The sequence below is a fragment of the Streptomyces canarius genome (assembly GCF_014650735.1).
GTDB classification, from domain to species: Bacteria; Actinomycetota; Actinomycetes; order Streptomycetales; family Streptomycetaceae; genus Streptomyces; species Streptomyces olivaceoviridis.
In genome coordinates, this window is the sequence record NZ_BMVN01000022.1 from 55,830 (window position 1) to 113,500 (window position 57,671).

48 protein-coding genes (2 of these 48 cut by a window edge) are annotated in these 57,671 nt (G+C 72.8%); 33 read left to right on the forward strand and 15 right to left on the reverse strand.

The window, feature by feature from the left end:
• Both IE294_RS27575 and IE294_RS27580 read right to left on the reverse strand, forming a co-directional pair.
• On the reverse strand, positions 1-116 hold the start of the coding sequence (locus tag IE294_RS27575; protein ID WP_189890522.1) for an alpha/beta fold hydrolase. It extends 769 nt beyond the left edge of the window; 116 of the gene's 885 nt are visible here — the first part of the coding sequence; its start codon is at positions 114-116; its stop codon lies beyond the left edge, outside the window.
• Positions 117-372: 256 nt separating this feature from the next.
• Positions 373-3,102, reverse strand: a complete 2,730-nt coding sequence (locus tag IE294_RS27580; RefSeq protein ID WP_189890629.1) for a DEAD/DEAH box helicase — start codon at positions 3,100-3,102, stop codon at positions 373-375.
• A 504-nt stretch (positions 3,103-3,606) separates the two neighbouring features.
• On the opposite strand from IE294_RS27580, the gene IE294_RS27585 reads away from it, so the two are divergent.
• On the forward strand, positions 3,607-4,353 hold the full coding sequence (locus tag IE294_RS27585) for a ferritin-like fold-containing protein (protein WP_373315855.1): 747 nt from the start codon (positions 3,607-3,609) through the stop codon (positions 4,351-4,353).
• Positions 4,354-4,446: 93 nt separating this feature from the next.
• On the opposite strand, the gene IE294_RS27590 is transcribed toward IE294_RS27585, so the two are convergent.
• The 4 genes from IE294_RS27590 to IE294_RS27605 all read right to left on the reverse strand — a co-directional run bounded on the left by IE294_RS27590 (position 4,447) and on the right by IE294_RS27605 (position 6,362).
• On the reverse strand, positions 4,447-4,716 hold the full coding sequence (locus IE294_RS27590; protein WP_014674831.1) for a hypothetical protein: 270 nt from the start codon (positions 4,714-4,716) through the stop codon (positions 4,447-4,449).
• A 168-nt stretch (positions 4,717-4,884) separates the two neighbouring features.
• Positions 4,885-5,112, reverse strand: coding sequence for a DUF3107 domain-containing protein (locus IE294_RS27595; protein WP_014674832.1), 228 nt, complete (start codon positions 5,110-5,112; stop codon positions 4,885-4,887).
• A 134-nt stretch (positions 5,113-5,246) separates the two neighbouring features.
• On the reverse strand, positions 5,247-5,888 hold the full coding sequence (locus IE294_RS27600; RefSeq protein WP_189890524.1) for a TetR/AcrR family transcriptional regulator: 642 nt from the start codon (positions 5,886-5,888) through the stop codon (positions 5,247-5,249).
• 240 nt (positions 5,889-6,128) lie between these two features.
• Positions 6,129-6,362, reverse strand: coding sequence for an Rv3202a family protein (locus IE294_RS27605; protein WP_014674834.1), 234 nt, complete (start codon positions 6,360-6,362; stop codon positions 6,129-6,131).
• 197 nt (positions 6,363-6,559) lie between these two features.
• Between IE294_RS27605 and IE294_RS27610 the strand changes: the two genes are divergently transcribed.
• The 13 genes from IE294_RS27610 (at position 6,560) to moeZ (ending at position 21,406) form a co-directional block, all read left to right on the forward strand.
• Complete coding sequence (locus IE294_RS27610; protein WP_189890526.1) at positions 6,560-7,558, forward strand: alpha/beta fold hydrolase; 999 nt, start codon at positions 6,560-6,562, stop codon at positions 7,556-7,558.
• Positions 7,559-7,566: 8 nt separating this feature from the next.
• Positions 7,567-8,991 (forward strand): DUF3152 domain-containing protein, encoded by a 1,425-nt coding sequence (locus IE294_RS27615; RefSeq protein ID WP_189890527.1) that lies wholly within the window; start codon positions 7,567-7,569, stop codon positions 8,989-8,991.
• A gap of 56 nt (positions 8,992-9,047) precedes the next feature.
• Positions 9,048-9,143, forward strand: a complete 96-nt coding sequence (locus tag IE294_RS49780) for an Ms4533A family Cys-rich leader peptide (RefSeq protein WP_359834347.1) — start codon at positions 9,048-9,050, stop codon at positions 9,141-9,143.
• Positions 9,144-9,334: 191 nt separating this feature from the next.
• Complete coding sequence (locus tag IE294_RS27620) at positions 9,335-11,053, forward strand: ABC transporter substrate-binding protein (RefSeq protein ID WP_189890529.1); 1,719 nt, start codon at positions 9,335-9,337, stop codon at positions 11,051-11,053.
• 4 nt (positions 11,054-11,057) lie between these two features.
• Positions 11,058-12,152, forward strand: a complete 1,095-nt coding sequence (locus IE294_RS27625) for an ABC transporter permease (RefSeq protein WP_189890531.1) — start codon at positions 11,058-11,060, stop codon at positions 12,150-12,152.
• A complete protein-coding gene (locus IE294_RS27630; protein ID WP_189890533.1) occupies positions 12,149-13,147 on the forward strand; it encodes an ABC transporter permease in 999 nt (332 codons plus the stop codon). Before IE294_RS27625 ends, IE294_RS27630 begins: the two co-directional genes overlap by 4 nt.
• Positions 13,144-14,781, forward strand: coding sequence for a dipeptide ABC transporter ATP-binding protein (locus IE294_RS27635; RefSeq protein WP_189890535.1), 1,638 nt, complete (start codon positions 13,144-13,146; stop codon positions 14,779-14,781). Before IE294_RS27630 ends, IE294_RS27635 begins: the two co-directional genes overlap by 4 nt.
• A gap of 213 nt (positions 14,782-14,994) precedes the next feature.
• On the forward strand, positions 14,995-16,749 hold the full coding sequence (locus IE294_RS27640) for a DUF3492 domain-containing protein (RefSeq protein WP_189890537.1): 1,755 nt from the start codon (positions 14,995-14,997) through the stop codon (positions 16,747-16,749).
• 452 nt (positions 16,750-17,201) lie between these two features.
• The gene (locus tag IE294_RS27645; RefSeq protein ID WP_189890539.1) at positions 17,202-18,281 is read left to right on the forward strand and encodes a hypothetical protein; all 1,080 of its coding nucleotides are present in this window, start codon (positions 17,202-17,204) and stop codon (positions 18,279-18,281) included.
• 67 nt (positions 18,282-18,348) lie between these two features.
• Positions 18,349-18,471: a hypothetical protein gene (locus IE294_RS49090; RefSeq protein WP_268252815.1), complete on the forward strand. Its 123-nt coding sequence runs from the start codon at positions 18,349-18,351 to the stop codon at positions 18,469-18,471.
• Complete coding sequence (locus tag IE294_RS27650; RefSeq protein WP_189890541.1) at positions 18,468-19,427, forward strand: NAD-dependent epimerase/dehydratase family protein; 960 nt, start codon at positions 18,468-18,470, stop codon at positions 19,425-19,427. Before IE294_RS49090 ends, IE294_RS27650 begins: the two co-directional genes overlap by 4 nt.
• Positions 19,415-20,164 carry a spherulation-specific family 4 protein gene (locus IE294_RS27655; RefSeq protein WP_189890543.1) on the forward strand — a complete coding sequence of 250 codons (750 nt, stop codon included), beginning with the start codon at positions 19,415-19,417 and terminating at the stop codon, positions 20,162-20,164. Before IE294_RS27650 ends, IE294_RS27655 begins: the two co-directional genes overlap by 13 nt.
• 63 nt (positions 20,165-20,227) lie before the next feature.
• Positions 20,228-21,406, forward strand: coding sequence for an adenylyltransferase/sulfurtransferase MoeZ (moeZ, locus tag IE294_RS27660; RefSeq protein WP_014674845.1), 1,179 nt, complete (start codon positions 20,228-20,230; stop codon positions 21,404-21,406).
• A gap of 65 nt (positions 21,407-21,471) precedes the next feature.
• Here moeZ and IE294_RS27665 read toward each other — a convergent pair whose 3' ends face one another.
• From IE294_RS27665 to IE294_RS27675, 3 genes are all read right to left on the reverse strand, one after another.
• On the reverse strand, positions 21,472-23,031 hold the full coding sequence (locus IE294_RS27665) for an alpha/beta hydrolase (protein ID WP_189890545.1): 1,560 nt from the start codon (positions 23,029-23,031) through the stop codon (positions 21,472-21,474).
• Between the two features lie 148 nt (positions 23,032-23,179).
• Positions 23,180-24,724, reverse strand: coding sequence for an alpha/beta hydrolase (locus tag IE294_RS27670; RefSeq protein ID WP_189890547.1), 1,545 nt, complete (start codon positions 24,722-24,724; stop codon positions 23,180-23,182).
• Positions 24,725-24,819: 95 nt separating this feature from the next.
• The gene (locus tag IE294_RS27675) at positions 24,820-27,672 is read right to left on the reverse strand and encodes a lysylphosphatidylglycerol synthase domain-containing protein (RefSeq protein WP_373315856.1); all 2,853 of its coding nucleotides are present in this window, start codon (positions 27,670-27,672) and stop codon (positions 24,820-24,822) included.
• A gap of 201 nt (positions 27,673-27,873) precedes the next feature.
• Here IE294_RS27675 and IE294_RS27680 point away from each other — a divergent pair, with 201 nt between their 5' ends.
• The 5 genes from IE294_RS27680 (at position 27,874) to nudC (ending at position 38,380) form a co-directional block, all read left to right on the forward strand.
• The gene (locus IE294_RS27680) at positions 27,874-28,260 is read left to right on the forward strand and encodes an MGMT family protein (protein ID WP_189890560.1); all 387 of its coding nucleotides are present in this window, start codon (positions 27,874-27,876) and stop codon (positions 28,258-28,260) included.
• A gap of 257 nt (positions 28,261-28,517) precedes the next feature.
• On the forward strand, positions 28,518-32,165 hold the full coding sequence (locus tag IE294_RS27685; protein ID WP_189890562.1) for an ATP-dependent helicase: 3,648 nt from the start codon (positions 28,518-28,520) through the stop codon (positions 32,163-32,165).
• Between the two features lie 113 nt (positions 32,166-32,278).
• Positions 32,279-35,815: an ATP-dependent helicase gene (locus IE294_RS27690; protein WP_189890564.1), complete on the forward strand. Its 3,537-nt coding sequence runs from the start codon at positions 32,279-32,281 to the stop codon at positions 35,813-35,815.
• A gap of 53 nt (positions 35,816-35,868) precedes the next feature.
• Positions 35,869-37,272 carry a dipeptidase gene (locus IE294_RS27695; RefSeq protein ID WP_189890566.1) on the forward strand — a complete coding sequence of 468 codons (1,404 nt, stop codon included), beginning with the start codon at positions 35,869-35,871 and terminating at the stop codon, positions 37,270-37,272.
• Positions 37,273-37,435: 163 nt separating this feature from the next.
• Positions 37,436-38,380 carry an NAD(+) diphosphatase gene (nudC, locus tag IE294_RS27700; protein WP_189890568.1) on the forward strand — a complete coding sequence of 315 codons (945 nt, stop codon included), beginning with the start codon at positions 37,436-37,438 and terminating at the stop codon, positions 38,378-38,380.
• Between the two features lie 65 nt (positions 38,381-38,445).
• On the opposite strand, the gene IE294_RS27705 is transcribed toward nudC, so the two are convergent.
• A complete protein-coding gene (locus IE294_RS27705; RefSeq protein WP_189890570.1) occupies positions 38,446-38,688 on the reverse strand; it encodes a mycoredoxin in 243 nt (80 codons plus the stop codon).
• 267 nt (positions 38,689-38,955) lie between these two features.
• On the opposite strand from IE294_RS27705, the gene IE294_RS27710 reads away from it, so the two are divergent.
• The 5 genes from IE294_RS27710 (at position 38,956) to IE294_RS27730 (ending at position 42,965) form a co-directional block, all read left to right on the forward strand.
• Complete coding sequence (locus IE294_RS27710) at positions 38,956-41,265, forward strand: ATP-dependent DNA helicase UvrD2 (RefSeq protein ID WP_306433473.1); 2,310 nt, start codon at positions 38,956-38,958, stop codon at positions 41,263-41,265.
• Positions 41,266-41,431: 166 nt separating this feature from the next.
• Positions 41,432-41,755, forward strand: a complete 324-nt coding sequence (locus IE294_RS27715) for a hypothetical protein (RefSeq protein ID WP_189818176.1) — start codon at positions 41,432-41,434, stop codon at positions 41,753-41,755.
• Positions 41,756-41,929: 174 nt separating this feature from the next.
• Positions 41,930-42,298: a WhiB family transcriptional regulator gene (locus IE294_RS27720; protein ID WP_103817702.1), complete on the forward strand. Its 369-nt coding sequence runs from the start codon at positions 41,930-41,932 to the stop codon at positions 42,296-42,298.
• Complete coding sequence (locus tag IE294_RS27725) at positions 42,295-42,618, forward strand: putative WhiB-interacting protein (RefSeq protein ID WP_014674859.1); 324 nt, start codon at positions 42,295-42,297, stop codon at positions 42,616-42,618. The genes IE294_RS27720 and IE294_RS27725 overlap by 4 nt, the downstream gene beginning before the upstream one ends.
• A 137-nt stretch (positions 42,619-42,755) precedes the next feature.
• The gene (locus tag IE294_RS27730) at positions 42,756-42,965 is read left to right on the forward strand and encodes a hypothetical protein (protein ID WP_189890572.1); all 210 of its coding nucleotides are present in this window, start codon (positions 42,756-42,758) and stop codon (positions 42,963-42,965) included.
• Between the two features lie 67 nt (positions 42,966-43,032).
• Here IE294_RS27730 and IE294_RS27735 read toward each other — a convergent pair whose 3' ends face one another.
• A complete protein-coding gene (locus tag IE294_RS27735; protein ID WP_189890574.1) occupies positions 43,033-44,415 on the reverse strand; it encodes an ABC1 kinase family protein in 1,383 nt (460 codons plus the stop codon).
• Positions 44,408-45,622, reverse strand: a complete 1,215-nt coding sequence (locus tag IE294_RS27740; protein WP_189890576.1) for a TOMM precursor leader peptide-binding protein — start codon at positions 45,620-45,622, stop codon at positions 44,408-44,410. Before IE294_RS27740 ends, IE294_RS27735 begins: the two co-directional genes overlap by 8 nt.
• 232 nt (positions 45,623-45,854) lie before the next feature.
• Here IE294_RS27740 and IE294_RS27745 point away from each other — a divergent pair, with 232 nt between their 5' ends.
• From IE294_RS27745 to IE294_RS27760, 4 genes are all read left to right on the forward strand, one after another.
• The gene (locus IE294_RS27745; RefSeq protein ID WP_189890578.1) at positions 45,855-46,460 is read left to right on the forward strand and encodes a M48 metallopeptidase family protein; all 606 of its coding nucleotides are present in this window, start codon (positions 45,855-45,857) and stop codon (positions 46,458-46,460) included.
• A gap of 194 nt (positions 46,461-46,654) precedes the next feature.
• Positions 46,655-48,325, forward strand: a complete 1,671-nt coding sequence (locus tag IE294_RS27750; RefSeq protein WP_189890580.1) for a TerD family protein — start codon at positions 46,655-46,657, stop codon at positions 48,323-48,325.
• A gap of 12 nt (positions 48,326-48,337) precedes the next feature.
• Positions 48,338-49,018, forward strand: coding sequence for an AIM24 family protein (locus tag IE294_RS27755; RefSeq protein ID WP_014674865.1), 681 nt, complete (start codon positions 48,338-48,340; stop codon positions 49,016-49,018).
• Positions 49,019-49,035: 17 nt separating this feature from the next.
• Entirely contained in the window at positions 49,036-49,791 is a 756-nt protein-coding gene (locus IE294_RS27760) for an AIM24 family protein (RefSeq protein ID WP_189890582.1), read from the forward strand.
• A gap of 48 nt (positions 49,792-49,839) precedes the next feature.
• On the opposite strand, the gene IE294_RS27765 is transcribed toward IE294_RS27760, so the two are convergent.
• Both IE294_RS27765 and IE294_RS27770 read right to left on the reverse strand, forming a co-directional pair.
• Positions 49,840-50,361: an NUDIX hydrolase gene (locus IE294_RS27765; protein ID WP_189890584.1), complete on the reverse strand. Its 522-nt coding sequence runs from the start codon at positions 50,359-50,361 to the stop codon at positions 49,840-49,842.
• Positions 50,358-51,818 (reverse strand): zinc-dependent metalloprotease, encoded by a 1,461-nt coding sequence (locus tag IE294_RS27770; protein WP_189890586.1) that lies wholly within the window; start codon positions 51,816-51,818, stop codon positions 50,358-50,360. Before IE294_RS27770 ends, IE294_RS27765 begins: the two co-directional genes overlap by 4 nt.
• Before the next feature lie 192 nt (positions 51,819-52,010).
• Here IE294_RS27770 and IE294_RS27775 point away from each other — a divergent pair, with 192 nt between their 5' ends.
• The 4 genes from IE294_RS27775 to IE294_RS27790 all read left to right on the forward strand — a co-directional run bounded on the left by IE294_RS27775 (position 52,011) and on the right by IE294_RS27790 (position 55,658).
• The gene (locus IE294_RS27775) at positions 52,011-53,123 is read left to right on the forward strand and encodes an SDR family oxidoreductase (RefSeq protein ID WP_189890589.1); all 1,113 of its coding nucleotides are present in this window, start codon (positions 52,011-52,013) and stop codon (positions 53,121-53,123) included.
• Between the two features lie 114 nt (positions 53,124-53,237).
• Complete coding sequence (locus IE294_RS27780; RefSeq protein ID WP_189890591.1) at positions 53,238-53,699, forward strand: molybdenum cofactor biosynthesis protein MoaE; 462 nt, start codon at positions 53,238-53,240, stop codon at positions 53,697-53,699.
• 637 nt (positions 53,700-54,336) lie between these two features.
• The gene (locus tag IE294_RS27785) at positions 54,337-54,510 is read left to right on the forward strand and encodes a hypothetical protein (RefSeq protein ID WP_014674871.1); all 174 of its coding nucleotides are present in this window, start codon (positions 54,337-54,339) and stop codon (positions 54,508-54,510) included.
• Between the two features lie 50 nt (positions 54,511-54,560).
• Positions 54,561-55,658, forward strand: a complete 1,098-nt coding sequence (locus tag IE294_RS27790; protein WP_189890592.1) for a YlbL family protein — start codon at positions 54,561-54,563, stop codon at positions 55,656-55,658.
• A gap of 75 nt (positions 55,659-55,733) precedes the next feature.
• Here the strand turns inward: IE294_RS27790 and IE294_RS27795 are convergent, their stop codons facing one another.
• Positions 55,734-56,276, reverse strand: a complete 543-nt coding sequence (locus IE294_RS27795; RefSeq protein WP_058081844.1) for a PPA1309 family protein — start codon at positions 56,274-56,276, stop codon at positions 55,734-55,736.
• Positions 56,277-56,440: 164 nt separating this feature from the next.
• Here IE294_RS27795 and IE294_RS27800 point away from each other — a divergent pair, with 164 nt between their 5' ends.
• Positions 56,441-57,671, forward strand: the beginning of a protein-coding gene (locus tag IE294_RS27800; protein WP_189890633.1) for a UPF0182 family membrane protein. 1,721 nt of this gene lie beyond the right edge of the window; the window shows 1,231 of its 2,952 coding nt (coding positions 1-1,231); its start codon is at positions 56,441-56,443; the stop codon falls past the right edge of the window.

Below are 57,671 nucleotides of genomic sequence, written 5' to 3' on the forward strand. Positions count from 1 at the left end.
TTCGGCTCGACACCGGCGGCCACGGACGCGTCGACCACGGCGAATTCACCGCGCGCCGTCCGAAGGCGGTACGCGCGGGCGCCGGGGGGCGCGACGAAGGTGGGGGGCCTGCTCATGGGGAGAGGTTATCGGGAGGTGGCGGGGCCGGCTGATCGGGAGTGGACGGGTGAGGGGGTGGATGGTGGGGCGGGGTGGCGGGGTGGGGTGGGAGCGTGTGACGGGGTGGTGGTGTGGGGGTGGGATCGGGGGCGCGGGGTGGGATGGTGGCGCGGGGTCGGCGCCAAGTGCCTCGGAAAACGCCGATGGCCGGGTCCACTGTCGTGAACCCGGCCATCGGACCGGCACTTACGCTGCCGCACACGCGGGGTGCGGTCAGGCCTCCGGAGCCTCCACGGCCGCCGTGGCCTTACGGGTCCGTCGCGGCTTGGGCGTCGTCTCGACGCTCTCACCGGCCGCCTCGGCAACGGACGCCGCCGTCTTCCGGGTCCGGCGCCGCGGCTTGGCCTCCGGCTCCTCGGTGGCCTGTGCCGGAATCTCCGGAACAGCCGCCTCGGCAACGGCCTTACGGGTCCGTCGCGCCTTCGGAGCGGTGACCGCCTCCCCGTCGACCGCGTCCACGGCCGCGGTGGCCGTCTTCCGGGTGCGGCGCGGCTTGGCCTCGGCCTCGGGGGCTTCCGGCGCGGCTGCGGCGGTCTTGCGGGTCCGGCGCGGCTTGGCCTCGGTGGCCTCCGTGGTGTCCACGGCGGCTGCGGTGGCCTTCCGCGTACGGCGCGGCTTGGCTTCCGTGCCCTCGGCGGTGTCCACGGCGGCCTCGGCGGCAGCGGCGGTCTTGCGGGTGCGGCGGGGCTTGGCCTCGGTCGCTTCCGCGGTGTCCACAGTGGCCTCGGCGGCAGCCGCGGTCGTGCGGGTGCGTCGGGGCTTGGCCTCGGCGTCGGCCGCCTCGGGCTCGGCGACCGTGGCCTTGCGGGTACGGCGGGGCTTGGCCTCGGCCTCCGTTTCGGTGGCCTCGGGTGCCGTGGCAGCGGTCTTGCGGGTGCGGCGCGGCTTGGCTTCCGTGCCCTCGGCGGTGTCCACGGCGGCCTCGGCGGCAGCCGCGGTCTTGCGGGTGCGGCGGGGCTTGACCTCGGCCTCGGCCTCGGGGGCGTCGGGCGTAACCGGCTCCGCTGCCTTGCGGGTGCGGCGGGGCTTGGCCTCGGTCGCTTCCGCGGTGTCCACGGCGGCCTCGGCGGCAGCCGCGGTCTTCCGGGTGCGGCGGGGCTTCACCTCGGCCTCGGCCGTCTCCGGCTCGGCAGCCGCGGTCTTCCGGGTCCGGCGCGGCTTCGCCTCGGTGGCCTCGGCCGTGTCCGGTGCCGTCTCCGACGGGGTGGCGGCCTCGGCCGTCTTGCGGGTGCGGCGGCGCGGCTTGGTCTCCGTGGCCGGAGCGGCCTCGGCGGCGGGCTCCGCCACCGGGCTGTCCGCGATCACGGGTGCGGCGACGGGCTCGGCCACCGAGGGCTCGGCCTGAGCCGGGGCCACGGCGGACTCGGTCACCGGGGCCTCGGTCGTGGCCGACCGGCGGGTGCGGCGGCGGCGCGGCTTCTCCGGGGTGTCGAGGGCAGCCGGGCCCTCGGCCGCGGTCACCGTCTCGACGGCGGCCTCGGGGGCCGTCGTCGGCGTGGCGGCGGCCGTCACCGGCTCCGCCGGCGCTCCGCCGCGCGTACGGCGACGGCGACGCGGGGTGCGGGTCGCGGCCGGCGTCTCCTCGGTACCGGAGGTCTCCGTGGCCGGCGCGGCAGGGGAGGCGTCCAGCGGGGTGCCACCGCGCGTGCGGCGACGGCGGCGCGGCGTACGGGCCGGATGCTCACGCTCGGCCGGGGCCGACGACTCGGCACGGCCACCGCGGCCACCACGGCCGCGACCGCCCCGTCCGCCGGTCTCGCCCAGGTCCTCCAGCTCCTCCGCGTCCAGCCCGGCACGGGTCCGTTCGGAGCGGGGCAGGGTGCCCTTGGTGCCCTCGGGGATGCCGAGGTCGGAGAACAGATGCGGGGAGCTCGAATACGTCTCCGCCGGGTCGTTGAAGTCCAGCTCCAGCGCCTTGTTGATGAGCTGCCAGCGCGGGATGTCGTCCCAGTCGACGAACGTGATCGCCGTACCCTTGGCGCCCGCGCGGCCGGTGCGGCCGATGCGGTGCAGGTACGTCTTCTCGTCCTCGGGGGACTGGTAGTTGATGACGTGGGTCACGCCCTCGACGTCGATGCCGCGCGCGGCGACGTCGGTGCAGACGAGGACGTCGACCTTGCCGTTGCGGAAGGCCCGCAGGGCCTGCTCGCGGGCGCCCTGGCCGAGGTCGCCGTGGACCGCGCCGGAGGCGAACCCGCGGCGCTGGAGCTGCTCGGCGATGTCGGCGGCCGTGCGCTTGGTACGGCAGAAGATCATCGCCAGCCCGCGGCCCTCGGCCTGGAGGATGCGGGCGGCCATCTCCGGCTTGTCCATGTTGTGCGCGCGGTAGACGAACTGCTTGATGTTCGCGACCGTGGCGCCCTCGTCGTCCGGCGCGGTGGCGCGGATGTGCGTGGGCCGGGACATGTAGCGGCGGGCGAGGCCGATGACCGCGCCCGGCATCGTGGCCGAGAACAGCATCGTCTGGCGCTTGGCCGGCAGCATGCTGACGATCTTCTCGACGTCGGGCAGGAAGCCCAGGTCGAGCATCTCGTCGGCCTCGTCGAGGACCAGGCACTTGACGTGCTTCAGGTCGAGCTTCTTCTGGCCCGCGAGGTCGAGCAGGCGGCCCGGGGTGCCGACGACCACGTCGACGCCCTTCTTCAGGGCCTCCACCTGGGGCTCGTAGGCCCGGCCGCCGTAGATCGCGACCACGCGCACGTTACGGACCTTGCCGGCCGTCAGCAGGTCGTTGGTGACCTGGGTGCACAGCTCGCGCGTGGGGACGACGACGAGCGCCTGCGGGGCGTCCGTGAGGTCCTCGGGGGCGGCGCGTCCGGCCTCCACGTCGGCGGGGACGGTGACGCGCTCCAGGAGCGGAAGACCGAAGCCCAGCGTCTTGCCGGTGCCGGTCTTGGCCTGGCCGATGACATCCGTGCCGGAGAGGGCGACGGGGAGTGTCATCTCCTGGATGGGGAAGGGGGTGGTGATGCCGACGGCCTCCAGGGCCTCGGCGGTCTCGGGGAGGATTCCGAGTTCTCGAAACGTCGTAGTCAGGGTGCTGCCTCTTCTGTGTGCGCGGTGCGAGGCGAGCGAGCGGGGGTCATGTCTGACCGTGCCGGGGACGTCGGCTGCCGTACGGACGAACCACTCGGGCAAGCCGTATGACACGGGACCTCTGCCGACGCTCTAGCGCTCGTACCGCTGAGGGTTCCCTCCTGTCGTCGTACGATCACTGCCGTACGGCCTTGGAGGGCTGTCGGGTCGGAGCCGATCGGGCCACCGACCGGGCATCCTCATGCGTGCGGCCTGTCGTGACACGTCGAGCATCGTCGACGCACTCTGGCAGGCGCATTACCACCATACCCTGGAATCGCGCACATGCGACGGCCGATTTGGTCACGTAGTCGTGGTCACACTCGTTGACCAGGGCTTGAGCGGGGCGTGGAGCGGACTATTGTGCGCCTCATGACTAGCTCTGACAAGCCTGAGAACGCGTCCGCCGAACCCGCCGAACCCACCGGTGTCGCCGCCCAGGACTGGGCGCAGGCGTCCGCCGACCCGCAGTACCGCGCGGCGGTCGTGGATCTGCTCGGCGCTCTCGCGTACGGGGAGCTGGCGGCGTTCGAGCGGCTCGCGGAGGACGCCAAGCTGGCGCCGACCCTCGCGGACAAGGCGGAGCTGGCGAAGATGGCCTCGGCCGAGTTCCACCACTTCGAACGGCTGCGGGACCGGCTGACCGAGATCGGCGAGGAGCCCACGGCCGCGATGGACCCGTTCGTCGCCGCGCTCGACGGCTTCCACCGGCAGACCGCGCCCTCGGACTGGCTGGAGGGCCTGGTCAAGGCGTACGTCGGCGACTCGATCGCGAGCGACTTCTACCGGGAGGTCGCGGCCCGGCTCGACTCCGACACGCGTGAGCTGGTGCTCGCCGTCCTCGACGACACCGGGCACGCCGAGTTCGCCGTGGAGAAGGTGCGGGCCGCCATCGACGCCGACCCGCGCGTGGGAGGCCGGCTGGCGCTGTGGGCGCGGCGGCTGATGGGGGAGGCGCTGTCGCAGTCCCAGCGGGTGGTCGCCGACCGGGACGCGCTGTCCACGATGCTCGTGGGCGGGGTGGCCGACGGGTTCGACCTCGCCGAGGTCGGCAGGATGTTCTCGCGGATCACCGAGGCGCACACGAAGCGGATGGCCGCGCTGGGCCTGGCGGCGTAGCGCTTCGTCGGGGGCGGTCGCGGGGTGTTGCGCGGCTGCGGGTGCGTCGTGGTTGACCGCGCGGTTCCCCGCGCCCCTTCGGGGGCGCAGCCCCTACGCCGTCGCTGATCGGCGGCGGAGGCGGCCCGCGGGGCGGAGGAGCAGGGACAGGGACGCGACCGAGATGACCGCGGCGCCCAGGAGGCTGAGCAGGGCCGTGCCGGGGCCCAGGGCGGTGTGGGTGACGAAGTCGCCGAAGAGGGCTCCGGCGATGCCCGTGCAGTACACCAGCGGGCGGGCCGGCAGCCGGTGGGCGAGGCGCTGGGCCGCCGCCCACGCGAGGATCAGACCGAGCACGGCGGAGCCGAGTGCTTCGAGGATCATTTCGGGGGTCCCTCCCACGGCCGGTCTGGCTCGACGGTCGTAGCCCGTCTTACCCGTGACCTGCGGATTGCAATCCTGCCCTGTGAAGGACCTGTGCTCCATCCGTGCACACGTCACGCGGAAGGGCCCGGCGGCACACGGCCGCCGGGCCCTTCTCACGACTGCGGCCTACAGCGTGCCGAAACCGACCTTGCGCACGGTCGGCTCGCCGATGTCCACGTACGCCAGACGGTCCGTCGGCACGAGGACCTTGCGGCCCTTCTCGTCCTGGAGGCTGAGCAGCCCCGTCTTGCCGGCCAGCGCCTCGGCCACCACGCGCTCGACCTCCTCGACGCTCTGACCGCTCTCCAGAACGATCTCGCGGGGCGCGTGCTGCACGCCGATCTTGACCTCCACGGCTATGTCCCTCCGACGGTCAGTGATGTGCGCGATCTTCCGCGCCCTACGCTGCACACATTAGCCCGGTCAGGGGGCGTACACGCTGCGGGCCCGAACGCCAGGAGCGAACACCGCGCGGGAACAAACGGCCGTCAGTGGTGCTCGCTGCCGTGCAGCGGGAAACCGGCGATGCCGCGCCAGGCCAGCGAGGTCAGCAGCTGCACCGCCTGGTCGCGCGGCACGCTGCGGTCGCTGTGCAGCCAGGAGCGGGCGACCACCTGGGCGAGCCCGCCGAGACCGGAGGCGAGCAGCATCGACTCCGCGCGCGAGAGGCCGGTGTCCTCGGCGATGACGTCGCAGATCGCCTCGGCGCACTCGTTGGTGACCTTGTCCACGCGCTCGCGCACCGCGGGCTCGTTCGTCAGGTCCGACTCGAAGACCAGGCGGAAGGCACCGCCGTCGTCCTCCACGTAGGCGAAGTAGGCGTCCATCGTCGCCCGGACGCGCTGCTTGTTGTCGCTCGTCGACGCCAGCGCGCCGCGCACCGCCTGGATCAGCGACTCGCAGTGCTGGTCCAGCAGGGCGAGGTAGAGGTCGAGCTTGCCGGGGAAGTGCTGGTAGAGCACCGGCTTGCTCACGCCGGCCCGCTCGGCGATGTCGTCCATCGCCGCCGCGTGGTAGCCCTGCGCGACGAAAACCTCCTGAGCGGCGCCCAGCAACTGGTTCCGCCGGGCTCGGCGCGGCAGCCGGGTGCCCCGTGGGCGCGCCGCCTCAGTCTGCTCGATGGCTGTCACGCCGCCTCCCAAAGTCGTCCACATGCGGTGTCGGCCGCGCGGCCATCGTACTTTTCGGTAACCGTGGTGTGCGCGGTGCGAGCGCAGAATTTCACGTACCGGACGGGTGGCGAAAGCCGTACGGCCCGCCGACCAGGGCCGGGCGGGGTCCGTGCGGTCCTGCGAGGTCAGGCGTGAGCGCCCCTCGCCGACGCAAAGAATCGCCCTCCGTCGGCGCGGTGGCGGCCGTCCGCGGCGCGGCTAGCGGTAGTCGTCCTCGTCGAGCGAGACCACGCGCGCCTGCTCCAGCAGATCGGCCTCGTTGCCCCGGTACGGGTCCACGCCCGTCAGGGGGTCGTCGCGGTCCGGCGCGATGTCCGCGTGCTGCTCGGCGGCGTCCACCTCGGGCGCCTCGACGTCCCTCTCCGCTGCCGCGTCGGCCTCCAGGTCCTCGATGTCCTCGATCGCGTCGGGCTCGGTGGGGTCATAGGCCATGGTGGGCTCCCTTCCTACGAACGTCCCTGGAAGCGGCAGGGGCCACACGCGGGTGCCCTCTGTACGAGCCTAGGAGACGGCAGATCCGAACGCCATGCCGTCAGGCCCGTTCGGTGCCCGGTTCTCCGGATCCGCGCGGTTCAGTCTGTGACGGCGAACACACCAACCCTGGCGTGATCACCTCGTAACATTGCCGCATGTCTTCGACCGAGTCGCCCTCCGTGCCGGCCGCCAGTGTGCTCCCCAGGGTGGCGCCCGTCCAGGTCGGCGAGGGCGAGCGGCTGCGGTCCGTGGGCCTGCCCGGCGTCACACTGACGGTCCGTTCCCGGCCCCCCGCGCGCGAGGACCTGCCGCCCGCGCTGTACGTCCACGGGCTCGGCGGCTCCTCGCAGAACTGGTCGGCGCTCATGGCCGAGCTGGACGGCGTCGTCGACGGCGAGGCGCTCGACCTCCCGGGCTTCGGTGACTCCCCGCCCCCGGACGACGGCGACTACTCCGTCACCGGGCACGCGCGCGCGGTGATCCGCCACCTCGACGCAGCCGGCCGCGGACCGGTCCACCTCTTCGGCAACTCGCTCGGCGGCGCGGTCGCCACGCGCGTCGCCGCCGTCCGCCCCGACCTGGTCCGCACGCTCACGCTCGTCTCACCCGCCCTGCCCGAGCTGCGGGTGCAGCGCAGCGCGGTGCCGACCGCCCTGCTCGGCGTACCGGGCATCGCCACGCTCTTCACCCGGTTCACCAGGGAGTGGACGGCCGAGCAGCGCGTACGCGGCGTCATGGCGCTCTGCTACGGCGACCCGGGGCGGGTCTCACCGGAGGCGTTCCGGTACGCCGTGGAGGAACTGGAGCGGCGGCAGCGGCTGCCGTACTTCTGGGACGCGATGACCCGCTCCGCGCGCGGGATCGTCAACGCCTACACGCTCGGCGGGCAGCACGGGCTGTGGCGCCAGGCCGAGCGGGTGCTGGCCCCCACGCTGCTGATCTACGGCGGCCGGGACCAACTCGTCGGCTTCCGCATGGCCCGCAAGGCCGCCCGCGCCTTCCGCGACTCCCGGCTGCTGTCCCTGCCGGACGCCGGGCACGTGGCGATGATGGAGTACCCCGACGTGGTGGCGGGCGCGTTCCGGGAACTGCTGGCGCAGACGGCCGGCTCCGGCGAGGGCGCCCGCGTGGCCGCCCCGGGCGCGAGGAGCTGAGGTCCGGGGTGGGACGCCACAGCCGCCGCGGACCGGCCCCGAAGGGCGATGCCGCGGACATAGCCGCACGGCGGGGGGAGCGGCGCGGCGCGCGCGCCGAGGACGGGCGCGGTGCGCTCCCGGAGGGTGACAGGGGTGACAGGGGCGGCGCGGCCCGGCTGCCGGGAGGCGGCCCCGCGGGTGCGCCTCGTCCGTCCGACGGCACTCCCGCGCGCGGTGTGCCGAGATTTCCCGACGGCACTCCGGCACAGGGTGCGCAGAGGTTTCCGGACGGCACTCCGGCACAGGGTGCGCAGAGGTTCGCGGACGGCACCCCGGCCCACGGCGTGCCGGGGTTTCCCGGTGGCGCGTCGGCGCAGGGTGCGCGGGGTGGGCATCCCGAGCAGCGGGAAGCCGGCGGAGGCTGGGGGGAGTTCGCCGGGCGGCGGGCCGGCACCGGCTGGCCCGGTGTCGTGTTGCCCCGGCAGCGGCAGGCCGGGCCGGGTGCCCCGGGTCCGGGTGGGACGCGGCGCCGCCAAGGGCCCCGGCAGGAGTACCTGGAAGCCTTCGACGGCTCCGGCGAGGGCCCACGGGACACCGGGAACGCCGAGGTCTCCGCGCCCGGCGCAGGTGTCCCCGGGCAGCGCGGCGGGACCAAGAGGTGGGCGTTCACCGGCATCGCGGCAGCCGCCGTCACCACCGTGCTCGCGGTGGTCGTCGCCGGGCAGGTGGCCAAGGGGCGCGACGGCGCCGGCGCGCGGTCGCGGTCGGCCGCCGGCCAGGCCGGCCAGGCTCGTCTCCCGGGGGACGTCTCGGGTGTGCCGACGCCCTCCGTCGCACCGAGCGCGGTGACGCTCACGTACGACCAGAAGATGGGCAAGAAGTATCCGCTCGCCGCCACGTTGAAAGGCTCGGGGAAGTTCGACGCCGTGCCCGGGGTCGACAAGGCCCCCGGCGCCGGGCAGAAGTACCGGTACCGCGTCGACGTCGAGCAGGGACTCGGACTGGACGGCGCGCTGTTCGCCGAGGCCGTGCAGCAGACCCTGAACGACAAGCGCAGCTGGGCCCACGGCGGCGCCCGTACCTTCGAGCGGGTGTCCTCCGGCAAGCCTGACTTCGTGATCACGCTGGCCAGCCCCGGCACCACGGCGAAGTGGTGCGCCAAGTCGGGCCTGGACACCACGGAGGACAACGTTTCCTGCGACTCGGCCGCGACCGAACGCGTCATGATCAATGCGTACCGGTGGGCTCAAGGAAGCAAGACGTACGGTGACCGGATCCATGCGTACCGGCAAATGTTGATCAATCATGAGGTCGGCCACCGGCTCGGCCACGGACACGTCAGCTGCCAGAAGGACGGCGAGCTCGCGCCCGTCATGCAGCAGCAGACCAAGTTCCTGGACCACGACGGGATCCACTGCCGGCCCAACCCCTGGCCCTACCCCGCTAGTTGACAGGCGCCGCTTGCGTCACATTGACATCAGCCGCATGGTCGTCCATATTTCTGCCCATGTGGTCTAGTCATGCCGTCCGGAGCAGCGCCGCCATCGAGCTGGCGCTCATCGGCGTGACCGCGCTCTGCGTGGCCGACATCCACTGTCGCTGACGCCGCCTCCCCGGCGTTCGCGTCGCGACCCTTTTCTCCCTTCCGTCCGTGACCGCGTCACGGATTTTTTCGACGACCCGACGCCATGGCGGACGTCTGTCCGCAGACGTCTCACTCCTCGTCCACATGTCTCATCAGTCGAGAAACCCTCGACCAACCCCGCCACGTCACCCCGAGAGGTCGTCATTCCGATGCGTCAACCGTCCGTCATAGCGCGCCGCGTGGCAGCGGCATCCGTCAGCCTGGTCGTGGCAGCGGGCGCCGCCGCCTGCGGCCCGGAGGACAACGATGCCAAGGGCTCCGGTGGCGACTCCACGCCCCACAAGGGCGGCACGCTCACGGTCCTGAACTCGCAGCCGCAGTCCGACTTCGACCCCGCGCGCCTGTACACCTCCGGGGGTGGAAACGTTCCCTCGCTGGTCTTCCGCACCCTCACCACGCGCAACCGCGAGAACGGCGCGGCCGGCGCCAAGGTCGTCCCCGACCTCGCCACCGACACCGGGCGCCCCAACAAGGACGCGACCGTGTGGACGTACACCCTGAAGAAGGGCCTGAAGTACGAGGACGGCTCGCCGATCACCTCGGCCGACATCAAGTACGGCATCGAGCGCTCCTTCGCCCCCGAACTCTCCGGCGGCGCCCCCTACCTGCGGGACTGGCTGGTCGGCGCCGCCGACTACCAGGGGCCGTACAAGGATAAGAAGGGCCTGTCCGCGATCGAGACGCCGGACTCCCGGACGATCGTCTTCCACCTGAACAAGCCCGAGGGCGAGTTCCCGTACCTCGCCACCCAGACGCAGTTCACGCCGGTCCCCCGGAGCAAGGACACGGGCACCAAGTACGAGTCGCACCCGGTCTCGTCCGGGCCGTACAAGGTCGTCAAGAACGAGAACGACGGCGAGCACATCGTCCTGGAGCGCAACACGCAGTGGTCGGCGGCGACCGACGAGGAGCGCAAGGCATACCCGGACCGGATCGACGTGCGTTCCGGCCTGGACTCCTCGGTGATCAACCAGCGGCTGTCCGCGTCCCAGGGTGCGGACGCCGCCGCCGTCACCACGGACACCAACCTCGGCCCGGCCGAACTCGCCAAGGTCACCGGCGACAAGGAGCTGGCCGCGCGGGTGGGCACCGGCCACTTCGGCTACACGGACTACCTCGCCTTCAACCCGAAGGTGAAGCCGTTCGACAACCCCAAGGTGCGCCAGGCGGTCGCCTACGCCATCGACCGGTCCTCCGTGGTCAACGCGGCCGGCGGCAGCGCCCTCGCCGAGCCCGCCACCACCTTCCTGCCGAACCAGAAGTCCTTCGGCTACACGCCGTACGACCCGTTCCCGGCGGGCAAGTCCGGCAACCCGGCGAAGGCCAAGGAACTGCTGAAGCAGGCCGGCTACTCCAGCGGCCTCACCATCACGCTGACCCACTCCAACAGCAAGGACTTCGAGACCAGCCCGGAGATCGCCACCGCCGTCCAGGACGCGCTCAAGAAGGCCGGCATCACGGTCAAGCTCCAGGGTCTGGAGGACAACGACTACCGGGACAAGATCCAGAGCGTGAAGACCGAGCCCGGTCTCTTCCTCGCCCACTGGGGTGCCGACTGGCCCTCCGGCGGCCCCTTCCTCGCCCCCATCTTCGACGGCCGGCAGATCGTCAAGGACGGAGCGAACTTCAACACGGGCCAGCTCGACGACAAGTCGGTCAATGACGAGATTGACGCGATCAACAAGTTGACCGACCTTGACGCCGCCGCCCAGCGCTGGGGCGCACTGGACAAGAAGATCGGCGACAAGGCCCTGGTCGTGCCGCTGTTCCACCCGGTCTACAAGCGCCTGTACGGCAAGGACGTCAAGAACATCGTCATCAGCGACTGGACCGGTGTCCTGGACATCTCCCAGGTCTCGGTGAAGTAGCGCCGTGAGCGAGGCACTTGCCGTCGTCGAGACCGCCGGGACGGGCACGTCCGTCCCGGCGGTCTCGGGGGCACGTCAGTTCTGGCGGCGGCTGCGGGCGCAGCGCGCCGCCCTGGTCGCCGCGGCAGTCGTCGCGCTGCTCGTCCTGGTCGCGCTCGCCGCGCCGCTGCTCACCGCGCTGGAGGGCCAGGACCCCACCACCTACCACCCGACCCTGATCGACTCCGCGCGCGGGGGCGTGCCCATCGGCTCCTTCGGCGGCGTCGGCGCCGACCACTGGCTGGGCGTCGAACCGCAGACCGGACGGGACATGTTCGCCCGGCTCGTCTACGGAGCCCGGGTGTCGCTGGGCGTGGCGCTCGCGGCGACGGTGGTCCAGATCGCCATCGGGGTCACGGTCGGCGTGGCCGCAGCGCTCGGCAACCGATGGGTTGATCAACTGTTGAGCCGGGCCACGGACATCATCGTCTCGATGCCCTTGATGATCATGTCGTTGGCACTGCTGGCCATCGTGCCCTCCAGCTTCCCCCGGCCGGTCCTGGTCACCCTGGTGATCGGCCTGATCGCCTGGGGCAGCATCGCGAAGATCGTGCGGGCCCAGACCCTCTCCCTGAAGGGCCTCGACTACGTCTCCGCCGCCCGGCTGAGCGGCTGGGGCACCTGGCGGATCGCGCGCCGCGAACTCCTGCCCGGCCTCGCCGCGCCCGTCATCACGTACGCCGCGCTGCTGGTGCCCGCGAACATCTCCGTCGAGGCGGCGCTGTCCTTCCTCGGCGTCGGCGTGAAGCCGCCCACCCCGTCCTGGGGCCAGATGCTGACCGCCGCGGACGTCTGGTACCAGGCGGCGCCCCAGTACCTGCTGCTGCCGGCCGGCGCCCTGTTCGTCACCGTTCTCGCCCTCACCGTCCTCGGCGACGGCGTGCGCACCGCCCTCGACCCGCGCGCCGCCTCCCGTCTGCGCGTCGGCACCGGCCGCAAGGACACCACCGGGACCGAGAACGCGAACGAGAACGCGACCGGGAAGGCGCCCGAGAACGCGGCCGACGGCGCGACCCGCGGGGCGGCCGGGAGCGCGAACGAGAAGGAGGCCTCCGCATGAGCGGCTTCGGTGGATTCCTGCTGCGCCGTGCCGTCGGCGCGGTGGTCACCCTGCTCGCCATCTCGGTGATCGTCTACGTCGTCTTCTACGTCACCCCCGGCAACGTCGCCCAGATCACCTGCGGCCCGCGCTGCTCTCCGGAACAGGTGCACCAGGTCGCCGAGCAGCTCAAGCTGGGCGACCCCCTCTACCTGCGCTACTGGCACTTCCTCCAGGGGCTGTTCGTCGGCCAGGACTTCTCCACGGGCACCTCCGTCGAGCACTGCGCCGCGCCCTGCCTGGGGCAGTCGTACCAGACCGACCAGCAGGTCCTGGACATCATCCTGACGAAGCTGCCGGTCAGTGTGTCGCTGGTCCTCGGCGCCATGGTGCTGTGGCTCCTCCTCGGCATCGGCACCGGTGTGCTGTCCGCCTGGCGACGCGGCCGGGTCTCCGAGCGCGTGCTGACCGCCGTCACCCTCGCGGGTACGGCCACGCCCGTCTTCGTCATCGGCCTCGTGCTGATGATCGTCGTCTGCGGCGAACTGCAACTGCTGCCCTTCCCGCAGTACGTGAACTTCTCGGACGACCCCGAGCAATGGGCGTGGAACCTCCTGCTGCCCTGGTTCTCGCTCGCCCTGATCGAGGCGGCGACCTTCGCCCGCCTCACCCGCGCGGCCATGCTGGAGACCCTCGCCGAGGACCACATCCGCACCTTCCGCGCGTACGGCGTCGCGGAGCGCTCCGTCGTCGGCCGGCACGCCCTGCGCGGCGCCCTCGCGCCCGTGATCGCGCTGAACGCCAACAACGTGGGCTCCGCGGTCGGCGGCGCCGTCCTCACCGAGACCCTCTTCGGTCTCCCCGGCATCGGCCAGGAGCTGGTGCACGCGGTGAAGGTCGTCGACCTGCCGGTGGTCGTCGGCATGGTCCTGGTGACCGGCTTCTTCGTGGTCCTCGCCAACGCCGTCGCGGACGTCCTGTACGCGGTGGCCGACCGACGGGTGGTACTCGCATGAGCCTGGTGGAAGCGGCGGACACGAGCGTGGACGCGGCGGACGGCAGCCTGGTGGACGTGACGGACCTGACCGTCGAGTTCGGCGCCCTGCGTGCCGTCGACGGGCTCTCCTTCCGACTGGCGAAGGGCGCCGCCCTGGCCCTGGTCGGCGAGTCCGGCTCCGGCAAGTCCACGGTCGCGGGCGCCCTGCTGGGCCTGCACCGGGGCACCGGAGCCCGGGTCGGCGGCTCGGTGCGGGTGGCTGGCACCGACGTACAGGCGGCCACCGACGAGGAACTACGCCGGCTGCGCGGCGCCAAGGCCGCCATGGTCTTCCAGGACCCGCTGTCCTCGCTCGACCCGTACTACGCCATCGGCGACCAGATCGCCGAGGTCTATCGCGTCCACACGCGCGTGTCGCGCCGTGCCGCACGCGCGCGTGCCGTCGAGGTGCTGGAGCGGGTGGGGATCCCGGACGCGGCACGGCGGTCCCGGTCCCGGCCGCACGAGTTCAGCGGCGGCATGCGCCAGCGCGCCCTCATCGCCATGGCCCTCGCCTGCGAGCCCGACCTGCTGATCGCTGACGAGCCGACCACCGCCCTCGACGTCACCGTCCAGGCACAGATCCTCGACCTGCTGCACGGGCTGCGCGAGGAGACCGGCATGGGCCTGCTGCTCGTCACCCACGACGTGGGTGTGGCCGCCGAGAGCGTGGACGACGTCCTCGTCATGCGGCACGGCCGGGCCGTCGAGCGCGGACGGATCGGCGCGATCCTCGCCGCACCCGCCGAGCCCTACACCCGGGAACTCCTCGACGCCGTCCCGCGCGTGGACGCCCGCCGCACCGGCTCCCCGGCCGGCGACGAGGTCGTGCTGGAGGCCACCGGCGTACGGCGCGAGTTCGGGCGCGGCAAGCGGGCGTTCGCGGCCGTGGACGACGTCTCGGTGACCGTCCGGCGCGGGGAGACCCTCGGCGTGGTCGGCGAGAGCGGCAGCGGCAAGACCACGCTCGGCCGCATGCTCGTCGGGCTGCTGGAGCCGACCGCCGGGGAGATCCGCTACGAAGGGCGCCCGCACACCGGAGCGAACCCGTCCGTCCAGATGGTCTTCCAGGACCCCGTCTCCTCCCTCAACCCGCGCCGCAGCGTGGGCGAGTCCATCGCCGACCCGCTCCGCGCGCGCGGCGAAGGGGACGAGGCGCGCATCCGGGGGCGCGTGACCGAACTGCTGGAGCGCGTGGGGCTGGAAGGGGCGCACTACGACCGGTACCCGCACGAGTTCAGCGGCGGGCAGCGCCAGCGGATCGGCATCGCGCGGGCGCTCGCCGCGGAGCCGCGCGCCATCGTCTGCGACGAGCCCGTCTCCGCGCTGGACGTCACCACGCAGGCGCAGGTGGTCGCCCTGCTCGGCGAACTCCAGCGGGAGCTCGGCCTCGCGCTGGTGTTCATCGCGCACGACCTCGCCGTCGTCCGCCAGGTCAGCGACCGGGTCGCGGTGATGCGGCGCGGCCGGCTCGTCGAGTACGGGCCCGCCGACGAGGTGTACGACAGCCCGCGCGAGCCGTACACCAAGCAGTTGCTGGCCGCCGTACCCGCGCTCGACCCGGAACTGGCGGCCCGGCGGCGCGCCGCCCGGCGCGAACCGGTAGCGGTGTAGCGGTGCGGCGTGACGTTCACGCTCGCGTGATCACTGTCTGATTCCTTAGCGCGACGGAACGCGACCCGCACGCGAAAGTTACGACCGTTCACCCCTTTTGGTGGCGCGACGGACAACCGTCCGTCGCACCACCGCCTTGTCCCCTTACGTTCGTCCCGCTGCGAGCCGCCAGGACAACGGCGGCTCCCCAGACGGGAGATCGGGGGTGCACACGTGCGCATAGGACTGGTTACCGAGGGTGGCTATCCCTATGTGGGCGGTGACGCCATGCTCTGGTGCGACTGGCTCGTGCACGGGCTCGACCAGCACGAGTTCGACGTCTACGCGCTCAGCCGCGGCCGGCACCAGGAGGCCGAGGGCTTGGTTCCGCTCCCACCGCAGGTCGGCCGGGTGCGTACAGCGCCGCTGTGGACGGCCGCGGACGACGGGGTCGTGTACGGGCGACGCGCACGCCGGCGCTTCGCCGAGTGCTACGGGGAGCTGGTGGCGGCGGTGTCCGCCGGGGCCGGGACTGAGCGCACCGGGAGCGCCCGGGCCGGGGTCGGGTCCGTGCGCGCGTCGGAGATCCGGTCGCAGGACGCTCCCGCCGATCTGGCGGACCGTTTCGGCAGCGCCCTGTACGCGCTCGCCGAACTCGCCCGCGAGGAGGGCGGACTCGTCGGGGCCCTGCGTTCCGACGCGGCCGTGCGCACACTGGAACGCGCCTGCCGTGCCCCTCGCGCGCTGCGCACGGCACGCGAGGCGCGCGTACCCGATCTGCTCACCGTCGCCGCGCACCTGGAACGCGCCCTGCGCCCCCTCTCCCTCGACTGGTACGGCGACGACGGTCTCGGCGGGGCCGACCTGTGCCACGCCACCTCGGGCGGCCCGGCCGCCCTCTGCGGCCTGCTCGCCCGGCACTTCTCCGGCGTACCGCTGCTGGTCACCGAATACGGCGTGCACCTCCGCTCGCACTACCTGACCCTCGGCCCCGACGCCGCCACCCCCGCCGTACGCGCCCTCCTCGGTGCCTTCCACGGCCGCCTCGCCGCCGAGGTCTACCGGGGAGCCGAGATCCTCACCCCGGGCAACGCCCACGCCCGCCGCTGGCAGGAACGGTGCGGCGCCGACCGGACCCGGATCCGCACGGTGTACCCGGGCATGGCGGCCGACCGGTTCACGGAGGTCGGCGAGTCCCCGGACCGTGCCGACCCGCGCACCCTGCTCTGGTTAGGGCGCGTGGATCCCGCCAAGGACCTGGTGTCGCTGCTGCACGCCTTCGCGGAGGTACGAAAGGAGGAGCCCGAGGCCCGTCTGCGGATCGTCGGCGCGCCCTCCGGTGCCGAGGGCGAGGCGTACCTGGGGCACTGCCGGGTGCTCGCCGCGCAACTGTTCCCGGACGAGGCGGAGGGCGCGCACGCCGTGGGCGACAACCCCGTCTCCTTCGAGGAGATCGGCGCCCCCGACGCCCCGACGCTGCCCGACGCGTACGCCGCCGGAGCGGTCGTCGTCCTCTCCAGCGTCGTGGAGGGCTTCCCGATCAGCCTCGTCGAGGCGATGTTCTGCGGCCGGGCCACCGTGTCCACGGACGTGGGCGCGGTGGTGGAGGTCATCGGCGGCACGGGACTGGTCGTGCCCCCGCGCAACCCCAGGGCGCTCGCCGAGGCGTGCGTGGCGCTGCTGCGCGACCCCGAACGCCGTGAGCGCCTCGGTGCCGCCGCGCGCGCCCGGGCGCTCGAACTGTTCACCGTCGAGCAGAACATCGCGGCATTTCACGGCATTTACCTGGAGATCGTTTCGCACTGCCCGGTCCGCCGGGTGGTCCTGGACGAGTCCGGTGAGCCCCTGCCGTTCGCCGCCCCCGCCGAGTCCCACGTCCCCGGCCACTGGACCGGCCCCACACCCCGCGTCCTTCCCCGCTCCATCCCCACCTGGGCCACGAACACCCCGGTCCGAGCGACCCCGCTGGCGACGGAGGGCGCCCGATGAGCGAGCTGGATGCTCGTCCGACGGAGGGGCCGGTCACCGGCCCGGCGGGTGAGCCGGGTGGTGCCGACTCCGTCAGTCACGGCGACACGCCGGTCTGTACCGAGCCGGCCGGAGCGGACCGGCCGGGGACGCCGAGCGGAGCCGATCCGTGGGACACGCGGTCGGGGGAGTGGCTGACGGGCGTGCCAGACGAGCGTTCCGCCCAAGCCGACGAGCGTTCCGCCCAAGCCGCGGGGTCGTCGTGCGCCCCTGACGGACAGCCCTCCCTGTCACCGGCCGCCCCTGCTGGGCGCCCTTCTGGACCACCGGCCGCCCTTGGTGGGCAGCCCTTTGCATTACCGGCCACCTCCGCCGGGCAGCTCTCCGCGCAAGGCCCCTCAACTCCGCTCGCCCCGGGGGAGGGCGCTCGACGGCGGTGGGCCCCCGCGCCCCGCAGGGGGTCCGTCGACCCGGTGAAATCCCTGCTGCACCGGCACCGGGAACTGTGCGAGCGGGCCGTGGACCCGTTGGAGATCGCCGCAGGGCTGGAGGCGCACGGCCTCACCGACCGCGCCGCCGCCCGCTTCCGGCACCGTGACGTCTTCTCGCTCGCCGAAGAGCTGTACGCGCGCGTGCCGCGCATCGCCGAGCCGCGCCCGGAACCCGAGCCCGTGCCGGTGCCCCGCGTCCGCGCCGGCTGGATCTTGCTCGCCCTCCTGCCCGGGGTGCTCGGAGCGGCCACGGTGACCGGACTGCGCCTTACCCAGGGACACCCCCGCCAGTCGGTGGCACTCGGCGGCCTCCTCGCCGTCGCCCTCGCCACGCGCGCGGCCCTGCGTCGCGGCCCGCTCGCCGGCCCGCCCGGCACGCGCGCGTGGGGCACCACGGTCGGCACGCGCGCGGGGACGCTCTGGCTGCTCGGGTACGCCCTCCTCGGCGACGGCCTCCTCCACTCCGTCCTGACGGGCGGCCCCGACACCCCGCCCACCATGGCCCCGGACGGCCCCTGGCCCACGGCCACCGCGCCCGTCCTGGCCCTCCTGCTGGCCTGCGCCCCGGCGGCCTGGTCCGCCCACCTCCTCGCCGCCGGCGCCCGCCGCAGGCTCGCCCGCAGCCGGGACCTGGACGACTTCACGGCAGCCGCGAGACCCCTCCTGCTCGGCGTGCTCGCCGTGTTCCTGGGCACCCTCGCCGCACTGCTCGCGCTCTGCGGCACCCTCCTGCACGCGCCCGCGGCCTACCCGCAGGCCCTCACCCTGGGCGCCCTGCTCCTGCTCGCCCGCCTGCTCACCGTGCGCCGCCACCGGCACGCCCCCGCCCTCGTGCTGGGCGCCGCCGTGGCCACGGAGGCGGCGGCCCTGGCGCTGCCCCTGGCCGGCCGGCTGCCCGGCTGCGCCTTCCTGGCGGCCCCCGTGGAGACCCTCGTCGGCGCCTGGGGCGAGACCGCCGTACCGGCCCTCGCCTGCGGCACCGCGGCCCTCGCCCTGCTCTGGCACGCCGGCCGCACCCTCACCCAGGCATCGGCCCACGCGCCGACGGGAGCACCCGACTGAACCTTCCGCCACCGGCCCGACGCACCGCCGGAGGCAACCGCATCACCCCGCTGAAGGAGAACACCAGATGACCACCTCCCGACCCGGAGCGTCCGGCACCCCCGGAACCACCGGAGCGCCCGGCACAGCCGAAGGAGCCGTCGAGACGGCCGGTACCACCGGCGCGCACACCCCGGGAGCCGCCCGATGAGGGTCCTGCTGATCGGAGCCAACGGATTCATCGGCCGCTTCGTCGCCGACCGCCTGCTCGCCGACCCGGCCGTCCAGCTCACCGCGCTCGGCCGCGGCGACGACGCCGACGTCCGCTTCGACCTCGCCACCGGCAGCCCGGGCGCGCTCACCCGCTTCCTCGACGCGGTCCACCCCGGAGTCGTCATCAACTGCGCCGGCGCCACGCGCGGGGGCGCCCGCGACCTCACCCGGCACAACACCGTCGCCGTGGCCACCGTCTGCGAGGCTCTGCGCCGCAGCGGCTGCGGCGCCCGCCTGGTGCAGATCGGCTGCGGTTCCGAGTACGGCCCCAGCCAGGCCGGCTCCTCCACGGCCGAGGACGCCGTGCCGCGCCCCGGCGGCCCGTACGGCGTCAGCAAGCTCGCCGCGACCGAACTGGTCCTCGGCTCCGGCCTGGACGCCGTCGTGCTGCGGGTCTTCTCACCGGCCGGCCCCGGCACCCCGGCCGGCTCCCCGCTCGGCCGGCTCGCCGAGGCCATGCGCCGCGCCATGCAGTCCCACGACGGCGAACTCAAGCTCGGCGGCCTCGGCGTCCAGCGCGACTTCGTCGACGTCCGCGATGTGGCCCGGGCCGTGCACGCCGCCTCGCTCTCCGCCGCGCAGGGCGTGATCAACATCGGCTCCGGCCGCGCCGTCCGGCTCAGAGACGCCGCCGCCGTCCTCGCGCGCGTCGCCGGATACGGCGGCGCCCTCCACGAACTGGACACCCCGCCCGGACCGCTGCGCAGCGCCATCGGGCACCCCCGCGCCGACTCCGAGCACGCGGTCCCGGTGGCGTACCCGTACCCGGACGGCTGCGGCAGCTGGCAGCAGGCCGATGTGCGCACCGCCCGCGACCGGCTCGGCTGGCGGCCCCGGATCAACCTCGAAGAATCCCTGGCCGACATCTGGATGGAGGCGGCATGCCGCATCTGACCAGCACCGCGGCGGGCGCCACCAGCACCGGCGTCCGCACCGCCCTCGGCATCCCCGGCTACCCCCACCCGCTCGTCGCCCCGGCCCAGTGGGCGGAGCTCGCCCGCCCCGGCACACCGCTGGACTGGGTGGTCCTCGACATCGCCGCCGGCCTCGGCACCCGCCCCGACCCGCACTGCCTGGAAGCCGCGGGCCGGCTCCGCGCCGCCGGCGTCCGCGTCCTCGGCCACCTGGACCTCACCTATGGCGCCCGCGCCTTCGGCGACCTGCTCTGCGACGCCCACCGTCACCTCGACTGGTACGGCGTCGACGGCTTCCTGCTGGACCGCTGCCCCACCGAGCGCACCGCGCTCCCCGAGGTGCGCCGCGCGATCACCGCGCTCCGTGCGATCAGTGACACCGCCCACATCGTCCTCGGCCACGGCCGTCACCCGCACCCCGGCTACGCCGAGAACGCCGACCAACTGGTGACCTTCTCCGGCCCCTGGTCCGACTACCGCTGGTCGCAGGCGGCCGAGTGGACCGCCGACTACTCGCCCGACCGCTTCTGCCACCTCGTGCACGGCGTGCCCCGCGGTCACCTGGACGAGGCACTGCGGATCGCCCGCTGGCAGGGGGCGGGCACGATCTACTTCACGGACCGTACGGACAGGGACGGTCGCGTGGACCCCTGGGAGACCATGCCCGGCTACTGGGACGACATCGTCTCGCGGGTCGGAACAGGTGTCTCGGAATGAAGAAGGCCGTGGCAGTGTTACGTAGAGAACAACTGTAGTGATCGACCGACCAACGGAGTCCCCGTGTCGCTGCCACCCCTGGTCGAGCCAGCTCCTGAGCTCACCGTAGACGAGGTCCGCAGGTACTCCCGCCACCTGATCATCCCCGACGTGGGAATGGACGGGCAGAAGCGGCTGAAGAACGCCAAGGTGCTCTGTGTGGGCGCAGGCGGCCTGGGCTCGCCGGCGCTGATGTACCTGGCCGCCGCGGGCGTGGGCACCCTTGGCATCGTGGAGTTCGACGAGGTCGACGAGTCGAACCTGCAGCGCCAGATCATCCACAGCCAGTCCGACATCGGCCGTTCCAAGGCCGAGTCCGCGCGCGACAGCGTCAAGGGCATCAACCCGTACGTGAACGTGATCCTTCACGAGGAGCGGCTCGAAGCCGACAACGTGATGGACATCTTCAGCCAGTACGACCTGATCGTCGACGGCACCGACAACTTCGCGACCCGCTACCTGGTCAACGACGCGTGCGTACTGCTCAACAAGCCGTACGTGTGGGGCTCGATCTACCGCTTCGACGGCCAGGCCTCGGTGTTCTGGTCCGAGCACGGCCCCTGCTACCGCTGCCTGTACCCGGAGCCCCCGCCCCCCGGCATGGTCCCCTCCTGCGCCGAGGGCGGCGTCCTGGGCGTGCTGTGCGCGTCCATCGGCTCCATCCAGGTCACCGAGGCGATCAAGGTCCTCACCGGCACCGGTGAGCCGCTGGTCGGCCGGCTGATGATCTACGACGCCCTGGAGATGCAGTACCGCCAGGTCAAGGTCCGCAAGGACCCCGACTGCGCGGTCTGCGGCGAGAACCCGACGGTCACCGAGCTCATCGACTACGAGGCCTTCTGCGGCGTCGTCTCCGAGGAGGCCCAGGCGGCGGCGGCCGACTCCACGATCACTCCCAAGCAGCTCAAGGAGTGGATCGACGACGGCGAGAACATCGAGATCATCGACGTCCGCGAGCAGAACGAGTACGAGATCGTCTCCATCCCGGGCGCCAAGCTGATCCCCAAGAACGAGTTCCTCATGGGCACCGCCCTGGAGAGCCTCCCGCAGGACAAGAAGATCGTCCTGCACTGCAAGACGGGTGTCCGCAGTGCGGAAGTCCTCGCGGTCCTGAAGTCCGCGGGCTTCTCCGACGCGGTCCACGTCGGCGGCGGCGTCATCGGCTGGGTCAACCAGATCGAGCCGGAGAAGCCGGTCTACTGAGCCGGTGACCCGGTGTGCGTGGCGGGGGCTTCGGGTGCGTACGGCGCCCGGAGCCCCCGTTCGCGTCAGGAGCAGACCTTGCCGTCCTTCGGCACCGTCCCGTTCAGCAGGTAGGCGTCCACCGTCGAGTCGACGCAGTCGCTCCCGTTGCCGTACGCCCCATGTCCCTCGCCCTTCCAGGTGAGTGCGACGCCCACGCCCCGGCCCAGTTCGTCGGCCATTCTGCGGGCGCCCTCGTACGGGGTGGCCGGGTCGCCGGTGTTGCCGACCAGCAGGATCGGCGCCGCGCCCGGTGCGCTGACCTCCGGGGTGTCGTACTGGCCCGGCACCGGCCAGTCGTGGCACCAGCCCGCCGTGTCCCAGCCGAGGAAGTCCCCGAACACCGGCGATATCCGCTGGAACTCCGCCAGCCGCCGCTTCGTCCCGTCGAGCGTGGGTCGCTGTTTGTCGTCCAGGCACGATATGACCCGCTGGGAGTGGGTCGTCGTGCCGTAGCGGCCCGAGGCGTCCCGGTCGTCGTACTCGTCGGCGAGCGCCAGCAGCCCCGAACCGTCGCCCCGCTGCGCCGACTTGAGGGCTTCGGTCAGCCGCGGCCACAGCGACTCGCTGTACAGCGGCAGGATGATCCCGGTGACCGCGAGCGTCTGGGTGAGCTTCCGGCCGGATGACGTCGGCAGCGGTTCGGCGTCGATCCGGGTCAGCAGGTCGGCCACCTTCCGGGAGCCCTGTTCCGGGTCCTGACCGGTGGACTTGAGGTAGTCGTCCAGGGCCCGCTGGAAGCCGCGTGCCTGGTTCTCGGCGTGGCCCACCGTGTCCGCGGTCGGGTCGACCACCGCGTCGAGGACCAGCCTGCCCACCCGCTTCGGGAACAGGTGGGCGTAGACACCGCCGAGTTCGGTGCCGTAGGAGATGCCGAAGTAGTGCAGCTTGTCGTCGCCGAGGACCTGGCGCATCAGGTCCATGTCCCGGGCGGTGTCGGTGGTGGACACATGGGCCAGCAGCGGGCCGGCGGCCTTCTGGCAGCCCTTGCCGAAGTCGGTGACGTCCTGGAGGTACGCCTTCTCCTCGGCCGGGGTGTCCGGTGTGGCGTCCACGGACTCGGCGGCCTGGATCTCCCGGTCGCCGCGGCAGCGGACACCCCCGCTCGCGCCGACCCCCCGGGGATCCCAGCTCACCAGGTCGTAGCGCTCGTGGAGGGAGGAGACGGAGGCTTCGAAGTACGGCATCGTCGACACGCCCGAGCCGCCCGGGCCGCCGAAGTTGAACAGCAGCGAGCCGATGCGGTCACCCCCGGTCGCCCGCGCGCGGACGAGGGCGAGCCCGATCGTCCTGCCGTCCGGCCGGGACCAGTCCAGCGGCACCTTCAGCGTCGCGCACCGCCAGGCGTCGCCCGGCGGGGACGAGGTCCCGGTGGCCTCGCAGCGGTGCCAGTCGAGGCGCTGGGAGGTGAGGGAGGCCGGAAGGCCGGCCGGCGTCGACGCGGTCGTGGAGCGCGACGCCGACGGGGGAGCCGAGCCCGTTCCCTTGCCCTCGTCCCTGCTCCCGCCCCCGTCGGACGAGCCCCCGCATCCGGCCAGCAGCAGCCCCGCCGCCAGCGCGGCCGTCCACCGCAGGAATCGCATCATGCGCACCCCCTCACAGGCCCGCCGCATCGTGCCGCGCCGGGCGTTCAGGCCATCGTAGGCGCCCCGGGCTCGGCCTGCGGAGGCCTGTGGATAACCCTCTGACCTGCGGTTACGTCTACTGCGAGGTGCTGTTGTTGTCGGGGGTCGGTCAGGCGCAGACCGTGTTGGCCTTCGGCGGCCTGCCGTCCAGCAGGTAGCCGTTCACCGCGTTCTGCACGCACGTGTTCTTGCTGTCGTACGCGCCGTGCCCCTGGCCCTTGTACGTCAGCTCGATGCCGACTCCCTTGCCGAGTGCCTCCACCATCTTCCGTGCGCCCTCGTACGGGGTGGCCGGGTCGCCGGTGTTGCCGACGACGAGGATGGGCGCCGCCCCCGGGGCGCTGACGTCGGGATGGTCGGCCGCGCCCGGCACCGCCCAGTCCGTGCAGCTGACCATGCCCCAGGCCAGGAAGTCGCCGAACAGCGGGGAGGCCGCGCGGAACTCGGGCAGCCTCCGCTGGACGTAGTCCGCGGTGTACCGGGGCTTCTCGTCGGAGCAGTTGATGGCGGTGTTCGCCGCGGTGAGGTTGCTGTACTCGCCGTTCTCGTTGCGGCCGTTCATCGAGTCGGAGAGCAGCATGAGGATCTTGCCGTCGCCGTCGTAGGCCTGCTCAAGACCCTCGGTGAGGTACTCCCAGAAGTCCTTCGAGTACAGGGACTGCGCGATGCCGTTAGTGGCGGCGGTCTGCGTCAGCCGGCGTGGGAAGATGCCCGGGATCGGCTTCTTCTCCAGGTCGGCGAGGAGATGCGCGATGCGGTCCTTCACCTCCTGCTCGGTGCTGCCGATCGGGCACTCCTCGGCCTTCGAGGTGCAGTCCCTGGCGAAGTTGTCGAGCGCGAGCTGGAAGCCTCTGGCCTGTCCGAGCGCGCCCTCCTCCGGGGTCTGCGTGGGGTCCACGACCGCGTCCAGGACGGCCCGGCCGACGTGCTTCGGGAACAGGTGGGCGTAGACACCGCCGAGTTCGGTGCCGTAGGAGATGCCGAAGTAGTGCAGCTTGTCGTCGCCGAGGACCTGGCGCATCAGGTCCATGTCGCGGGCCGCGTCCGTGGTGCGCACATGCGGCAGGATCTTCGTGGAGTTCTTCTCGCAGGCCGCGTTGAACTGCTTGGTGCGGTCCAGGAGCTGGACCTGCTCGGCGTGGTCGTCCGGGGTCGCGTCCTGCTGGAAGTACTCGTCCAACTGGGCGTCGCTCTCGCACTCCACCGGTGCGCTGCGGCCGACCCCGCGCGGGTCGAAGCTGACCAGGTCGTAGCGGGTGCGCAGGGCCGCGTAGTCCGCGCCGAACGCGGGCAGCGTGGTCACACCGCTGCCGCCCGGGCCGCCGAAGTTGAACACGAGCGAGCCGATCCGCCTGCTCGCGGGCCCGCTGGCCTGGGCGCGGATCAGGGCGATGCCGATCGTGTCGCCCTTCGGCCTGCTCCAGTCCAGCGGCGCCTTCATGGTCGCGCACTGCCACTCCCCGCCGTTGGGCAGCGGCGAGGGAGGGCTGCCGCCGCCTTCCGCCTCGGAGGGGGCCGGGCAGGACTTCCAGTCCAGCTTCTGCGCCGTGAGATCCCCGTCCTTGCCGCCGTCGCCGCATCCGGCCAGTACAGCGGAGAGCAGCACAGCGGTGGTGGTCAGCACGGCGGCGCGCAGCCGGAACGGGTTCGCCATACTCCCATCGTGGGGGCGCGCACGCCGGGGCGCGCGGGACGCGGGCCGTAAGAGGTACGCACCGGCGGGGCCGGGACCGCACCGGGCAGGCCCGCTTACAGGGCTCCCTTGCGGCTGAGGTGGTTGAAGGCCAGCCAGCCCGGCAGCACCGGCAGCCACAAGGTCAGCAGCCGGAACAGCAGGACGGCCGGCGCGGCGACCTCCTTGGGCAGGCCCACGGCGATCAGGCCGACGGTGAGGGTCGCCTCGACCGCGCCCACGCCGCCGGGGGTGGGCGCCGCGGAGCCGAGCGCGTTGCCGGCGAGGAAGACGACGGCGACGCTGGCGATGCTCAGCGACACCGATCCGTCGCCGAAGGCGCGGATGGAGGCGTCCAGGCACATCACGAAGCAGGCGGTCAGCAGCAGCATGCCGCCGATGCCGGTGATGAGCTTCTGGGGCCGTTGCAGCACGTCGAGCATCCGCGGCACGACTCCGGCGAACAGCGACCTCACGCGCGTGACGACGAATTTCCGCAGGAACGGCACCGAGGTGACCACGAGGACCAGGACGGCCACGGTCAGCAGACCCGCGATGACCGTGCGGGACGGCGACAGCGACGGTGTCTTCTCGGTTCCGGTCAGATAGCCGAAGGACAGCAGCATCAGGATGTGACAGCCGAGCCCGAACAGCTGCGAGGCGCCGACGCTCGCCACCGCGAGCCCCGGACGTACGCCGGCGCGCTGGAGGAAGCGCGTGTTGAGGGCCACACCGCCGACCGCGGCCGGCGCCACGATCTTCACGAACGACCCGGCGACCTGCGCCGCCACGGTCCGCGGGAACGGCACCCGCTCCGGTACGAAGCCCAGCAGGGCCATCGCGGCGGCGACGTAACTCAGCGCGGAGAACAGCACCGCGGCGAGCACCCAGCCCCACTGGGCCCGCGCGAACAGCGTGCCGAACTCGATGTGGGTGAGCTGCGTCAGCAGGTAGTACGCGCCGATCGCACCGGCGATGAAGCTGATCAGGGTGCGCGGCCGGACCCGTTCCAGGCGGGCCGGTTCCACGGGAGCCTGGGGCCTGATCCGCAGCACCTGGTGCCGGATCTGGGTGAGCAGATCCTCCTCGCGGGCCTCTTCGAGAGCTTCGTCGATGGCCCGCTTCTCCGCGCGCTGCTCGGCGCGGACCGCCTTCTTGTCGAGCTTTTCGAGCCCGGGAGAGGCCGTCTCGGACGCCTCCTCCGCACGGGCCAGCTTGGCCTGCCGGGAGGCTTCGAGCACCGCTTCCCGTTCGCGCTGCGCCCGCTCCCTGGCCAGTCGGCGCAGCGTCGCGCGCGTGGAGCGCGTCAGCGCGATCGGCTGGAGCATCGGCAGGCAGTCGGCGACCGCGTCCGGGCCGAGCACCTTGACTGCCGAGGCCACCGCCCGTTCGGCACCGACCCGCAGGCCGAGCGTGGTGACCAACTGGGCGATGTCCATGCGCAGCAGCAGATCGCCGGCCGCGATCTCCCCACCGCGCAGTTCGGTGAGGATCACCCTGCCGGAACGATCCACCAGGATCGCGTCTCCGGCCAGCCTGCGGTGTGCGATGCGCCGGGACTGCAAGGCCCGCACCTGGTGCCAGGTGTTGCGCAGCAGCTCGTCGGTGATGTCCTCGTCGGCCAGCGAGTCCAGGGTGCGCCCGCCGGTGTGCTCGTAGACGAGCATGACCGCGTCCGGGCCGAGTTCGGAGGTGGCGATGAGCTTGGGCGCGTTGGCGCCCGCCGCGATCGCCGCGTACGCCAGCAGCGCCTCCTGCTCCAGTGCCTGGCGCAGCGACTGGAGGCTGGAGCGGGTGGCGAAGCCGCGCAGGGTGAGATTGCGCCAGGCGCGGTAGAAGAAGCCCTGGGCCTGCTGTTCCCGGTCGACGACCGTGACGTCCAGCGGCGGGCCGTCCTCCAGGGAGACGAAGTAGCGCCGGCCCCGGTCGCCGTTCTCCGTCTCCACCGCTTCCTCGCGGGCCGCGCCGACGGGATGGAAGCCGACGTGCCTCAGGCCCGCCATCAGCGTGTGGCCGGTCGGGCGGACATTGGGGGAGCCGACCGCGTACAGGGTGCCGTAGGCGATGGTCCAGCCGATCAGCACGGTCAGGATGATCGAGAAGGGGGTCGTGTAGCCGGTGACCAGCATCGAGAACGCGTCGAGCAGCAGCACGATCCACAGCACCGCGCGCCATCTGGGTCTGCGGGACATGCCGACGGCCGTCATGTAGGCGATCACAGGGGCCAGATAGCCGTGCACTGGGTCGGTCAGGGCGTGGATGTCGCCCGGCGAGGGCTGGGTGAGCGCCTCCTGGATCGAGTCCGGGGCGGCCCGGGCGACCCACAGATCGGTGGCGAGCGTCACTCCGTGCGCCAGGACGGCCGCGAGGACGCCGTCGGCGATGCGCAGCCCGTCCCGTTTGATCAGCCGTTCGATCGCGAACGCGACCGGCACCAGCAGGATCGCGATGCTGGACGCCAGCCCCGCGATCTTGATCAGCAGGTCCGGGGCCTGTCCGGTGCCCTTGTTGATGTCCTGTTCGAGGCCCGAGGTGGTGCCGTGCGCGAACGCGGCGATCGCGAGAAGCACCACGATGCCGAGCAGACCGACCAGGAGCCGCATCAGGTCGGAGGGGCGGTGCACGCGCGCGGGGAGCAGCGGTTCGTCGCGCTCCACCTGCTCGGCGTGGGGGTCGTCGCCGGCGCACGGACGGTGGTCCGAGGGCGTGGTCCCGGGGACGTGCGCCGCCTCGGGGACGGGCGGCCCCTCGGCGGCGTCCGCTCCGCCGTCGTCACGCGCGCGCGTGCCGTCGTCGCCGTGCTGACCAGCGTCTTCCTGGTTGTGCCGGCCGGTGTCTTCCTGCCGCGCGCCGGTGCCGCCGTCGTCCGCGCGGGCGGGGCCGGGGCGCGCGGAGGCGTCAGGGGTGCCCGCCGCTCCTTCGGGGTGCACGCCCTGCTCCTTCGTGGTCTCTTCGTGGTCTCGTATCACCAGTCACCGCCCGCACGATGGTGGCATGCCCCACCGACACTCACGGGCATCAGGGTGCGGATGCGCGGGCGCACAGTCTGCCCCAAGGACCGCGCGGGGGCGAGAGGACCGTCCCCCACGGTCCCCGCCGGAACGTCGGTGGGGTGCGGCAGGATGGGGTGGATGAGCGAGCAGAGTCCTCCCGAAGACGCCCGCGCGGAGTACGCGGACGCGCTGCCGGAGTACGCCGAGCGGGTCCTGGACGTCGCCGAGCGGATTCCGCCGGGCCGGGTCATGACCTATGGCGATGTCGCGGAGTGGCTGGAGGAGGGCGGGCCGCGCCAGGTCGGCCGGGTGATGGCCCTCTACGGCGGCACGGTCCCGTGGTGGCGTGTCGTACGCGCCGACGGCGTGCTGCTGCCCGGACACGAGCTGCGCGCGCTCGCCCACTACCGCGCGGAGGGCACCCCGCTGAAGCAGGCGGGCAGCAGCACCGAGGGCCATCTGCCGCGGCTCGACATGCGCCGGGCCCGATGGGACGGCGGCGCGGGTGCGGAGGGTCACACCTGACAGCTTCCGCCATCGGATGTCGCCGCGGGGGGCTCGTGGCCCGTTCGAGGGACATGGGGGACGTCCGTGGCATGCCGTACGTTCGTGAGATGTGGGACCCGCGTGACCCGAGCGCCGCGAGGGAAGAAGCGGAAGCCCTGCTTCCATCCGGAGCGGCGGCGTAGCGTCGGCAGCACGTGTCCCCCTCATCCCGCGGCCACCGCCTCGCGCGCCTGACCGCCTGCCCGCCAGCACGACCACCAGGACCGGCACATCACGTGAGCTCCTCTTCCTCCACCAGGCGCCCGCCGCACCCACCGGTGCGGCAGGGGAGCCGTGGCGCTTACCGACTGGTCCGTACCCCTCCGGCCGTCGTGGACCCCCCTCGTCTGGACGCGGCACAGCGTGCCGTGGTTGACCACCGGACCGGACCACTCCTCGTCCTCGCCGGCCCCGGCACCGGCAAGACCACCACGCTGGTCGAGTCCGTGGCCGCCCGGATCGCCCGGGGCGGCGACCCCGAGCGCATCCTGGTGCTCACGTTCAGCCGCAAGGCCGCCGTCGACCTGCGTGACCGCATGGCCCTGCGCATGGGCGCCGCCCGCGCCCCCAGGGCGACCACATTCCATTCGTACTGCTACGCGCTGGTCCGCGCCCACCAGGACAGCGGCCGGTTCACCGAGCCGCTGCGCCTGCTCTCCGGCCCGGAGCAGGACGTCACCGTCCGGGAGCTGCTCGCCGGCCAGCCGGAGCTGGAGCGGCTCGGCCTGACCCACGTGCGCTGGCCGGACGAACTGCGCGCCTGCCTGACCACGCGTGGCTTCGCCGACGAGGTCCGTGCCGTCCTCGCCCGCAGCCGGGAGCTGGGCCTCGGCCCGGAGGCCCTGGACGCCTTCGCCCGCCGCATCGGCCGCCCCGACTGGCGGGCGGCGGCCGCGTTCCTCGCCGAGTACCTCGACACCCTGGACCTCCAGGGCGTGCTGGACTACGCGGAACTGGTCCACCGCGCGGTCCTGTTCGCCCGCCGCCCGGAGACCGCGGCAGGGCTGGCGGCCCAGTACGACGCCGTGTACGTCGACGAGTACCAGGACACCGACCCCGCCCAGGTCCGGCTGCTGCACGCCCTGGCGGGCGGGGGGCGCACCCTGGTCGCCTTCGGTGACCCCGACCAGTCGATCTACGCCTTCCGGGGTGCCGACGTGAACGGCATCCTCGACTTCCCGGCCGCCTTCCGGCGCGCGGACGGCCGCCCCGCGCCCGTCGCGGTGCTGCGCACCTCGCGCCGCTCGGGCGCCGCCCTGCTGGCCGCGACCCGCCTGATCACCCAGCGCATGCCGCTGTCCCGGCTGCCCGCCGAGAAGGTCCGCGCCCACCGGGAGCCGGCCGCCGTACGGGACGGCGGCCGGGTCGAGGTCCACACGTACCCGACGCCCGGCGCGGAAGTGGACAACATCGCGGACATCCTGCGCCGCGCGCACCTGGAGGACGGCGTCCCCTGGAGCGACATGGCCGTCCTGGTACGCGCGGGCTCTCGTCTCCCGACCCTCCGCCGGGCCCTCACCGCGGCCGGCGTCCCCCTGGACATCGACGGTGACGAGCTGCCCCTGCGGCACGAGCCCGCGGTCGCACCGCTGCTCACGGCCCTCCGCGCGGTGGCCACGGCGGAGGCACGACACCGCGACGAGGAGTCGGCCGGGAGTCCGGAGAAGCGCGAGCCGGCTGGTGAAGGAGCCGGCGGGGTAGGCACTCATGCCGTCGGAGAGCGCAGCGAAGCCGGCGGGGCAGGTACAGAAGCCGCCGGAGAACGCACTGAAGCCGGCGGGGCAGCTACGGAAGCCGTCGAAGAGCGCACCGAAGTGGGCGGGGAAGGCACGGAAGCCGCCGGGGTACGCACTCATGCCGTCGGAGAACGCACCGAAGCCGACGCGGCACGTACGGAAACCGCCGGGGTACGCACCGAATCCGGCGGGCAAGGCACCGAAGCCGCCGGTGGACCCGCCCTAGCCGCTGAAGAAGGCGCCGAAGCCCCCGCGGAACCGGCTCCGGACGCCTCCTGGCTGGACACCGAGACCGCTCTCACCCTGCTCACCTCACCGCTCGCCGGCATGGACGCCGCCGACCTGCGCCGCCTCGGGCGTGCCCTGCGCGACGAGGAACGGACCGCCGGGAACCCCCTGCCGCCGCCGTCCGACGAGCTCCTCGCGCGGGCACTCGCCGAACCGGAGCGCCTGGCCGTGCACGACCCGGCGTACGCGCGCGGGGCGCAGCGGCTCGGCGCGCTGCTCCGCAAGGCACGTGAGCGCCTCGCCGGCGGCGGTACGGCCGAGGAGGCGCTGTGGGACCTGTGGCAGGGCACACCGTGGCCCGGACGCCTGGAGCGGGCCGCTCGGCGGGGTGGCGCGGCCGGCCGGAACGCCGACCGGGACCTGGACGCCGTGTGCGCGCTGTTCGCCACCGCCGCGCGCGCGGAGGAGCGCTTCGGAGGCCGCGGCGCCCTGAACTTCCTGGAGCAGATCGAGGCCGAGGACATAGCCGCCGACACGCTCGCCCGCCGCGCGGTACGCCCGGACGCCGTCCGCGTGATGACCGCGCACCGCGCCAAGGGCCTGGAGTGGCGGCTGGTCGTCGTCGCCGGTGTCCAGGAGGGGCTCTGGCCCGACCTGCGGCGCCGCGGCTCGCTGCTGGAGGCCGACCGCATCGGCCGCGACGGACTCGCCGAGCCGCTCACCCCGGGCGCGCTGCTCGCCGAGGAGCGCCGCCTGTTCTACGTCGCCGCCACGCGCGCGCGTGACCGCCTCGTCGTCAGCGCGGTGAAGGCACCGGCCGACGACGGCGACCAGCCGTCCCGGTTCCTCACCGAACTGGGCGTCGAGCCGAGGGACGTCACCGGGCGCCCGCGCCGGCCGCTGTCCGTCGCCGCGCTCGTCGCCGAACTGCGCGCGACCACGGTCGACCCGCGCGCCTCGGCCGCGCTGCGGGAGGCCGCCGCCCGCCGGCTCGCCCGGCTCGCCGCGCTCGCCGACGAGGACGGCCGCCCGCTGGCGCCGTCCGCGCACCCCTACCGCTGGTGGGGCATGTTCGATCCGACCGAGAGCAAGGTGCCGCTGCGCCACCGGGACCAGCCCGTGGTGCTCTCCGGCAGCGCCCTCGACCAGCTCGCCAACACCTGCGCGTTGCAGTGGTTCCTGGGCCGCGAGGTGAAGGCGGACGCCCCCGCCACCACCGCGCAGGGCTTCGGGAACGTCGTCCACGTCCTCGCCGACGAGGTCGCCTCCGGCCGCACCCCCGCCGACCTCGACGTCCTCATGGAACGCCTGGACTCCGTGTGGAACGCGCTGGCCTTCGACGCGCCGTGGAAGTCGCGGCAGGAGAAGGACAACGCGCGCGTGGCGCTCGAACGCTTCCTGAACTGGCACGTGCTGGCCCGGGCGGGCCGGACCCCGGTGGCGAGCGAGCACGACTTCGACGTCACCCTCGAAGCAGGCGACTACCAGGTCCGCGTCCGCGGCCAGATGGACCGCGTGGAGACGGACGCCGAGGGCCGCGCCTACGTGGTCGACTTCAAGACCGGCAAACAGGCGCCCACCGCGGGCGAGGTGGAGCGCCACCCCCAGCTCGCCGTCTACCAGCTCGCCGTCCGCGAAGGCGCCGTCGACACGGCCTTCGACGGCGTACGCCCCGAGCCGGGCGGCGCGGAGCTGGTCCACCTCAGACAGGGCGCCGCCAAGCGGGACGGGGGCGACAGCCTGCCCAAGGTGCAGACCCAGGAGCCGTTGACGGGGGAGTGGGTCGGCGAGCTGCTGGCCACCGCCGCCGGAAAGGTCCTCGACGAGCGGTTCACGCCGAGCGCCGGCCAGCACTGCGCGCACTGCGCGTTCCGGGCGTCGTGCAGCGCGCGCCCAGAGGGACGGCACGTGGTCGAGTGACGTGACCGCGACATGGGTGACGTACGGCACCACAAGGGCTGACCTGCGCTTCTTCCGCCCCGGCCGACCGATCCGGTCTCGATTGTCAGTCCCCGCCGCTAGCCTCTTTCGACATGCCCGCCCGTATCACCGACCCCGAGCAGCTCAAGGAGCTCCTCGGTATCCCGTTCACCCCGGAGCAGACGGCCTGCATCATCGCGCCGCCCGCCCCGCAGGTGATCGTGGCCGGTGCCGGGTCGGGCAAGACCACCGTGATGGCGGCCCGCGTGGTCTGGCTGGTCGGCACCGGGCAAGTGGCCCCCGAACAGGTCCTCGGCCTGACCTTCACCAACAAGGCCGCCGGTGAGCTGGCCGAACGCGTCCGCAAGGCCCTGATCAAGGCCGGCGTCACCGACCCCGATGCCATCGACCCCGACAACCCCCCGGGCGAGCCGGTCATCTCGACGTACCACTCCTTCGCCGGCCGCCTGCTCACCGACCACGGCCTGCGGCTCGGCCTGGAGCCCAGCTCGCGCCTCCTGGCCGACGCCACCCGCTACCAGCTCGCCGCGCGCGTGCTGCGCGAGGCCCCGGGCCCGTACCCGGCACTGACCCGCTCCTTCGCCGACCTCGTCAGCGACCTGCTCGCGCTCGACTCCGAACTCGCCGAACACCTCGTCGACCCCGAGGAACTGCGCGCCTGGGACACGGGCCTGCTGCGCACCCTGGAAGGGGCCAAGCTCACCAACGCCGACCTGCGCAAGGTCCCCGAGACCGCCGCGGCCCGCCGGGAACTCGCCGAGCTCGTCCAGCGCTACCGGGCCGCCAAGCGCGCGCGGGACCTGCTCGACTTCGGCGACCAGATCGCCCTGTCGGCCCGCCTCGCCCGCATCCCCGAGGTGGGCCGCCTGCTGCGCGAGGAGTTCCGCGTGGTGCTCCTGGACGAGTACCAGGACACCTCCGTGGCCCAGCGTGTCCTGCTCGCCGGCCTCTTCGGCGCGGGCACCGGCCACCCGGTGACCGCCGTCGGCGACCCCTGCCAGGCCATCTACGGCTGGCGCGGCGCCTCCGTCGCCAACCTGGACGACTTCCCCGACCACTTCGCGCACGCCGACGGCCGGCCCGCCACCCGGCAGGCGCTCAGCGAGAACCGCCGCAGCGGCGGGCGCCTGCTCGACCTCGCCAACGGCCTCGCCGCCCCCCTGCGCGCCCTGCACGCGGGCGTGGAGGCCCTCCGCCCGGCCCCGGGCGCCGAGTACGACGGTACGGTCCGTTGCGCCCTGCTGCCCACCCACGCCGAGGAGATCGACTGGATCGCCGACTCCCTCGCCCACCTCGTGCGCACCGGCACCCCGCCCGGCGAGATCGCCGTGCTGTGCCGGACCGCGACCGACTTCGCCGAGATCCAGGGCGCCCTCGTCGCCCGCGACATCCCCGTCGAGGTCGTCGGCCTCTCCGGCCTGCTCCACCTGCCCGAGATCGCCGACCTCGTCGCCGTCTGCGAGGTCCTCCAGGACCCCGGCGCCAACGCCGCCCTGGTGCGCCTGCTGACCGGTCCGCGCTGGCGCATCGGCCCCCGCGACCTCGCCCTGCTGGGCCGCCGCGCCCGGCTGCTGGTCGCCCACGCGCGCGTGGACGGCACCGACGACCCGGACCGCCGGCTCGCCGAGGCCGTGGAAGGCGTCGACCCGTCCGAGGTGATCTCGCTCGCGGACGCCCTGGCCACCTTCCTGGAAGCGCCCATGGCGGAGGGCGACGACGACGGGCTGCCGTTCTCCCCGGACGCGCGCGTGCGCTTCGCCCGGCTCGCCGCCGAGCTGCGCGACCTGCGCCGCTCGCTGTCCGATCCGCTGATGGACGTCCTGCACCGCGTCCTCGCCGTCACCGGCCTGGAGGTGGAGCTGTCGGCGTCCCCGCACGCGCTCGCCGCCCGCCGCCGCGAGACCCTGTCCAACTTCCTGGACGTCGCCGCCTCCTTCGCCGCGAGCGACAGCGAGGCCACCCTGCTGGCCTTCCTCGGCTTCCTGCGCACCGCCGCCCAGTACGAGAAGGGCCTCGACAACGCCCTGCCCGGCGGCGAGAACACCGTCAAGGTGCTCACCGCGCACAAGTCCAAGGGCCTGGAGTGGGACGTCGTGGCCGTCCCCGGACTCGTGACCGGCACGTTCCCCAGCGCCCAGGGCCGCGAGAAGTGGACAGCGCAGGCCAAGGTGCTGCCGCACGCGCTGCGCGGCGACACCGACACCCTGCCCGACGTGCACTCCTGGGACTCGCGCGGCATGAAGGCCTTCCACGAGGCCATGAAGGAGCACCAGCACACCGAGGAACTCCGCCTCGGCTACGTCACCTTCACCCGGCCGCGCTCACTCCTGCTCGGCTCCGGCCACTGGTGGGGGCCCAGCCAGAAGAAGCCGCGCGGCCCGTCGGACTTCCTCACGGCCCTGTACGACCACTGCGCCGCCGGGTACGGCGAGATCGAGGTGTGGGCGGACCCGCCCGCCGAGGACGAGGAGAACCCGGCCCTGCACGCGGCCACCGCCGACCAGGTGTGGCCGCTCCCGCTGGACGACGCCGCCCTGGCCCGCCGCCGCGCCGCCGCGGAGACCGTCTTCGCCCACCTGGACGCCCTCGCCGCCGGACCTGCCGACGGGCGCCGGCCGGCCCTGCACGACCCCGCCGGCGCCGAGGACCCGGACTGGCCCGCCCCACCGGACGACGACCCGTACGGCGAGGAGCCGTACGACGAGGAGCCGTACGACGAGGAGCCGTACGCGGACCTGCCCCATGAAGAGGATCTTCCGCACGACGATCCGTTCGGCGACGACCCCATGTACGCCGAGCCCCTCGACGACGACCCGTTCGACCAGGACGCCTGGAACGCCGAGCGGCCCACGGTCCCGCACCAGGCGCCCGCCCCGCAGGACGGTCCCCGTGCCGCCGGACCGCGGCTCGCCGCCGCCCTCACCCCGGAGGAGGCCCGCACCATCGCCTCCTGGGACCGTGACCTGGACGCGCTCACCGGAGAGCTGCTGCGCGCCCGGCAGACCGTCACCGAGGTCCCCCTGCCCACCACGCTCACCGCCACCCAGCTGCTGCGGCTCGCCGAGGACCCGGACGGGCTCGCGCAGGAACTCGCGCGCCCCATGCCGCGCCCCCCGCAACCGGCCGCACGCCGGGGCACCCGGTTCCACGCCTGGGTGGAAACGCGCTTCGAGGAGCTGACCCTGCCCCTGCTGGAACCGGACGAGCTGCCCGGCGGCGACGCCGAGATCGCCGACGAACGCGACCTGGAAGCCCTGAAAGACGCCTTCGAACGCACCGAGTACGCCCGGCGCACCCCGTACCGGGTCGAGGCCCCCTTCCAGCTCACCCTCGCCGGCCGTGTCGTCCGGGGCCGCATCGACGCCGTCTACCGGCACGGCGACGGCGACGGGGCGACGTACGAGATCGTCGACTGGAAGACCGGCCGCACCGGCACCGCCGACCCGCTCCAGCTCGCCGTGTACCGGCTGGCCTGGGCCGAGCAGCAGGGCATACCGCCCGAGTCCGTCACCGCCACGTTCCTGTACGTACGCAGCGGCGAGGCCGTACGCCCCGAGGGCCTGCCGGACCGGGCCGCGCTGGAGCGGCTGCTCACGGGTGAGACGGAGGGCACACCGGAGGCAAGCTGAGTGTGACGAACCGCCCGCCGAGGATGCCGGCGCGGGCCTATAGGCTCGGGAGCATGAGCCAGACCCCGGACAGTGCTGTCCGCACGTACATCGAGCAGCACCGCGCCGCCTTCCTCGACGACCTCGCCGCATGGCTGCGCATCCCCTCCGTGTCGGCCCAGCCCGACCACGCTCCCGACGTACGGCACAGCGCGGACTGGCTCGCCGCCAAGCTGTCGGAGACCGGCTTCCCGACCGCCGAGGTCTGGCAGACCCCCGGGGCCCCCGCCGTCTTCGCCGAGTGGCCGTCCGGCGATCCCGAGGCACCCACGGTCCTGGTCTACGGTCACCACGACGTGCAGCCCGCCGCCCGCGAAGACGGCTGGGACAGCGACCCCTTCGAGCCGGTCGTCCGCGAGAACCGCCTCTACGCGCGCGGGGCTGCCGACGACAAGGGCCAGGTGTTCTTCCACACACTCGGCGTCCGCGCCCACCTCGCCGCGACCGGCCGCACCGCGCCGGCCGTCAACCTCAAGCTGCTGATCGAGGGCGAGGAGGAGTCCGGCTCCCCGCACTTCCGGGCCCTGGTGGAACAGCGCGCCGGGCGCCTCGCCGCCGACGCCGTGATCGTCTCCGACACCGGCATGTGGTCCGAGGACACCCCGACCGTGTGCACCGGCATGCGCGGTCTCGCCGAGTGCGAGATCCGGCTGTACGGCCCGGACCAGGACATCCACTCCGGCTCCTTCGGCGGCGCCGTGCCCAACCCGGCCACCGCCGCCGCCCGCCTGGTCGCCGCCCTCCACGACGAGCACGCGCACGTGGCGATCCCCGGCTTCTACGACGGCATCGTCGAGCTCACCGACCGCGACCGCGAACTCTTCGCCGAGCTGCCCTTCGACGAGGAGCGCTGGCTGCGCACCGCCAAGTCCTCCGCCCTCCACGGCGAGGCCGGCTACTCGACCCTGGAGCGCATCTGGGCCCGCCCGACCGCCGAGGTCAACGGCATGGGCGGCGGCTACCAGGGCCCCGGCAGCAAGACGATCATCCCCGCCACGGCCATGGTCAAGCTGTCCTTCCGGCTGGTCGCCGGCCAGGACCCCGACCACATCGAGAAGGCCGTCCGCGCCTGGACCGCCGAGCAGGTGCCCGCCGGGATCCGGTACGAGATCGACTTCGGCTCGGCCACGCGCCCGTGCCTGACCCCGCTCGACCACCCCGCGCTCCAGTCCGTGGCCCGCGCCATGGGCCGCGCCTTCCAGGAGCCGGTCCGCTTCACCCGGGAGGGCGGCTCCGGACCCGCCGCCGACCTCCAGGAAGTCCTCGGCGCCCCCGTGCTCTTCCTGGGCATCTCCGTCCCGTCCGACGGCTGGCACGCACCCAACGAGAAGGTCGAGCTGGACCTCCTCCTCAAGGGCGTCGAGACCAGCGCGTACCTGTGGGGTGACCTGGCCCGGAACTGGCGTACCACATCCTGACCGGCCGACGCCGTACGGCGGGACACCGTGCGCGGGGCACACTGGAGGGACCGCCCCGACCGTCCCGCCGCACCGGCCGCACCCGGCCCGGTGCCCTCCCGCCCTACGTCCCGCCGAACCGCCCGCCGAAAGAACCGCCGCACTGGGGGAGTTGGAAGCACCCGTGACCATCTGGACCGACCACACAGCCGACCGACCCATCTCACTGACCGCCTCGAGCGGCATCGACCGCGCCGCCCACCACCGGCTGGACGAGGCCTGGCTCGCGGCGGCGTGGAGCCACCCCACGACCCGCTGTTTCGTGGTCTCCGGCGGCCAGGTGCTCATCGACGAGACCCCGGACGGCCGGACCGAACTCGTCATGACGCCGTCCTTCGAGGCCCCGCTCACCGAGGCGCACCGCTACTTCCTCGGCATCGACGACGACGGTGTCAGCTACTTCGCGCTCCAGAAGGACGCGCTGCCCGGCCGCATCGACCAGTCCGCGCGCCCGGCGGGGCTGCGGGAGGCCGGCCTGCTGCTGTCGCCGCGCGACGTCGGGCTCATGGTGCACGCGGTCGGCCTGGAGAACTGGCAGCGCACCCATCGCTTCTGCTCCCGCTGCGGCGAGCGCACGGTCATCGCGGCGGCCGGCCACATCCGCCGCTGCCCGGCCTGCGGCGCCGAGCACTACCCGCGCACCGACCCCGCCGTGATCATGGCGGTGACCGACGAGGACGACCGCATCCTGCTCGGCCGCCAGGTCCACTGGCCCGAAGGCCGCTTCTCCACGCTCGCCGGGTTCGTGGAGCCCGGCGAGTCCATCGAGCAGGCGGTGCGCCGCGAGGTGTGCGAGGAGGTCGGCGTCACCGTCGGCCCGGTCGAGTACGTCGCCAGCCAGCCCTGGCCCTTCCCGTCCAGCCTGATGCTCGGCTTCATGGCCCGCGCCACCTCCACCGAGATCGACGTCGACGGGGACGAGATCCACGAGGCCCGCTGGTTCTCCCGCGAGGAACTGCGCGCGGCCTTCGAGGCCGGCGAGGTGCTGCCTCCCTACGGCATCTCCATCGCGGCCCGCCTGATCGAGATGTGGTACGGCAAGCCCCTGCCGACCCGCAGCTTCGTCTGAGACGGCGAACGGCGGCTCCCGAGCCGGTTCCGGACTCGGGAGCCGCCGTTCGGTGCGGCTCGCGCTTACGCGGCGAGCTTCTGCTTGACCTGGGCCAGCGACGGGTTCGTCAGCGTGGAGCCGTCCGCGAAGAGCACGGTCGGGACGGTCTGGTTCCCACCGTTCGCCTTCTCCACGAAAGCCGCGGAGTCGGGGTCCTGCTCGATGTTGATCTCGGTGTAGGCGATGCCCTCCCGGTCCAGCTGGCCCTTCAGCCGCCGGCAGTAGCCGCACCAAGTCGTGCTGTACATCGTCACAGTGCCCTGCATGTCTCTCGCGCTCCTCAGGCAGCTCGGAAAATGTCGTCCAGGGAGAGAACGTAAGGGACCGGCCCGCCATTCCCGCGCGACGGGCCCGCCATTCCCGCGTGACAGGCCCGCCATTCCCGTGCGACGGGCCCGCCGGTCAGCGGCGACGGGCCCGCCAGTCCCGGACGACTGGTCCGCGCCACTCCCGGACGGCCGGTCCGCCAATCCCGGCGATCGGTGCGCCATTCCGGGCGACCGGTCCGCCCGTCCCGGTATGCGCTCCCGGCTGTGACGCCTGCCGCATTAGTACGACTGCGAGCCCCAGCCTGTGGACAACCGGCACAGCCGTCCCGGGCGACCTGGCAGCATGGCGGTGTGACAGCAGCAACGCATTCCACCCTTTTCCCGCAGGGCACCGGTGGCTCCCCCTACACGGCTCCGCCGAGCGGGGCCGACGCGGTGCTCGAAGGGCTCGACCCCGAGCAGCGCGAGGTGGCCACCTCCCTGCACGGTCCGGTGTGCGTGCTGGCCGGAGCGGGCACCGGCAAGACCCGGGCGATCACCCACCGCATCGCCTACGGGGTGCGCGCCGGCATCCTCCAGCCGTCCAGCGTGCTCGCCGTCACCTTCACCAACCGCGCCGCCGGAGAGATGCGCGGCCGGCTGCGCCAGCTCGGCGCCCAGGGTGTCCAGGCCCGCACCTTCCACTCCGCCGCCCTGCGCCAGCTCCAGTACTTCTGGCCCAAGGCGATCGGGGGGTCCATCCCCCGGCTCGTCGACCGCAAGATCCAGCTCGTCGCCGACGCGGCCGCCGCCCTCGGCACCCGGCTCGACCGCAACGAGCTGCGGGACGTGACCGCCGAGATCGAATGGTCCAAGGTCACCCAGACCGTTCCCGGCGACTACCCGTACGCGGCTGCGAAGGCAGGCCGGGAGGCCCCCCGCGACCCGGCCGAGATCGCCCACCTCTACGCCGCCTACGAGGACCTCAAGCGCGACCGCGCGGTCATCGACTTCGAGGACGTCCTGCTGCTCACCGTCGCCGTCCTCCAGGACCGCCACGACATCGCCGAACAGGTCCGCGCGCAGTACCAGCACTTCGTCGTGGACGAGTACCAGGACGTCAGCCCCCTCCAGCAGCGGCTGCTGGACCTGTGGCTCGGCGACCGCGACAACCTGTGCGTCGTCGGGGACGCCAGCCAGACCATCTACTCGTTCACGGGAGCAACGCCCGACCACCTGCTCGACTTCCGCGCCCGCCACCCCGGCGCCACCGTCGTCAAACTGGTCCGCGACTACCGTTCCAGCCCCCAGATCGTCCACCTCGCCAACGGCCTGCTCGCCCAGGCCCGGGGCCGCGCCGCCGGCCACCGGCTGGAACTCGTCTCCCAGCGCCCCTCGGGGCCCGAGCCCGTCCACACCGAGTACACCGACGAGCCCGCCGAGGCCGAGGGCGCCGCCCGCCGCATCCGCGAGCTGATCGACGCGGGCGTCCCGGCCGCCGAGATCGCCGTCCTGTTCCGCACCAATTCCCAGTCCGAGACCTACGAGCAGGCGCTCGCCGACGCCGGGGTGCCCTACCAGCTCCGCGGCGCCGAGCGCTTCTTCGACCGGCCCGAGGTCCGCAAGGCCGGCATCGCCCTGCGCGGCGCGGCCCGCTTCGGCGGCAACGACTCCCTCCTCGACGACGCCGTGGACCTGCCCTCCCAGGTGCGCGCTGTCCTCTCCGGCGAGGGCTGGACCAGCGAACCCCCGGCCGGCTCCGGCGCCGTCAGGGAGCGCTGGGAATCCCTGGCCGCCCTGGTCAACCTCGCCCACGACCTCGCCGCGGCCAGACCCGGAGTCACCCTCGCCGACTTCGTGGCGGAACTGGACGAACGGGCGAACGCCCAGCACGCCCCCACCGTCCAGGGCGTCACGCTGGCCTCCCTGCACGCCGCCAAGGGCCTGGAATGGGACGTCGTCTTCCTGGTCGGCATCGCCGAGGGCATGCTGCCCATCACCTACGCCCGCACCGACGAGCAGATCGAGGAGGAACGCCGACTCCTCTACGTCGGCGTGACCCGCGCCCGGGAACGCCTCCATCTGTCCTGGGCCCTGTCCCGCTCACCCGGCGGGCGCCCCAACCGACGGCCGAGCCGCTTCCTCGACGGGCTGCGCCCCGGCACCACCCCCACCGTCGGCCGCACCGGCGCCGGCGCGGGCGCGGGCGTCGAACGCGGCACCCCGGCGAGCGCCGCCGTCACCCCCCGGCGCACCCAGCGCACCCCCGCCCGTTGCCGGGTCTGCGGTCGCACGCTCACCGACGCGGGCGAGATGAAGCTGATGCGCTGCGCGGACTGCCCCTCGGACATGGACGAAGGGCTCTACGAGCGGCTCCGGGAATGGCGCGCGGTACAGGCCGAGCGCAGCGGCCAGCCGGACTTCTGCGTCTTCACCGACCGGACGCTGATGGCCATCGCGGAGACATGCCCGGAGAGTCCCGCCGAACTCGCCCGCATCCCCGGTGTCCTCAATCGCAAGCTGCGCAGCTACGGAGCCGACGTTCTGGCCATATGCGCAGGTCAAGAACCTGGTGGAGACGACGGCAGCGACTGATGCCAACTCGTCGAAAAAATAGTTTGCGCATGCCCCGCGAATCCCCATAGGTTCTAGGCACGGAAGCAGCGGCCTTCTCCAAGGCGCGGGTTCCGTGATGTACTTGCATATCCGAACGGGACCGGTTCACCCTGGTCCCTTGAGACGCCGAGAGGAGGCGAGTCCAGTGATCAGCATCACCACCAGCACCACCGTCAGCACGGCCAAACTGACCGATCGCTCGACCGTCTCCACGTGCATGCTCGGCGCCTCGAACCAGGGCACCGGTCTGTCCGGCATCCGTGCCGTGCGTCCGGCGTCCTCCCCTGCCCTCGCGGTTCTTCCCATCCGCGAGCGCAATGAGCGACCGACCAAGGCACTGGAAGCGGTAGCGGCACAGGCGCACGCCTATGCCTTTGCGGCGGCCGGTGCCGGATTCCGGAAGCAGACGACGCAGCACCACCTGATGTGGGCCTTCCGTGGGCCAGAACCCTGGAGTGATCCAGCCTGATCGCCGATCAGGCCGGCGCCTTCAGGGCCGCGGAACCCCATCCGGGATCCGCGGCCCTTCTGTTTGCCCCGAACGGGGACGACGGAGCGAAGGGGCCTCGGGACAGGAAGAGAACCCGGTACCCAGCCGACACCCGGTCAACCGGCCGGACCGACCAGACGAGGAAGACCACCCGTGCAACTCGAAGCGCACGCCCCGTCCGTACCGCCTTCGCAAACCATTCCCCCGCCCGGCCTCACGGAGGACTCCACCTTGACCCCCCTCACCGCGCTCACCGCGCTCGACGACGCCATCGAGAACCTCGGCGTACCCGTCCCCTGCCGCTCCTACGACCCGGAGGTCTTCTTCGCCGAGTCGCCGGCGGACGTGGAGTACGCCAAGTCCCTCTGCCGCACCTGCCCGCTGATGGAGGCCTGCCTCGCCGGCGCCAAGGAGCGGCGTGAGCCCTGGGGCGTCTGGGGTGGCGAGCTGTTCGTCCAGGGCGTCGTCGTCGCCCGGAAGCGGCCCCGTGGCCGCCCGCGGAAGAACCCGGTCACGGCATGAACACCGCAGGAACGATCGATCGCCCCCTCACGCACGACCCCAAGAAGCAGGCCCCGATGAAGCCGTCCACCAGCGAGCCCGCCGGCTCCGCGACCACAGACTTCACCACCACCGGCGCGACCGAAGCGCGTCAGAACAGGAACCGTGAGATGCAACTCATGCAAGAAGCCCTGGCTCGTGCGCATATGCACGAGCGACTCCATGACGCCGCGCGCGAACGCCGGGCCGTGCGCCTGGCGGTCGCCCAGCGGATGCAGCGGCGAGCCGAGCGCGCCTCGCTGCGCGCCCGCCGCGCGCTCGCCATGGCCGTCATGCAGTAACGAACACACCTGAGCAGCGGTGGCCTCCCGGAGCGGGGAGGCGAAGCCTCCCCGCGGGGGCCGGTCCGGCCGAACGGACCGGCCCCCGCGGTGCGTTGCGCCCGCCGATCCGCCGGTCACGGGGTTATCGTCACCGGGTGACGAGTCTTCCCGGCGGAAGTGATCAGGGCGGCTCCACCGCGGAGCGCCGTCTGGTGTGCGCCCGCTGCGGCACCCCCGCCGACGGCCCCCAGCCGGCCACCTGGACCTGCTCCGTGGAGAACGGCGTCCGCCAGTACTTCTGCGACGCCTGCTCCCGGGAGAACCTCCGGGCGATCGAGGGACGGCTGGACTCGGCCTGGTGGTGAGATCCCTTCTCCGGGGCCCTCCCCCCCACCCCCGCCCCCCACCCCCCAAGAACTCAGGGCACGCCGATCACGCCCCCTCCGCCGACTCCTCCTCGTCGGTGCCGGTGTCCTCGGGCGCGTCGGCGGCGAAGCCCGGGAGCCATTCCTCCAGTTCGTCGCGGAGGCGTACGTTGGCGCCCAGTTGGCACAGGACCCCGATCGTGCTGAGGGTCACCCGGTGTATCAGCAGGTAGGCCGGCGGCAGGTTGAGCTGCTTGCCGAGCTGGTAGGCGGGGGAGCGGGGGTCGGCGATGCGGGCGGCCTGGCTGCGCATCCAGGAGCGGGTGAAGGTGAACGCCTCCACGCGGGCCGGCTCGATGATCGGCAGCAGGTAGTCGAGGACCGCGTCCGGGTCCAGCTCGACGGTCTCCTTCACGAAGCCCTCGGCGCACAGCAGCTCGTAGACCGTCTCCGCCTCCCCGTCCAGCGTCATCCGCAGCGAGATGCCGATCGGGGTCGGCAGGCCGCCGGGGAGCCGGTCGACGGTGCCGAAGTCCAGCACGCCCAGGCGCCAGTCGTCCGGACCGTCCGGGCCGCCGGGCAGCAGACGGAAGTTGCCCGGATGGGGGTCGGCGTGCAGCAGGCCGGTGCGGGCCGGGCCGGAGAAGAGGAAGCGGGCCAGGAGCTGGCCGGCCCGGTCGCGCTGCTCCTGGGTGCCGTCCGCGATGACCTCGGACAGCGGGATGCCGTCGATCCACTCGGTCACCAGCACCTGGTCGCACTGGTGCACCACCGCCGGGACGACCACGTCCGGGTCGTCCGCGAACTCCTCCGCGTGGACGCTCTGCGCCTGGGCCTCCAGCCCGTAGTCCAGTTCCTCCGAGACGCGGTCCCTCAGCTCGGCGATCAGCGGCTTGATGTCCATGCCCGGGATGAGCGGACCCAACAGCCGGGCGAACCGGCTCAGTTGCCCGAGGTCGGAGAGCAGCGCCTCACCCGCGCCCGGGTACTGCACCTTGACCGCGACCTCACGGCCGTCGTGCCACACCGCCCGGTGCACCTGGCCGATCGAGGCCGCGGCGGCCGGCTTGTCCTCGAACTCCTCGAAGAGGTCGCGCCAGTCCGGCCCGAGCCGTTCCTGGAGCACCGCGTGTACGGTGCGGGTCGGCATCGGCGGGGCGGCCTCCTGGAGCTTGGTCAGGGCCGCGCGGTAGGGGCCGGCGATCTCCTCCGGCAGCGCCGACTCGAAGACGGACAGCGCCTGCCCGAACTTCATCGCGCCGCCCTTGAGCTCGCCTAGCACCTTGAACAGTTGCTCCGCCGTGCGCTGTTGCAGCTCGCGGCCGACGATCTCCGCGGACTCGCCCACGATCCGCTTGCCCAGCCCCCAGGTCGCCCGGCCGGCGAAGCCGAGCGGGAGCGCGGCGAGCTTGGCGGTACGGGTGACCGCCTTCCGGGGAAGATCAGACATGCGCCCTCCAGGTCCCAGTCGGCCGTGCCGCGCCTGCTTCGCGTCGCCGCTTCGTCGACGGCCGTTGCACCGCCATTGTCGCGCGTGTCCCGCCATCGGTTGCGGAGTGCTCTCGTTTCTCTCTCCCGGCCGCCCCGCAGGCGCATTCCGGATGCGGCCGGACCGGCCGGGGCCGCCAGTCCAGACCGGGCAGGGACACCTCCCAGCGAGTACCGGCGGCGGACGGCGACCCTCCGTCGAGGAAGGCCAGGGCGTGCGCCGCGGCGAGACCGGCCACCGCCGTGGCCAGGGTCAGGTCGCAGGCGCCGACGCGGCGGGACCTTCCGGACCGCCACTGGGTGACCAGACGGGGCCAGGCCGGGTCCCGGTCCGTGCGGTCCCGGTCCAGGCAGCCGGCGCAGCCCGTCTCGCCGGGCAGGACGAGCGGGCCGACGACACCCGTGCCCTCCACGACCCCGGCGTAGAGATGAGGGGTGCCGGTGGTCATCAGCGGTTCGGCGGTGAACGGGTCCGGGGCGTGCACGGCGACATCGTCGCGGGGCGCGAAGATCACCAGGGAGAGGCCGGGCTCCCCGGCGCCGGAACCCGGGGCGTGGGCGTGGCGCGGTGGACGGTCCGGTGCGGCGCGGCGGACGGCGGACCGGGCCGCCGCGTCCCGGCGGTCGCCCAGCGACTCGGTGGTCAGCCCGCCCGGCGCCAGGTCCCACGGCTCCACCCGGCCCACGTCGCACACGTCGACCTCGCCGACGCCGGCGCCCGACAGCACCGACGCGAGCAGGGCGCCGACCCGGCCCGCGCCGCGCACCCGGACGCGCAGCGCGCGCCGGGCCGCGAGCCGCGCCAGCGCGCCGCCCGGCTCGGGTGTGAGGAGGGACAGTGAGGCGAGGTCGGGGCGCAGCCGTTCGAGGACGTCCGTCTTCTCCCGCAGCGCGTCCGCGGCCGGTCCGCCGCCGCGCGTGTCGTCGAGGAGGCCCGCGCGGGCCAGCCGCTCCACCAGCGCGTCGACGTGGTCGGCCGGCACGTCCGCCCGGCGGCCCTCCTCGCGCAGCAGCGGCAGCCCGCGCGTGCCGTCGAGCAGGTCCAGGAAGCTGCCGGTCGCCGTGGCGACCGGGCCCAGGGTCAGGGCGTGCGCCGGGGTCATCCCGAACTGCACGGTGTTGCGATCGCGCCAGCCGCGCCGCAGCGCGGGTTTCACCACCGGATGCATGACCGGCCCCCCGTGTCCGTGAATGCGTGTCTGCGCCAGCATGCCCGTGCCGTGGTCCGGGCAGCGGGAGTTATCCACAGGCTGGGGGTGTTCTTCATATCAATCAGACGGGGTGAAGTGGTGTAAAAGGGATGGATGGATCGGTCGTACGAATCAAACACATGGTGGGGGATCCGGAGTGAACCGTCCCCGGGCCGGGACTTTGCCCCCGTCCAGCGGGTAACGTCGGGGCGTGCCCGCCGACCCACTGCACCGCGCCGGTGAACCACAGCGCAGCACGACGAGCCAGCCGCCCCGCGGCTCCGGGGCGAGCGCGATCGAGGTCCGCAGGAGCGCCCGGCGCCGCCGGACGGTCTCCGCGTACCGCGAGGGCGACCGCACCGTCGTACTGATCCCCGCCCGGATGTCGAAGGCGGAGGAGCAGCGCTGGGTCACCCTCATGCTCGACAAGCTCGCCGCCCAGGAGAGCAAGCGGGTGCTGGGCGACGCCGCGCTGGCCGAGCGTGCCGAGCGGCTGTCCGCCCAGTACTTCGACGGCCGGGCCCGGCCCGCCTCCGTGCGCTGGGTCACCAACCAGAACACCCGCTGGGGTTCGTGCACCCCGGCCGAGGGCAGCATCAGGCTGTCGCACCGGTTGCAGGGGATGCCGGAGTACGTCGTCGACTACGTGCTCTGCCACGAGCTGGCGCATCTGCTCGTCCCGGGCCACGGTCCCGACTTCTGGCGGCTGCTGGAGGCCTACCCGCGCACCGAGCGGGCCCGCGGCTATCTCGAAGGAGTGGTCGCCGCCGCCCGGCTGCCGCATGTGCCGGGCGCGCGCGATGAGCAGGAGACCTGAGCGGACTTCGGGCGTCCGGCGTCTTCCCGGGGTGACCGGGAGCCGTCCCGCGCGCCGGGCGCCTTCCGTGTGAGCGGCCGGGTGCGGTTGTGTACCGGGTCTGTACCGGCCAGCACCCTCGGGGGTCGCTGTCGGTCTTTGCCGTTAGCCTGGCGCGACGCACTCACATTCGGGATGGGGGACGGTCGTAACGCATGGCCAGGGAATTCCAACGCGGCCACAAGGCCAGGATCAGTGACCTCACGGCGGGCACGGATCTGTACGTAGGCGTGCAGATCTCCGGCCCCGGACTGACCTTCGACATCAGCTGCTTCGGTCTGGACGCCGACGAGCGTCTCTCGGACGACCGGTACTTCGTCTTCTTCAACCAGCCGAAGTCCCCGGAGGAGTCCATCCAGCTGCTGGGCGCCCAGGCGGGTGACACGGAGTCGTTCCGGGTCACGCTCGACCGGATCCCCTCGCACATCCGCAAGCTGTCCTTCACGGCGACCATCGACGGCGCCGGACAGATGTCCCAGATCGCCCCCGGATACCTGCGCATCGTGGCGGGCGGCGAGGAGGTCGCGCGGTACTCCTTCAGCGGCGTGGAGTTCTCCACCGAGCGGGCCGTGATGCTCGGTGACTTCTACGTCAAGGACGGGTGGCGGTTCGCCGCCGTCGGACAGGGCTTCGACGGCGGTCTGGAGGCGCTGCTGAGGAACTTCGGCGGCGAGGTGCTGGAGGAGGAGGCGCCCGCCGCCCCGCAGCAGCCCCCGTCCGCGGCAGCACCCGGCTTCGCCCCGCCCGCCCAGACCACGCCCCCACCCGCGTTCGGCGCCCCGGCCCCCGCACCAGCCCCGGCCCCGGCCCCCGCGCCCGCTCCGGCGCCCGCCCCGCAGGGCTTCGCCCCGCCGCCCGGCCACACCCCGCCCCCGGCCCCGGCGTCCGGCCCGAACGTGCACGCCGCGCCGACGGTCGTCGCACCCCTCACCCCGCCCGCGGCCGGCAACGTCCCGCCGCCGGCCCCCGCACCCGCGCCCTACGGCCAGCCGCCGCAGCAGCCGTCGTACGGCGGCCAGCCCGGCGCGCCGATGCCCCCCGGACACGGTCAGCAGCCCACCCCCTACGGCGGTCAGCCGACCCCGCCCATGCCCCCGGGCTACGGACAGGTCCCCGGCCATCAGCCCGCCGCGTACGGAGTGCCGCAGGGCGCGCCCCAGGGCGGTGCCGGGGTGACGGCCGCGCTCCAGGCGTTCAAGGAGACGCCGACCGGGCAGCGCTGGACCCAGCAGAACAAGAAGCTGATCCGCGTCGACCTCGGCATCGGCGGCCAGCCCGTGCTGGCCAAGCAGGGCAGCATGGTGCTCTACCAGGGCAAGGTCGACTTCAACTACAAGGGCGCCGGGCTCGCCGGGCGGATCGTCGGCAACGCCACCGGCCAGGAGATGCAGCTGATGCGCTGCACCGGCCAGGGCCAGGTGTTCCTCGCCGAGAACTCCACCCATCTGCACCCCGTCGAGCTCCAGGGCGACGCCATCTGCGTGTCCGCGGAGAACGTCCTCGCGTTCGACGAGAGCCTCCAGTACGAGGTCCGCCGCATCGAGGGCCACGGCATCCCCGGCGGCGCGCTGTTCACCATGCAGTTCCAGGGCACCGGCACGATCGTCGTCAAGACGCACGGCACGCCCGTGGTGCTGCCGGTCACGCCGACCACCTTCGCCGACTGCAACGCCGTCGTCGCCTGGTCGGCCGCCTCCCAGGTCATCGTCTCCAGCCAGGTCCGCATGCGCCGCAACGCCTACCCGGGCGACACCGGGGAGAGCGTCAACCTCCAGTTCCGGGGCGCCCCCGGCAACTTCATCGTCGTCCAGCCCTACGAGGTCTAGAGGGAGCCCGTCATGAACCAGCCGCTCGCGGGCTTCGCCCCCGCACCCGTCACCGCCCGCATGGAGAACCACGGCAACCACATGCTGAAGGTCGCCCTCCAGACCGGGAACGACCTCCTCGCGCGCGTGGGGTCGATGGTCGCCTACGAAGGCTTCATCCAGTACGAGCCCAACCCGCCCGCCGTCCGCCAGATCGCCCGCGACTGGGTCACCGGCGAGGGCGCGCCGCTGATGAAGTGCTCCGGCGACGGCCTGCTCTACCTCGCCGACTACGGCGCCGACGTCGTCGTGATCAACCTCGACGGCGACGGCATCTCCGTCAACGCCACCAACCTGCTCGCCTTCGACGCACACCTCACCTGGGGCGTGGAGCGCGTGAAGGGGCTCGCGAAGTTCGCCGGCCAGGGCCTGTGGAACACGAAGATCTCCGGGCAGGGCTGGGTCGCGCTGACCTCCCGGGGCAAGCCGATCGTCGTGGACTGCGGCGGCGGCGAGGACGAGACGTACGTCGACCCGGACGCGCTCGTCGCCTGGTCGCCGAACCTGAAGGTGAAGGGCAAGCGCAGCTTCAAGGCCCAGTCGCTGATCGGCCGGGGCAGCGGAGAGGCCTACCAGATGGCCTTCTCCGGCCAGGGCATCGTCGTCGTCCAGCCCAGCGAGGACAGCACCGACCGCCTCCGGTTCCGGGGCTGAGGGGGAGCCAGAACACCATGCAGAGCCCGCTTTTCGCGCACAACGACGTCCAGACGCAGGAGCGCTGGAGTTTGCAGAACGCGCAGATGCTCCGGGTCACCCTGGAGGGCCACGACGACCTGCTCGCCCGCAAGGGCACCATGGTCGCCTACCAGGGCCTGGTCGAGTTCGACGCCGAGTACCGCAGCAACGGCCAGGCACGCGCGCGTGCGCACACCGGCGAGGGCCTGGACCTGATGCGCTGTCACGGACAGGGCACCGTCTACCTCGCCAACCTCGCCCAGTACGTGCACCTCATGGACGTCGAGCAGGACGGGCTGACCGTCGACAGCTCCTACGTCCTCGCCATGGACTCCTCGCTGCACCACGAGGTCATCGCCGTCGACAGCCTCTACGGCATCTCCGGCTCCGGGAAGTACCAGCTCAACATCACCGGGCGCGGCCGGGTCGCCCTCATGACCTCCGGGGCGCCGCTGCTGATGCAGGTCACGCCCGACCGGTACGTCAACTGCGACGCCGACGCGATCGTGGCCTGGTCCACCGGGCTGCGTGTGCAGATGCAGGCCCAGACGCACTCCTCCGGCGTGTGGCGCCGGCGCGGCAACACCGGTGAGGGCTGGGAGCTGAGCTTCATGGGCACCGGCTTCGCTCTGGTGCAGCCCAGCGAGCTGCTGCCGCCGCAGAACGCGGTGATCGGGCAGGGCCTCGCCGCCCAGTTCGGCATGGGGCAGCAGGGCGCGCGCGGGCAGAACCAGGGGAACGTCTGGAGCTGAGCCGAGAGCGACGAGGGGTGACCGCCTGTGCGGCCACCCCTCGCGGGCTCAGAGCCGGGCGCGCGTGGCGTCCAGCAGGCGCACGACCGACGCGTCGGCCACGCCCGCCACCTCGTCGTAGGCGTACCAGCGCAGGTCGAGCGACTCGTCGCTGATCTCGTGCACCGCGTTGGGCGGGGCCAGGACCGCGTACTGGACGTCGAAGTGCCAGTGGCACGGCGGCGGGATCGGATGCCGGTCCAGCCGCACCGGGCCACCGGGAAGCAGCGCCAGCCCGGTGATTCCGGACTCCTCGGTCGCCTCCCGCAGGGCCGCCGCCTCAAGCGTCGGGTCGCCCGGCTCGCAGTGGCCGCCCATCTGGAGCCACATCCGCAGCTTCCGGTGCAGCGTGAGCAGCACCCGGCCGCGCTCGGGGTCGACCACCAGGGCGCTGGCCGTGAGATGACCCGCGTGGCAGGCCTTCCACAGGCCGTCCGGGTGGGCCGCCAGATGGTCCAGGTAGGCCTGGCGCAGCTCTTCCTGGCCCTCGTACCCCTTCAGGACGAGGACCGCGTCGTCGTACAGGCTCACTCGGTGTCGTCGCCCTTGCCGTCGTCGTCCTTCTCGCCTTCGCCTTCCCTCTTGGTCAGGTCGGGCTTGCCCGCGGAGCCGCCCGCCGCCTCGCCGAGCATCTTGTCCAGCTCGGAGAAGTCCAGCTGCTCGCGGTGGACGAAGCCGTCCGGGTCGTCCAGGTCGGTCGCGGTCGGCAGCATGTCCGGGTGGGCCCACAGACCGTCCCGGCCGTCGACCCCGCGCGCGTCCGTGAGCGAGGCCCACAGACGGGAGGCGTCGCGCAGCCGGCGCGGACGCAGCTCCAGCCCGATCAGCGTGGCGAACGTCTGCTCAGCCGGGCCACCGGTCGCACGGCGGCGGCGCAGCGTCTCGCGCAGGGCGTCGGCGGACGACAGGCGCGGCTTCGCGGCGGCGTGGACCACCGCGTCCACCCAGCCCTCCACGAGCGCCAGAGCGGTCTCCAGACGGGCCAGGGCGGCCTTCTGCTCGGGCGTGTCCTCCGGCTGGAACATGCCCTGCTGGAGCGCGTCCTGCAACTGCTCGGGGTTCTGCGGGTCGAACTGGCCGACCACGTCCTCCAGCTTGGCCGTGTCGACCTTGATGCCGCGCGCGTAGCCGTCGACCGCGCCGAACAGGTGCGAGCGCAGCCACGGCACGTGCGCGAACAGCCGCTGGTGCGCGGCCTCGCGCAGCGCCAGGTACAGCCGCACCTCCTCCTTCGCAACGCCCAGGTCCTTGCCGAACGCCTCCACGTTGGCCGGGAGCAGCGCGGCCTTGCCGGCCGGGCCCAGCGGCAGGCCGATGTCGGTCGAGCCGACGACCTCGCCCGCGAGCACGCCCACGGCCTGCCCGATCTGGGTGCCGAACATGGCGCCGCCCATCGAACGCATCATGCCGATCAGCGGGCCCGCCATGGCCTGCATCTCCTCCGGCAGCACGTCGCCCATGGCCGCGCCGACCCGCTCGGCGACCGGGTCGACCAGCTCCTGCCAGGCGGGCAGGGTCGCCTCGACCCACTCCGCGCGTGACCAGGCCACCGCCGAGCCGGAGCCCGACGGCAGGGACGTCGCGTCGTCCAGCCACAGGTCGGCGAGGCGGACCGCCTCCTCCACCGCCTTGCGCTCGGCGGGGCCGACGCTCGCGTCCTTCGTGCCGTCCGACGTGCCCTGGGCGACCGTCTGGCGGGCGATCTGCTTGGCCATGTCCCAGTTCACCGGGCCGCCCTCGTACGAGAGCATCTGGCCGAGCTGCTGGAACGCGGCGCCCAGGTCGGTGGGGTTCAGGGAACCGAACATGGCAGCGAGCGGGTTGTCGGCGCCGGGGCCGCCAAAGCCGCCGGCTCCGGGCAGGCCGCCGAAACCGAACGGATTGGCCGGTCCCTGCCCACCACCGCTCTGCTGGTCCTTCTTCTTGCCCTCGTCGCCGTCTTCCGGCTCCTCCGGCGGAAGGCCGAAACCGAATGGGGTGTCACTCACGGGATTCCTCGGCTGGTAAGGCCACCGGTTTCGCTCCGGCGGCGCGGCTGCCCGACAACACCACCCAGCGTAGACACCCCGACCCGATCGGGCCTCGGTGCTTCGCCCACGGAACGCCTGCGGCAGGATGGATGCACCTGGTACGTACGCGTCACTCGCGCCCGTACTGAAGACAACCGCTGGAGACGCCCGGTGAGTTCCCCAGATCCGCAGGTTCGCGCAGCGCGAAACCTCTCAACCTCTCCCGCCGTGCGCGGGCCCGTCGTCGCGGTGACCGGCGCCGCCACCGGGGTCGGCGCCCTGCTCACCGAGCGACTCGCCGCGTCGGACGAGATCAGACAGGTACGCGCCATCGACGAACGGCGTGGCGAGTGCGCCGAGGCGCAGTGGCACATCCTCGACGTCCGCGACCCCGCCATCGCGGACAAGCTGCGGGGCGCCGACGTCGTCGTCCACCTCGCGCTCGACCTGGACCTGGAGACCGATCCGGCGGCGCGCACCGCTTACAACGTCCGGGGGACCCAGACCGTTCTGACCGCCGCCGCGGCGGCCGGCGTGCACCGGGTGGTGCTGTGCACCTCCGCGATGGTCTACGGCGCGCTGCCCGACAACGAGCTGCCGCTGTCGGAGGACGCCGAGCTGCGCGCCACCGCCGAGGCGACCGGCGTCGGGGACCTGCTGGAGATCGAACGCCTGGCGCGGCGGGCCCCGCGCGCGCATCCGGGCCTGAACGTCACCGTGGTGCGGCCGGCCGTCCTGGTCGGCGGCACGGACACCGCGCTGACCAGGTACTTCGAGTCGCCGCGGCTGCTGGTCGTGGCCGGGTCGCGGCCCGCGTGGCAGTTCTGCCACGTCGAGGATCTGTGCAGCGCCCTGGAGTACGCCGTGCTGGAGAAGGTCGACGGGGAGCTGGCCGTCGGCTGCGACGGGTGGCTGGAGCAGGAGGAGGTCGAGGAGCTGAGCGGCATCCGGCGGATGGAGCTGCCCTCGGCGGTCGCCCTCGGCGCGGCGGCCCGGCTGCACCGGATCGGGCTCACCCCGTCCCCGGCGGGGGACCTCGCCTACACGATGTACCCCTGGGTGGTCAGCGGAAGCCGGCTGCACGATTCGGGGTGGCGGCCGAAGTGGACCAACGAGGAGGTGCTCGCCGAGCTGCTGGAGGAGGTGTCCGGCCGGCACACGGTGGCCGGGCGGCGGCTGGGGCGGAAGGACGCGACGGCCGCCGGTGCGGCGGGGGCGACGGTGGCCCTGCTGGGTGCGGCGGCTGTCGTACGGCGCGCCCGGAAGGCCCGGCGACGCGTCTGACGTGCGGGAGCGGCCGATGCGGAGGCCGCGCTGTAGAAGCCTCCAAGCGTCCCGCGCGCGTGCCTGCGGAAACTCGTATTCCTTGTTGTCACACCCGTGGGGCACGATGGGGGCATGGCGCATATGAACGATCACCCCGGTGAGCAGGCGGCACAGGACCCCATCAAGCTGATCGGCATCCGGGAGACCCCGCTCTCCGTGGACGAGGTGTTCCAGGCCGTCGGGGACGACGCGGCCGGGGGAGTCGCGCTGTTCGTGGGGACCGTGCGGAACCACGACGGGGGTGCCGACGTGGACGCGCTCGGGTACTCGTGTCACCCGAGTGCCGAGGCCGAGATGCGGCGGATCGCCGAGAAGGTCGTCGCGGACCACCCCGTGCGGGCGCTGGCCGCCGTCCACCGGGTGGGGGATCTCCGGGTCGGGGACCTGGCCGTCGTCGTCGCCGTGGCCTGCCCGCACCGCGCGGAGGCCTTCGACGCCTGCCGCAAGCTGATCGACGACCTCAAGCACGAGGTGCCCATATGGAAGCACCAGAAGTTCTCGGACGGCACGGAGGAGTGGGTCGGCGCCTGCTGACCAGGGGCCGGCGCCTGCTGACGGGGGCCCGCGCCTGCTGACGGGGGGGGCGACGCCTGCTGCCTCCCCTGACCGCGGCCTGCATCCTGGCGCGGGCGCCTGCTCTTCCGCCCGGAGGCCGCTGTCGCCCGCCGACCGCCTGCTGATCCCGGCCCGATAGCCGGCTGATCCCAGTGCGTAATCCTGCTCATCGGCCCGAGCCCGCTGTCGCCGGCCGACCGCCTGCTGATCCGGCCGGAGCCCGGATGCCGCCTGCTGATCCCGGCTCGGCGTCCACTGACTCGCGGTCGGCGCGCCCTGGCGCCTCCCGGCTCCGGCCCGGCGCCCGCTGGTCCCAGCCCGTACAACCTCGGCCCGGCACGCGCGGCCCCGCGTCCGACGCCCGCGCCCGACGCCCGCGGCCCCCTGCCCGCAGTCCAGCCCCCGGCCACCCGCCGACCCCCGCCCGGTGCCCCCAGCCCCGCCCCCGCCCCCCGTCCGCTGATCCGTCTGGTCTTCGGGGATCCCCCGAAGGCGTCACAGCGGGCACGCTTCCCTCCGGTTGCGTAACCGGCACCCTAGCGTGAGCGTTGTCCGTGCAGACCGTTAATCTGCTGATCAGTCATTTGCGGACGCTCATGGCGTATGGGAGGTCGGCATGGGGGTGCTTGTCTGGCTGCTGATCCCACTGGTGGCCGCGATCGGCGGTGGGCTGTGGGGGACGTGGGCCAATCGGACCCGCAAGACGCGGGGTGACGGCCCTGAGCTGGACGGATACGCCCGGTTCCGCGAGGCCATGGAGAAGTCCCACACGGGTGCCCGCGGCGCCTGACGGGGGTGCCCTGACGGTGCGCTGACAGAGGCGTCCCGTACTGTCGTGGCATGCCACGCCGCACCGCGACGATGCTCGCCTCGACCCTGATGCTGATCGCGCTCCTGTGCGCGGGAGTCCTCATCCCCGTGCCGTACGCGGAGATGTCTCCCGGCCCGACCGTGAACACGCTCGGGGAGCACGACGGCGAGCCGGTGTTGCAGATCTCGGGGCACAAGACCTATCAGGCGGACGGCCATCTGAACATGACCACCGTCCGGGTCACCAGCGCCGACTACCGGATGAACCTGGTGGAGGCCGTCTACGGCTGGCTCGCCCACGACAGCAAGATCGTCCCGCACGACACGCTGTACCCGGACGGCAAGACGGAGGAGCAGTCCACCCAGGAGAACGCCGAGGAGTTCAGCCAGTCCCAGGAGAGCGCCAAGGTCGCCGCCCTGAAGGAGCTGGGCGTCCCGGTGAAGTCCTGGGTGATCGTCTCCACGGTCGTCAAGGGTTCCCCGGCCGAGGGCAGGCTGCACGCCGGTGACGTGATCAAGGCCGTCGACGGCACGGCGATCAAGCAGCCGTCCGACGTCGCCAAGCTGGTCACCAAGCACAAGCCGGGGCAGAAGGTCGTCTTCACCGTCGTGCCCGCCAAGGAGCAGGCCGCCGCCGAGAAGGCGAACACGGCGGCGACCAGGACGCAGGACGTCACGATCACGACGGCGACCTCGCACGACACCGGGGCCCCGCGGGCCGTGGTCGGCATCTCCGCCGGGACCGACCACACCTTCCCGTTCACCATCGACATCAAGCTCGCCGACGTCGGCGGTCCCAGCGCCGGCCTGATGTTCGCCCTCGGCATCTACGACAAGCTCACCCCGGGCAACCTCACCGGCGGGAAGTTCGTCGCCGGCACCGGCACCATCGACGACAACGGCACGGTCGGCCCGATCGGCGGCGTCGAGATGAAGACCGTCGGCGCGCGCGACCGCGGCGCCCGGTACTTCCTGACCCCCGCCGACAACTGCGCGGCGGCTGCCAAGGACACCCCGGGCGGGCTCACCCTGGTCAAGGTCAAGACCATCGGCGACGCGCTCGACGCGCTGAAGGACATCCGCAGCGGAGACACCGCCGCCCTGCCGAAGTGCACCACCAAGGGCTGAACGGGCCGTGACACGGCTGGGGGCGCCCCTGACCATCAGGGGCGCCCCCAGCGCCGTACCCCCCGAGGGGAGGGATCAGTCCGCGAACGTCGCCGCCAGGGCATCCGCCAGGCCCGGCACCAGGTCGGGGCCGGTCAGGACCTCCGTCGAGGAGTCCTTCTCCCGCAGCCGCAGCGCCGACTCGCGGCTGCCGTCGCGCAGCACGGCCACCGTCATCCGGACCTCCTGGCGCTCGGGGTGCTCGGCCACCCACCTGGCCAGCCCGGCCTCGTCGAGACCGGAGGGGACCTGGGCCTCGGCGGACGGCGGCAGCATCAGGCGCTCCACCGCGAGGGCGCAGCCGGTCACCGCGTCGGGCCAGGCGATGGTGCCGAGGAACTCGTCGAGGGGCTTGCCGGACGGGAGCTCGTCCTGCTCGATCGGGGTGAGACCGACGGTCTCGGACTCGTCCTCCAGGCCGAGCTGGGCCGCGAGCGAAGGTTCCTGAGCCCGCAGCCGTGCGGTGTCTACGAGGGCGAAGAGGCGAGCGGGCTGGTCCCAGCCGAGGCCGGAGACGTACTCGTCGATTTCGAGTACGGCCCGGGTGAGCGGGCTCGCTGCCATGGGAGTGTTGGACATGGTCACAATCCTGCCTCGTTCCCGGCCGGAATCGGGAACCGAGTAAACCGTGAGTAAGTTGCATAGGTGTGGGCCCGCGATCACGGGGGGCCACGGCGGGCCCGCGAACCCGAGGGTCTGACGGATCGACAGCGAACTTCGAGGTGCGCACCTTGGCTTTCCAGATGCCGGACCGCGGCGGAGGCCCGACGGGGCCACGGATCAGAGCGGGCCGCCCGTCCCGGAGGGTGAGGGCCCTGCTCGTGACACTGGGCGTCCTCGCCGTGCTCGGCATGGCGTTCACCATGTTCGCGGGCTTCTGGACGGACTGGCTGTGGTACCGGTCGGTGCACTACTCGTCCGTGTTCACCACCACCCTGTCGACCAAGATCGGGCTCTTCTTCGTCTTCGGTCTGCTGATGGCGGTCGCGGTCGGTCTCAACATCTGGCTCGCGCACCGGCTGCGGCCCCCGCTCAGCGCCATGTCCATGGAGCAGCAGAGCCTCGACCGCTACCGCATGGCCATCGCGCCGTACAAGAAGTGGCTGCTGCTCGCCGTCACCGCCCTGGTCGGGCTGATCGCGGGCGCCTCCGCGTCGAGCCAGTGGCGGACCTGGCTGATGTGGGTGAACGGCGTGCCCTTCCACCAGAAGGACCCGCAGTTCCACCTCGACGTCTCCTTCTACGCCTTCGACCTGCCCTGGTACCGCTTCCTGCTGGGCTTCGGCTTCGCCGCCGCCATCCTGTGCCTGATCGCCGCCGCGCTCACGCACTACCTGTACGGCGGGCTGCGCGTCACCAGCCCGGGCGCGCGCGCCACCGCCGCCGCGACCGGACACTTGTCGGTGCTGCTCGGCATCTTCGTCGCCCTCAAGGCGGTCGCCTACTGGCTCGACCGGTACGGCCTCGCGGTCAAGTCGAGCGACTTCAAGGCGACCGGCAACTGGACCGGCCTGCGCTACGTCGACGCCAACGCCTATCTGCCGGCCAAGACGATCCTGTTCTGCATCGCCGTCATCTGCGCGCTGCTGTTCTTCGCCACCCTGTGGCGGCGCACCTGGCAGCTGCCGGTCATCGGCTTCGGCCTGATGGTGCTGTCCGCGATCCTGATCGGCGGGCTGTACCCGGCCATCGTGCAGAAGTTCCAGGTCCAGCCGAACGAGCAGGCCAAGGAGGCGCCGTACGTCCAGAAGAACCTGAAGGCGACCCGCGAGGCGTACGGCATCGACCAGGCCAAGGTGACCGAGTACCCGGGCAAGTCCACGACTTCGGACAAGACCAAGCTGCGCGACCAGGTCGACGCCACGGCCAGCATCCGCATCATGGACCCGAACGTCGTCTCGCCGACGTTCCAGCAGCTCCAGCAGATCAAGGCCTACTACGGGTTCCCGACCAACCTCGACGTCGACCGGTACC

Excerpts from the sequence above, each read along its gene's own strand:
- IE294_RS27580 (WP_189890629.1), bottom strand. The coding sequence starts at position 3,102 with ATGACACTCCCCGTCGCCCTCTCCGGCACGGATGTCATCGGCCAGGCC.
- IE294_RS27585 (WP_373315855.1), top strand. The coding sequence starts at position 3,607 with ATGACTAGCTCTGACAAGCCTGAGAACGCGTCCGCCGAACCCGCCGAA.
- IE294_RS27590 (WP_014674831.1), bottom strand. The coding sequence starts at position 4,716 with ATGATCCTCGAAGCACTCGGCTCCGCCGTGCTCGGTCTGATCCTCGCG.
- IE294_RS27605 (WP_014674834.1), bottom strand. The coding sequence starts at position 6,362 with ATGGCCTATGACCCCACCGAGCCCGACGCGATCGAGGACATCGAGGAC.
- IE294_RS27610 (WP_189890526.1), top strand. The coding sequence starts at position 6,560 with ATGTCTTCGACCGAGTCGCCCTCCGTGCCGGCCGCCAGTGTGCTCCCC.
- IE294_RS49780 (WP_359834347.1), top strand. The coding sequence starts at position 9,048 with ATGTGGTCTAGTCATGCCGTCCGGAGCAGCGCCGCCATCGAGCTGGCG.
- IE294_RS27620 (WP_189890529.1), top strand. The coding sequence starts at position 9,335 with ATGCGTCAACCGTCCGTCATAGCGCGCCGCGTGGCAGCGGCATCCGTC.
- IE294_RS27630 (WP_189890533.1), top strand. The coding sequence starts at position 12,149 with ATGAGCGGCTTCGGTGGATTCCTGCTGCGCCGTGCCGTCGGCGCGGTG.
- IE294_RS27635 (WP_189890535.1), top strand. The coding sequence starts at position 13,144 with ATGAGCCTGGTGGAAGCGGCGGACACGAGCGTGGACGCGGCGGACGGC.
- IE294_RS49090 (WP_268252815.1), top strand. The coding sequence starts at position 18,349 with ATGACCACCTCCCGACCCGGAGCGTCCGGCACCCCCGGAACCACCGGA.
- IE294_RS27650 (WP_189890541.1), top strand. The coding sequence starts at position 18,468 with ATGAGGGTCCTGCTGATCGGAGCCAACGGATTCATCGGCCGCTTCGTC.
- IE294_RS27655 (WP_189890543.1), top strand. The coding sequence starts at position 19,415 with ATGCCGCATCTGACCAGCACCGCGGCGGGCGCCACCAGCACCGGCGTC.
- IE294_RS27665 (WP_189890545.1), bottom strand. The coding sequence starts at position 23,031 with ATGATGCGATTCCTGCGGTGGACGGCCGCGCTGGCGGCGGGGCTGCTG.
- IE294_RS27670 (WP_189890547.1), bottom strand. The coding sequence starts at position 24,724 with ATGGCGAACCCGTTCCGGCTGCGCGCCGCCGTGCTGACCACCACCGCT.
- IE294_RS27680 (WP_189890560.1), top strand. The coding sequence starts at position 27,874 with ATGAGCGAGCAGAGTCCTCCCGAAGACGCCCGCGCGGAGTACGCGGAC.
- IE294_RS27690 (WP_189890564.1), top strand. The coding sequence starts at position 32,279 with ATGCCCGCCCGTATCACCGACCCCGAGCAGCTCAAGGAGCTCCTCGGT.
- IE294_RS27695 (WP_189890566.1), top strand. The coding sequence starts at position 35,869 with ATGAGCCAGACCCCGGACAGTGCTGTCCGCACGTACATCGAGCAGCAC.
- IE294_RS27705 (WP_189890570.1), bottom strand. The coding sequence starts at position 38,688 with ATGCAGGGCACTGTGACGATGTACAGCACGACTTGGTGCGGCTACTGC.
- IE294_RS27725 (WP_014674859.1), top strand. The coding sequence starts at position 42,295 with ATGAACACCGCAGGAACGATCGATCGCCCCCTCACGCACGACCCCAAG.
- IE294_RS27735 (WP_189890574.1), bottom strand. The coding sequence starts at position 44,415 with ATGTCTGATCTTCCCCGGAAGGCGGTCACCCGTACCGCCAAGCTCGCC.
- IE294_RS27740 (WP_189890576.1), bottom strand. The coding sequence starts at position 45,622 with ATGCATCCGGTGGTGAAACCCGCGCTGCGGCGCGGCTGGCGCGATCGC.
- IE294_RS27750 (WP_189890580.1), top strand. The coding sequence starts at position 46,655 with ATGGCCAGGGAATTCCAACGCGGCCACAAGGCCAGGATCAGTGACCTC.
- IE294_RS27755 (WP_014674865.1), top strand. The coding sequence starts at position 48,338 with ATGAACCAGCCGCTCGCGGGCTTCGCCCCCGCACCCGTCACCGCCCGC.
- IE294_RS27760 (WP_189890582.1), top strand. The coding sequence starts at position 49,036 with ATGCAGAGCCCGCTTTTCGCGCACAACGACGTCCAGACGCAGGAGCGC.
- IE294_RS27780 (WP_189890591.1), top strand. The coding sequence starts at position 53,238 with ATGGCGCATATGAACGATCACCCCGGTGAGCAGGCGGCACAGGACCCC.
- IE294_RS27785 (WP_014674871.1), top strand. The coding sequence starts at position 54,337 with ATGGGGGTGCTTGTCTGGCTGCTGATCCCACTGGTGGCCGCGATCGGC.
- IE294_RS27790 (WP_189890592.1), top strand. The coding sequence starts at position 54,561 with ATGCCACGCCGCACCGCGACGATGCTCGCCTCGACCCTGATGCTGATC.
- IE294_RS27795 (WP_058081844.1), bottom strand. The coding sequence starts at position 56,276 with ATGTCCAACACTCCCATGGCAGCGAGCCCGCTCACCCGGGCCGTACTC.